Origin of the sequence: Janthinobacterium silvisoli (assembly GCF_014200725.1) — a bacterium.
Taxonomy (GTDB): Bacteria; Pseudomonadota; Gammaproteobacteria; order Burkholderiales; family Burkholderiaceae_D; genus Janthinobacterium.
In genome coordinates, this window is the sequence record NZ_JACHCL010000001.1 from 1,202,007 (window position 1) to 1,259,305 (window position 57,299).

55 protein-coding genes (2 of these 55 cut by a window edge) are annotated in these 57,299 nt (G+C 60.1%); 11 read left to right on the plus strand and 44 right to left on the minus strand.

What is annotated here, in order from left to right:
• The 4 genes from HDE75_RS05400 to HDE75_RS05415 form a co-directional block, all read right to left on the minus strand.
• On the minus strand, window positions 1–141 hold the start of the coding sequence (locus HDE75_RS05400; RefSeq protein ID WP_183675880.1) for a YDG domain-containing protein. It extends 9,453 nt beyond the left edge of the window; 141 of the gene's 9,594 nt are visible here — the first part of the coding sequence; its start codon is at window positions 139–141; its stop codon lies beyond the left edge, outside the window.
• Between the two features lie 15 nt (window positions 142–156).
• Entirely contained in the window at window positions 157–1,785 is a 1,629-nt protein-coding gene (locus HDE75_RS05405; RefSeq protein ID WP_183675879.1) for a ShlB/FhaC/HecB family hemolysin secretion/activation protein, read from the minus strand.
• A gap of 251 nt (window positions 1,786–2,036) precedes the next feature.
• Window positions 2,037–4,301, minus strand: a complete 2,265-nt coding sequence (locus HDE75_RS05410; RefSeq protein ID WP_183676623.1) for a CHASE2 domain-containing protein — start codon at window positions 4,299–4,301, stop codon at window positions 2,037–2,039.
• Entirely contained in the window at window positions 4,301–5,923 is a 1,623-nt protein-coding gene (locus tag HDE75_RS05415) for an HD domain-containing phosphohydrolase (RefSeq protein WP_183675878.1), read from the minus strand. Before HDE75_RS05415 ends, HDE75_RS05410 begins: the two co-directional genes overlap by 1 nt.
• 179 nt (window positions 5,924–6,102) lie before the next feature.
• Here HDE75_RS05415 and HDE75_RS05420 point away from each other — a divergent pair, with 179 nt between their 5' ends.
• On the plus strand, window positions 6,103–6,993 hold the full coding sequence (locus tag HDE75_RS05420; RefSeq protein WP_183675877.1) for an MBL fold metallo-hydrolase: 891 nt from the start codon (window positions 6,103–6,105) through the stop codon (window positions 6,991–6,993).
• Between the two features lie 88 nt (window positions 6,994–7,081).
• Window positions 7,082–7,252: a hypothetical protein gene (locus HDE75_RS05425; protein ID WP_183675876.1), complete on the plus strand. Its 171-nt coding sequence runs from the start codon at window positions 7,082–7,084 to the stop codon at window positions 7,250–7,252.
• A 63-nt stretch (window positions 7,253–7,315) separates the two neighbouring features.
• On the opposite strand, the gene HDE75_RS05430 is transcribed toward HDE75_RS05425, so the two are convergent.
• From HDE75_RS05430 to rpsF, 7 genes are all read right to left on the minus strand, one after another.
• On the minus strand, window positions 7,316–8,326 hold the full coding sequence (locus HDE75_RS05430; RefSeq protein WP_183675875.1) for an inorganic phosphate transporter: 1,011 nt from the start codon (window positions 8,324–8,326) through the stop codon (window positions 7,316–7,318).
• 44 nt (window positions 8,327–8,370) lie between these two features.
• Window positions 8,371–8,997, minus strand: coding sequence for a DUF47 domain-containing protein (locus HDE75_RS05435; protein ID WP_183675874.1), 627 nt, complete (start codon window positions 8,995–8,997; stop codon window positions 8,371–8,373).
• A 96-nt stretch (window positions 8,998–9,093) separates the two neighbouring features.
• Entirely contained in the window at window positions 9,094–10,479 is a 1,386-nt protein-coding gene (locus HDE75_RS05440) for a replicative DNA helicase (RefSeq protein WP_034750488.1), read from the minus strand.
• A gap of 146 nt (window positions 10,480–10,625) precedes the next feature.
• Window positions 10,626–11,081 carry a 50S ribosomal protein L9 gene (rplI, locus tag HDE75_RS05445; protein WP_183675873.1) on the minus strand — a complete coding sequence of 152 codons (456 nt, stop codon included), beginning with the start codon at window positions 11,079–11,081 and terminating at the stop codon, window positions 10,626–10,628.
• Between the two features lie 27 nt (window positions 11,082–11,108).
• A complete protein-coding gene (rpsR, locus tag HDE75_RS05450) occupies window positions 11,109–11,399 on the minus strand; it encodes a 30S ribosomal protein S18 (protein ID WP_010400024.1) in 291 nt (96 codons plus the stop codon).
• A 1-nt stretch (window position 11,400) separates the two neighbouring features.
• On the minus strand, window positions 11,401–11,724 hold the full coding sequence (gene priB / locus HDE75_RS05455; RefSeq protein ID WP_183676622.1) for a primosomal replication protein N: 324 nt from the start codon (window positions 11,722–11,724) through the stop codon (window positions 11,401–11,403).
• 18 nt (window positions 11,725–11,742) lie between these two features.
• On the minus strand, window positions 11,743–12,129 hold the full coding sequence (gene rpsF / locus HDE75_RS05460; RefSeq protein ID WP_183675872.1) for a 30S ribosomal protein S6: 387 nt from the start codon (window positions 12,127–12,129) through the stop codon (window positions 11,743–11,745).
• A 253-nt stretch (window positions 12,130–12,382) separates the two neighbouring features.
• On the opposite strand from rpsF, the gene lexA reads away from it, so the two are divergent.
• On the plus strand, window positions 12,383–13,021 hold the full coding sequence (gene lexA, locus HDE75_RS05465) for a transcriptional repressor LexA (RefSeq protein WP_183675871.1): 639 nt from the start codon (window positions 12,383–12,385) through the stop codon (window positions 13,019–13,021).
• Window positions 13,022–13,084: 63 nt separating this feature from the next.
• On the opposite strand, the gene HDE75_RS05470 is transcribed toward lexA, so the two are convergent.
• From HDE75_RS05470 to leuC, 16 genes are all read right to left on the minus strand, one after another.
• Window positions 13,085–14,326, minus strand: coding sequence for a cystathionine gamma-synthase family protein (locus HDE75_RS05470; RefSeq protein WP_183675870.1), 1,242 nt, complete (start codon window positions 14,324–14,326; stop codon window positions 13,085–13,087).
• Window positions 14,327–14,370: 44 nt separating this feature from the next.
• Entirely contained in the window at window positions 14,371–15,894 is a 1,524-nt protein-coding gene (purF, locus tag HDE75_RS05475; protein ID WP_183675869.1) for an amidophosphoribosyltransferase, read from the minus strand.
• 38 nt (window positions 15,895–15,932) lie between these two features.
• Window positions 15,933–16,421 carry a CvpA family protein gene (locus tag HDE75_RS05480; RefSeq protein WP_183675868.1) on the minus strand — a complete coding sequence of 163 codons (489 nt, stop codon included), beginning with the start codon at window positions 16,419–16,421 and terminating at the stop codon, window positions 15,933–15,935.
• A 41-nt stretch (window positions 16,422–16,462) separates the two neighbouring features.
• Complete coding sequence (locus tag HDE75_RS05485) at window positions 16,463–17,461, minus strand: SPOR domain-containing protein (RefSeq protein WP_183675867.1); 999 nt, start codon at window positions 17,459–17,461, stop codon at window positions 16,463–16,465.
• Window positions 17,462–17,485: 24 nt separating this feature from the next.
• Window positions 17,486–18,784: a bifunctional tetrahydrofolate synthase/dihydrofolate synthase gene (gene folC, locus HDE75_RS05490; protein WP_183675866.1), complete on the minus strand. Its 1,299-nt coding sequence runs from the start codon at window positions 18,782–18,784 to the stop codon at window positions 17,486–17,488.
• A 114-nt stretch (window positions 18,785–18,898) separates the two neighbouring features.
• The gene (gene accD / locus HDE75_RS05495; protein WP_183675865.1) at window positions 18,899–19,771 is read right to left on the minus strand and encodes an acetyl-CoA carboxylase, carboxyltransferase subunit beta; all 873 of its coding nucleotides are present in this window, start codon (window positions 19,769–19,771) and stop codon (window positions 18,899–18,901) included.
• 188 nt (window positions 19,772–19,959) lie between these two features.
• Window positions 19,960–20,757, minus strand: coding sequence for a tryptophan synthase subunit alpha (gene trpA, locus HDE75_RS05500; RefSeq protein WP_183675864.1), 798 nt, complete (start codon window positions 20,755–20,757; stop codon window positions 19,960–19,962).
• A gap of 71 nt (window positions 20,758–20,828) precedes the next feature.
• Window positions 20,829–22,079 (minus strand): tryptophan synthase subunit beta, encoded by a 1,251-nt coding sequence (gene trpB / locus HDE75_RS05505; protein WP_183675863.1) that lies wholly within the window; start codon window positions 22,077–22,079, stop codon window positions 20,829–20,831.
• Window positions 22,072–22,755 (minus strand): phosphoribosylanthranilate isomerase, encoded by a 684-nt coding sequence (locus HDE75_RS05510; protein ID WP_183675862.1) that lies wholly within the window; start codon window positions 22,753–22,755, stop codon window positions 22,072–22,074. Before HDE75_RS05510 ends, trpB begins: the two co-directional genes overlap by 8 nt.
• Window positions 22,756–22,769: 14 nt before the next feature.
• Complete coding sequence (gene truA / locus HDE75_RS05515; protein WP_183675861.1) at window positions 22,770–23,600, minus strand: tRNA pseudouridine(38-40) synthase TruA; 831 nt, start codon at window positions 23,598–23,600, stop codon at window positions 22,770–22,772.
• Window positions 23,601–23,744: 144 nt separating this feature from the next.
• Window positions 23,745–26,222, minus strand: a complete 2,478-nt coding sequence (locus HDE75_RS05520) for a motility hub landmark protein FimV (protein ID WP_311735071.1) — start codon at window positions 26,220–26,222, stop codon at window positions 23,745–23,747.
• A gap of 233 nt (window positions 26,223–26,455) precedes the next feature.
• Entirely contained in the window at window positions 26,456–27,583 is a 1,128-nt protein-coding gene (asd, locus tag HDE75_RS05525; RefSeq protein ID WP_183675859.1) for an aspartate-semialdehyde dehydrogenase, read from the minus strand.
• Between the two features lie 45 nt (window positions 27,584–27,628).
• Window positions 27,629–28,699, minus strand: a complete 1,071-nt coding sequence (gene leuB / locus HDE75_RS05530) for a 3-isopropylmalate dehydrogenase (protein ID WP_183675858.1) — start codon at window positions 28,697–28,699, stop codon at window positions 27,629–27,631.
• Between the two features lie 12 nt (window positions 28,700–28,711).
• Window positions 28,712–29,359, minus strand: coding sequence for a 3-isopropylmalate dehydratase small subunit (gene leuD / locus HDE75_RS05535; protein ID WP_183675857.1), 648 nt, complete (start codon window positions 29,357–29,359; stop codon window positions 28,712–28,714).
• 49 nt (window positions 29,360–29,408) lie between these two features.
• On the minus strand, window positions 29,409–29,531 hold the full coding sequence (locus HDE75_RS05540; protein ID WP_183675856.1) for an entericidin A/B family lipoprotein: 123 nt from the start codon (window positions 29,529–29,531) through the stop codon (window positions 29,409–29,411).
• A 72-nt stretch (window positions 29,532–29,603) separates the two neighbouring features.
• Window positions 29,604–31,007: a 3-isopropylmalate dehydratase large subunit gene (leuC, locus tag HDE75_RS05545; protein WP_183675855.1), complete on the minus strand. Its 1,404-nt coding sequence runs from the start codon at window positions 31,005–31,007 to the stop codon at window positions 29,604–29,606.
• 364 nt (window positions 31,008–31,371) lie between these two features.
• Between leuC and HDE75_RS05550 the strand changes: the two genes are divergently transcribed.
• Window positions 31,372–32,502 carry a S41 family peptidase gene (locus HDE75_RS05550; RefSeq protein WP_183675854.1) on the plus strand — a complete coding sequence of 377 codons (1,131 nt, stop codon included), beginning with the start codon at window positions 31,372–31,374 and terminating at the stop codon, window positions 32,500–32,502.
• 57 nt (window positions 32,503–32,559) lie between these two features.
• Here HDE75_RS05550 and HDE75_RS05555 read toward each other — a convergent pair whose 3' ends face one another.
• Together HDE75_RS05555 and HDE75_RS05560 are read right to left on the minus strand one after the other, a co-directional pair.
• Entirely contained in the window at window positions 32,560–34,440 is a 1,881-nt protein-coding gene (locus HDE75_RS05555; RefSeq protein WP_183675853.1) for a chemotaxis protein CheA, read from the minus strand.
• On the minus strand, window positions 34,440–35,297 hold the full coding sequence (locus HDE75_RS05560; RefSeq protein ID WP_183675852.1) for a protein phosphatase CheZ: 858 nt from the start codon (window positions 35,295–35,297) through the stop codon (window positions 34,440–34,442). The genes HDE75_RS05555 and HDE75_RS05560 overlap by 1 nt, the downstream gene beginning before the upstream one ends.
• A 435-nt stretch (window positions 35,298–35,732) precedes the next feature.
• On the opposite strand from HDE75_RS05560, the gene HDE75_RS05565 reads away from it, so the two are divergent.
• The 6 genes from HDE75_RS05565 to HDE75_RS05590 all read left to right on the plus strand — a co-directional run bounded on the left by HDE75_RS05565 (window position 35,733) and on the right by HDE75_RS05590 (window position 40,341).
• Window positions 35,733–36,200, plus strand: coding sequence for a universal stress protein (locus tag HDE75_RS05565; protein ID WP_183675851.1), 468 nt, complete (start codon window positions 35,733–35,735; stop codon window positions 36,198–36,200).
• 139 nt (window positions 36,201–36,339) lie between these two features.
• Entirely contained in the window at window positions 36,340–36,984 is a 645-nt protein-coding gene (locus HDE75_RS05570) for a response regulator (protein WP_183675850.1), read from the plus strand.
• Window positions 36,985–37,340: 356 nt separating this feature from the next.
• Entirely contained in the window at window positions 37,341–38,162 is an 822-nt protein-coding gene (locus HDE75_RS05575; RefSeq protein WP_183676621.1) for a Crp/Fnr family transcriptional regulator, read from the plus strand.
• A 295-nt stretch (window positions 38,163–38,457) separates the two neighbouring features.
• Complete coding sequence (gene hemP, locus HDE75_RS05580) at window positions 38,458–38,655, plus strand: hemin uptake protein HemP (RefSeq protein WP_183675849.1); 198 nt, start codon at window positions 38,458–38,460, stop codon at window positions 38,653–38,655.
• Between the two features lie 96 nt (window positions 38,656–38,751).
• Window positions 38,752–39,078 (plus strand): hypothetical protein, encoded by a 327-nt coding sequence (locus tag HDE75_RS05585; protein ID WP_183675848.1) that lies wholly within the window; start codon window positions 38,752–38,754, stop codon window positions 39,076–39,078.
• Between the two features lie 36 nt (window positions 39,079–39,114).
• The gene (locus HDE75_RS05590; protein WP_183675847.1) at window positions 39,115–40,341 is read left to right on the plus strand and encodes a DUF2325 domain-containing protein; all 1,227 of its coding nucleotides are present in this window, start codon (window positions 39,115–39,117) and stop codon (window positions 40,339–40,341) included.
• Between the two features lie 18 nt (window positions 40,342–40,359).
• On the opposite strand, the gene HDE75_RS05595 is transcribed toward HDE75_RS05590, so the two are convergent.
• From HDE75_RS05595 to HDE75_RS05620, 6 genes are all read right to left on the minus strand, one after another.
• The gene (locus HDE75_RS05595; protein ID WP_221291759.1) at window positions 40,360–40,911 is read right to left on the minus strand and encodes a thioredoxin domain-containing protein; all 552 of its coding nucleotides are present in this window, start codon (window positions 40,909–40,911) and stop codon (window positions 40,360–40,362) included.
• An 81-nt stretch (window positions 40,912–40,992) separates the two neighbouring features.
• Window positions 40,993–42,357: a sulfite reductase subunit alpha gene (locus tag HDE75_RS05600; protein WP_183675846.1), complete on the minus strand. Its 1,365-nt coding sequence runs from the start codon at window positions 42,355–42,357 to the stop codon at window positions 40,993–40,995.
• A gap of 11 nt (window positions 42,358–42,368) precedes the next feature.
• A complete protein-coding gene (locus tag HDE75_RS05605) occupies window positions 42,369–43,406 on the minus strand; it encodes an FAD:protein FMN transferase (protein ID WP_183676619.1) in 1,038 nt (345 codons plus the stop codon).
• A 17-nt stretch (window positions 43,407–43,423) separates the two neighbouring features.
• Entirely contained in the window at window positions 43,424–44,251 is an 828-nt protein-coding gene (locus HDE75_RS05610) for a DUF4198 domain-containing protein (RefSeq protein ID WP_183675845.1), read from the minus strand.
• A 12-nt stretch (window positions 44,252–44,263) separates the two neighbouring features.
• The gene (locus HDE75_RS05615; RefSeq protein ID WP_183675844.1) at window positions 44,264–44,779 is read right to left on the minus strand and encodes a DUF2271 domain-containing protein; all 516 of its coding nucleotides are present in this window, start codon (window positions 44,777–44,779) and stop codon (window positions 44,264–44,266) included.
• A gap of 33 nt (window positions 44,780–44,812) precedes the next feature.
• A complete protein-coding gene (locus HDE75_RS05620) occupies window positions 44,813–45,466 on the minus strand; it encodes a PepSY-associated TM helix domain-containing protein (protein ID WP_183675843.1) in 654 nt (217 codons plus the stop codon).
• 267 nt (window positions 45,467–45,733) lie between these two features.
• Here HDE75_RS05620 and HDE75_RS05625 point away from each other — a divergent pair, with 267 nt between their 5' ends.
• Window positions 45,734–46,228 (plus strand): pyridoxamine 5'-phosphate oxidase family protein, encoded by a 495-nt coding sequence (locus HDE75_RS05625; RefSeq protein WP_183675842.1) that lies wholly within the window; start codon window positions 45,734–45,736, stop codon window positions 46,226–46,228.
• 47 nt (window positions 46,229–46,275) lie between these two features.
• Here HDE75_RS05625 and HDE75_RS05630 read toward each other — a convergent pair whose 3' ends face one another.
• The 9 genes from HDE75_RS05630 to HDE75_RS26925 form a co-directional block, all read right to left on the minus strand.
• The gene (locus HDE75_RS05630) at window positions 46,276–46,578 is read right to left on the minus strand and encodes a hypothetical protein (protein ID WP_183675841.1); all 303 of its coding nucleotides are present in this window, start codon (window positions 46,576–46,578) and stop codon (window positions 46,276–46,278) included.
• A 124-nt stretch (window positions 46,579–46,702) separates the two neighbouring features.
• Window positions 46,703–47,095, minus strand: a complete 393-nt coding sequence (locus HDE75_RS05635) for a KGG domain-containing protein (RefSeq protein WP_183675840.1) — start codon at window positions 47,093–47,095, stop codon at window positions 46,703–46,705.
• 152 nt (window positions 47,096–47,247) lie between these two features.
• Window positions 47,248–47,904: a ligase-associated DNA damage response endonuclease PdeM gene (gene pdeM, locus HDE75_RS05640; RefSeq protein WP_183675839.1), complete on the minus strand. Its 657-nt coding sequence runs from the start codon at window positions 47,902–47,904 to the stop codon at window positions 47,248–47,250.
• Window positions 47,901–50,366, minus strand: coding sequence for a ligase-associated DNA damage response DEXH box helicase (locus HDE75_RS05645; protein ID WP_183675838.1), 2,466 nt, complete (start codon window positions 50,364–50,366; stop codon window positions 47,901–47,903). The genes pdeM and HDE75_RS05645 overlap by 4 nt, the downstream gene beginning before the upstream one ends.
• A complete protein-coding gene (locus tag HDE75_RS05650) occupies window positions 50,363–51,991 on the minus strand; it encodes an ATP-dependent DNA ligase (RefSeq protein WP_183675837.1) in 1,629 nt (542 codons plus the stop codon). Before HDE75_RS05650 ends, HDE75_RS05645 begins: the two co-directional genes overlap by 4 nt.
• Window positions 51,984–53,018 (minus strand): ligase-associated DNA damage response exonuclease, encoded by a 1,035-nt coding sequence (locus HDE75_RS05655; protein WP_183675836.1) that lies wholly within the window; start codon window positions 53,016–53,018, stop codon window positions 51,984–51,986. Before HDE75_RS05655 ends, HDE75_RS05650 begins: the two co-directional genes overlap by 8 nt.
• Window positions 53,019–53,106: 88 nt before the next feature.
• Window positions 53,107–53,502: an MAPEG family protein gene (locus HDE75_RS05660; protein WP_183675835.1), complete on the minus strand. Its 396-nt coding sequence runs from the start codon at window positions 53,500–53,502 to the stop codon at window positions 53,107–53,109.
• Window positions 53,503–53,566: 64 nt separating this feature from the next.
• Window positions 53,567–56,875 (minus strand): hybrid sensor histidine kinase/response regulator, encoded by a 3,309-nt coding sequence (locus tag HDE75_RS05665; RefSeq protein ID WP_260173703.1) that lies wholly within the window; start codon window positions 56,873–56,875, stop codon window positions 53,567–53,569.
• Window positions 56,872–57,299: the 3' portion of a hybrid sensor histidine kinase/response regulator gene (locus HDE75_RS26925; RefSeq protein WP_183675834.1), read on the minus strand. 712 nt of this gene lie beyond the right edge of the window; only the last 428 of its 1,140 coding nucleotides appear in the window; its start codon lies beyond the right edge, outside the window; it ends in the stop codon at window positions 56,872–56,874. Before HDE75_RS26925 ends, HDE75_RS05665 begins: the two co-directional genes overlap by 4 nt.

The following is a 57,299-nucleotide window of genomic DNA, read 5'->3' on the forward strand; positions in this document are numbered from 1 at the left end:
GCCACTGACGACTTGCGGCAAGGTCGGGTTCGCATAGGCCGCGCCGAAGCAGCTTGATATCAGCAGCGCCAGCGCGGTGCGGCGCAAGGGCGGCGTCAGGGCGGCTTGGCGGCTAGGCAGGATGGAATCGGTATTTTTCATGAATTATTCTGGCTACTAATAGGACAGGGCCAGCCTGAAATGCAGGCGGTTGCTGTCGTTCCGGCCGGTGTCACCGGCATTCAGTACGTGCGCGTAATCGATTTGCAGATTGGCATAACGGCTCAGCAGCAAGCGCGTCCCGATACCAAAACTGCCGATCGCATTGCCTTGCGCTTCGCCCGGCAAGCCATGATTGCGGTTCAGCCAGGCGCTGTCGTAAAACACCAGCCCGCGGCACTGAGACAGGGCCGTATTGCTACACCAGCTGGGCGTGTAAATTTCCAGATTCAGGCTGGCGCCGGAGTCGCTCGATACCTGGCGCTCGTCGAAACCGCGTACCGACGCAGCACCGCCGGCGCCGAACTGTTCTCCAGGCACCAGCGCATCGGGCGTATATTGCGCATTGAAAATACTGCGCAACTGCCATTCATTCGATAGCACCTTGCCCCAGTTCATGCTCAGGCGTGCCGTGCTGTAGCTCGCCTTGGCGCCAGCCCGCGCCAGGTTGAAATCTGCCTGGGTGCCGTGGCGGCCACCGGGCAGGTTGCGCGACAGGGTCAGCGCCAGGCTGGCTTCGCCATCCTCATGCGTCCAGGCGCCCACATAGGCCACGCTGAGTGGATGCACGGTCACGTCGCCGCCCAGTTCAAAGCCCAGCAATTGCACGCTATTCTGATACGCCTTGTAATCGATGCCATAGATCAGCTTGGGCTCATAATTGCCGGTTTTGGCGAAGTTCTGGTTGTAGCGCAGGCCGGCCATGGTGCCACGGCCACTGACCGCCAGGTCAAAAATACCGGCCGCCACGGTGCCCGAATCCACATTCGAATAACTGGCAAATGCATCGATCGAATCACCGAGCGCATACAGCGGCACATGGTAGCCAAGACCATAAATGGCTACCTTGTCCGGCTTTTCCAGCGAAGTGGTGTATTGCAGGCTGGCGACATGGTCGCGGCCCCACAGATTGGCGTTTTGCAACACCACGCCGGCATGCGTCTTGCCAGTTTGCCCACTGCCCGTATTGTCCAGGTTCAGCATGGCTTTCCACGGATTTTCATCGGCCACCGACACGGCCGCGTCGAGCTGGCCCTCAAGCTCGCTGGCAGCCAGCTTGACTTCCATCTTGCGGGCCGGATTCTCATTCGCCAATTTCAGGCTTTTTCCCAATGCCGGCAAGTTCGGCGAATTGCCCACGCGCAGCGAGGGCAAGGCGTTCAGCACATTGGCCTCATCGACATGGCGGTTACCGGTGATCGTAATCTGGCCAATCGCCGTTTCCACCACGGTCAGTTGCACCACGCCCCGTTCAAGCTCCTGCTCCGGCAAGGTGACTTGCACCACCGTGTAGCCGCGTTCACGGTAAGCGTTTTCCAGCGCTTCGACGGCATGCTGAATGTCGCCAAAATCGCGCTGCGTACCGGTAAATGGCGTCAGCAAGGCGGACAGCAATGCGGGCGACAGCAAGGTATTGCCCTGCACATCAAAACGGGCGATGTCGAAATGGGGAATGGCAATATCCGTCACGGGGGCAGGCAGCGCAGCCTCATTTTGCCCTGCAGCCGATGGGGCAATTGCGCAGGCAGCGCCCGCGACGAACAAAAGCGCCGAGCCCGCAAGCAGGTGCACCAAACGATAATTCATGAGTGAAGATTTCTTGTAGTTGCATGAGCACGACGCTGGCCAGGCGCAACACCGTTGTGCTCATCAATTGATTGAATGCAAAGTTTAGACGGGTTTTCGTTTCCAGTCAGAACTTTCTACTATTGGAACAGCGATTTCCGCCATCACCGTGCGAATCTGCGTCCAAGTCCCTGAAAAAGCAGCTTTTTTCACAACAACAGTAGCGGACAGGCCAGCATGCCGGGCCAGCATTTTACCTCTTTATGCGCCACCTACTTGCTGTCAAAAATAGTCACGCCATCCCAGTCATCCGGCGGCGATTGGGCCAGGTAGCCAGACAGCCGCGCCGCATACAGCCGATACAAGCCATCCTGTGGCTGCTGGCGCAGCAATTGATCGACCAGTTGTTGCGCGCCGGCCCACTCGCGTGCGCGCAGCAAGACCAGCACACGCGACCAGCATTCCAGGCGCGCCAAGGCAGCCGCGTCCATATCTTCCTGCAAGCCCAGCGGCTCGAAAATGGCCACCGCTTGCTGCTTGCCCTTGACCGCTACCCGGTCCAGTTCCCGGTACGCAAATTGCGGTGCGGCATGGCGGGTGGTGGCACTGACAACGATGCCAACGCCATACGTCTTGGTAATGCCTTCCAGGCGCGCGCCCAGATTGACGGCGTCGCCCATCACCGTGTAGGCGCGGCGGATGCGCGAGCCCATGTCGCCCACATGCATCAGTCCCGTATTGATGCCGATGCCGATCTGCAACGCAGGCCAGCCACGGGCGATAAAATCGTCATTCAGGCGCGCCGCGCTGCGCTGCATCAGCAAGGCGCTGGCGACGGCCCGGCTGGCATGGTCGGGGAAGGCCAGCGGTGCTCCCCAGAACGCCATCACGGCGTCGCCGATGTATTTGTCGAGCGTGCCGCCATGGCTGTCGCGGATATCTTCCGACATGGCCGTCAGGTACAGATTGATGTATTCGCGCAAGGCCGCCGGCGCCATGTTTTCCGAGATCGCCGTAAAACCGCGCACGTCGGCAAACAGCACCGTCAATTCGCGGTTCTCGCCTTCCATGGTGTAGCGCTGGGGATTGTCAGCCATCTCGGCCACCAGTTCGGGCGCCACATATTCGCCAAAACGGGCCACCAGCGCACGTCCCTTGCGCACCTCGAAAAAGTAGCCCCAGGCCACGTTCACGATAAACAGCGCGACGATCAGCAACAGCACGACCGCACTATCGACCAGCATATCCTGCACCCGGTACAGATACAGATTAAAGCCCAGCGTGGCGCCCAGCGCGCCCAGTGCCAGCAGCATGGACCAGGCTGGCGACAGTACCGCCAGCGCGCCGGCCAGCGCCAGGCCGGCCAGCAGCACCTGGCCCAGTTCGATCGCCAGCGCGTAATCGGGACGCGATTTGAAGCGGCCATCGAGGATGGACTTGATCAGGTTGGCGTGCACTTCCACCCCCGGATATTCGGCATTGACGGGCGTGGCCCGCACATCGTTCAAGCCGGGCGCGCTGGTGCCGACCAGGGCGATCACCTCTTTCAACAAGGCAGGCGGTACCTTACCCTGCAGCACGTCGGCCGCCGAGACATAGGCAAACGCGCCGCCCGATGGCCCGCCACTGCCGCGGTATTGCACGGTGGTGGTCAGCGCTTCGCCCACCGGAATGGCGCGCGGGCCTTGCGGCGTGAACATCAGTAATTGATCGAGGCCGCCATTGGCCAGTTCGGCGGCCGACATATTGTCAGCGCTTTGCGTGAAATGCGGTGTGATGGCGCGCGCCTTCAGGTACACGGCAGCCGTCGCCAGCGACAGCGATGGATAATAGGCGTTGCCTATGCGCTGCAGCAAGGTTGACGAGCGCACCACGCCATCGGTATCGGTCAGCGCCGTAAAAATGCCGGCGCCGCTGGCAGCATTCTGCAACTGCGCAATATTGGCTTCGTAGCCACGCGCTGAAAACGCCGTGACAGCACGTCCGTTCAAGCTTGCTACAGTGAACGCCGGCGCCGGCAGCACGCCCTTCTTTTGCTGGTCAGACACATTAAAACCCAGCACAACCGGCTGGCCGCGCATCGCTTGCGCCAGCAAGCCATCGTAATCCATGCCGGGCTTGAGTCTGGCCAGCTGGGCATCAAAACCAGGCACGCCGGCCAGCTCATGCTGAGCCAGCTTTTCCAGTACGGCATAACCGGAACTGGTGTCGGCTTCCGGAAACGAGATATCGTAACCGAGCGCCGCCACGCCATAATGCCGCGTCAACTGCGTCACTAGCTGCGCCTGGATATCGCGGCTCCAGGGGAAACGGCCGATACGGGTCAGGCTGTTTTCATCGATGTCGACAATCACGATGCGCCGGTCCAGCACGGCCGGCTCGGCGCGCATGCGCAAGTCGCTCAGCATGGCGTCCAGCCGGATAATCGTTGCGCTATCGACCAGGCCGATGCTCAGACTTGCCGCCAGCATGGTCAGCACCAGGCCTGCCAGCCAGCGCGCGCCGTATTTTTTCAGTTGGCCGGCCAAGGCCGCCATCACGGCCTGTATCCGGGAATGGCCGCCTCGTCGACAGCATCGATCTGGCTGGGATCCATATGTTTTTCAGCAAAGGCGCGGTACACCTTGCTGCGGATAAACACATCGAACAGATCGGGATCGATATGGCCATTCAGGCTGAAATTACCGAGGATGCGCAGCGATTCGGACAGCGACTTGCCTTTTTTGTAGGGCCGGTCGCGCGCCGTCAGCGCTTCAAAGATATCGGCAATCGCCATCAGCCGCGCCGGCACCGACATCTGCTCTTTCGTCAAGCCGCGCGGATAACCCTTGCCATCCATGCGCTCATGGTGGCCACCCGCGTATTCCGGCACTTTCTGCAAGTGTTTCGGCCACGGCAAGGCTTCCAGCATGCGGATCGACACGCTGATATGGTTGTTGACGATGGCCCGTTCGGCCGCCGTCAAGGTGCCGAAACGGATGGTCAGGTTTTCCGTCTCGTCGGCATCAAGAAAGTCGCGCAGCTCGCCGTCGGCTGCGCGCCAGCGGCGCCGCGCAATCTGGCGCACCCGCTGCTGGTCGGCCTCGGCCATGCCTTCGCCACCGATATTGGCACGGCGGATAAAGTCGCGCTCCTCGCGCAAGGCAACCTGCTCGCCAGCCAGCGCGACGGCTATCGCATCGACCTGGTCGGGATGCGTGATTTGCCGCTGCAAGGCCGCGATCTCGGCGTCACGCAGCAGCACTTCGTACCGCGTGTCGATCAGGGCGATGCGGTCAAAGATGGTTTCCAGCTTGGTGGCCTTGTCGACCACGTGCACGGGCGTGGTGATCTTGCCGCAATCGTGCAGCATGCCGGCCAGCCACAGTTGCTTGCGCTCATTGTCACTCAGGCGAAACTCGGCCAACGGCCCCGTTTGCGTGGCGTGCGCCGCGTCCGCCAGCAACATCGTCAGTTCCGGTACGAACTGGCAATGGCGGCCCGTGTAAGGCGATTTTTCATCGATGCCGATATTGATCAGCTTGACCAAGGATTCCAGCAATTCTTCCAGCTGCAGGATCAGTTGCTGGTTCGTCAATGCCACGCCCGCCTGCGCCGCCAAGGCCTCGATGAAACGCTGGTCGGTAGCGGAGAAAGCACGCACCTGGCCGGTGGCCTCATCCTTGGCATTGACCAGCTGCAGCACGCCGATCAAGTCCCCTTCATGGTCGCCCATGGGCACTGTCAATATCGATTGCGTGTGATAGCCATGGTGGCGGTCGAATGCCTGCATGCCAGAAAAATTGAAGGCTTCCTCACGGTACACATCGGCAATATTCACGCAGCGGCGCATATGGGCTGCATAAGCCGCCACCGAAGCCAGGTTAGGCTGTCCCTGCGCGTCGAACAGGGGCACGCCCGGTACGCCGATATCGCTACCCAGGCCGATACCCAGGCTATCGTTGACGCTGATATGGAAATCGAGCTGGCGCCCGTCGGCCGCTGGCCGGTACAGGGTCGCACCATCGGCGCCGCTCATGCTCTTGGCCAGCAGCACGATGCGCTGCAGCAGCGGCCCGATATCGCGCCCCTGACCGCCCAGGCCATGGCCGAGAGCGACGCTCAGTTCGGTCAACTGCTCCAGTCTGTGGGCGATTTTCTCGGGGTGCAACTGCGGCATGGTGGGCGCTGGGAAGATAAGGAAACAGGCGCCAGTGTAACTGCTGGTTTGCCGCACTGTACATTGATTAACCGCAACAAACTGAAATAACTTTCTGTGTCGCAGCATAAATAAATATTGGCTTTGACCATATTGATTAGAATAGAATCAACAGTCATTACACAGTAACAAGGTATTGCATGAAATTCACGTTCAGGGGCGTCCGCGGCTCTATCCCCTCCCCTGGCCCCCTTACGGCACGCTATGGCGGCAATACCACTTGCATCGAGGTACGCAGCGATGACGATGATCTGATCATCCTCGACGCTGGCAGCGGCATCTTTTCATTGGCACAACAGTTACCGGCTGGCCAGCGCGTCGATGCGCACATCTTCATCACGCACAGCCACTGGGACCACATCCACGGCCTGCCCATGTTTACGCCACTGTTCGTGGCCGGCAACCGGGTGCGCCTGCATGGCGCGCTCGACACCGTCAGCGGACGCGGCATCGAACATGTGATGGCGGTGCAATTGCAAAGCAGTTACTTTCCCGTCAGCGAAGCGGCCATGGCGGCCAGCATCGAATACCGCACCATCGCCGAACACGACACCGTCATGGTCGGCCAGGCGCGCGTGCGCGGCGTGCAGATGAACCACCCGGTCGTCAACCTGGGCTACCGCATCGACTGCGCAGGCGTTTCGCTATTCTTCAGCGGCGACCATGAACCGTTCTACAACCCCTACCCGCCCGGTCACGTTGACCACGCCGTCTGCGCTAGCCACAACGCTACCCGCCAGGCACGCATCGAGACCATGGTGGCCGGCGTTGACGCCCTGATCATGGATTGCTCGTATACGCGCGAGGAATACCCGGACAAACAGGGCTGGGGCCACGGCACGTTCGACGCCGCATTCGAGCTGGCCCTGCGCTGCGGCGCCCGCCGCCTGTACTGCACCCACCACGAACCGACCCGCAGCGATGACCAGCTGGAAGCCGTGTTCGCTGATGTGCAGGCCCGCTATCAGGATAGAGTGAACGGCTTGCAAGTGTTTTTGGCGTATGAGGGATTGACGGTGGCGCTGGCTTAGGCTGTTGCAGCCGCACTATGTTGCACAGCGAACGGTGCGCTTCATCGCGGCACGGCATGATGAAGACTCATTCTTCAAGGAGAGCGCCATGAGCAAGACCAACGACACGCCGCGCGAACAGCAACAGCAGGAACACCTGCAAGCCGAGCAGGAAGCCAACAAGATCCGCCAGCAAGCCGAGCAGGATAAAGGCGCGATCCGCCAGAACGATGGCCTGAAGAAACATCAGGGCGGCGACAAGGGACCGCGCGGGCAGTAAGCAGGCAGCACAGACAAAAAAAGGGAGCCCGTGGGCTCCCTTTTCATTGATGCTGAACGTTCATTACATGATGTGATGACCGATCCACCATGCAATCGCAGCAACAAACGCGGAGGCAGGAATCGTGAATATCCAGGCCCAGACGATATTGCCTGCCACGCCCCAGCGGACGGCGGACATTTTTTGCGAGGAGCCGACGCCGACGATGGCGCCCGTGATCGTGTGCGTGGTCGACACGGGGATGCCCAGCGCGGTCGACAGGAACAGCGTAATGGCGCCGCCCGTTTCAGCGCAGAAGCCGCCGACTGGTTTCAACTTGGTGATCTTCTGGCCCATGGTCTTGACGATGCGCCAGCCGCCGAACAGCGTGCCGAAGCTGATGGCCGTGTAGCACGAAATGATCACCCACAGTGGTGGCATGGAATCGGCGGCGCTCGAGTAGCCGGCGGCGATCAGCAGCATCCAGATGATGCCGATGGTTTTTTGCGCATCGTTGCCGCCGTGGCCCAGGCTATAGGCTGCAGCCGAAAACAATTGCAGGCGGCGGAACCATTTATCGACCTTGCGCGGCGTCGAGCGCACGAACACCCATGACACGATCAGCATCATGATGGAGCCGAAGATAAAGCCCAGCAAAGGCGAGATGACGATGAAGGCCACGGTTTTCCACAGGCCGGCCGAGACCAGCGCGCCCGTGCCCGACTTGGCGACAGCGGCGCCCACCAGGCCGCCAATCAGCGCGTGCGAGGACGACGAGGGAATCCCGTAGTACCAGGTAAACAGGTTCCAGAAGATGGCGCCCATCAGCGCGCCGAAAATCACGTACTGGTCGACCACGGTCGGGTCGATCGTGCCCTTGCCCACCGTGGCGGCCACGGTCAGCTGGTGAAAAATGAAAATGGCGACAAAGTTGAAGGTCGCGGCCATGGCAACGGCCGTCTGCGGTTTCAATACGCCCGTCGAGACCACCGTCGCAATCGCGTTGGCGGCATCGTGGAAACCGTTCATGAAGTCAAACAGCAGCGCCAAGGCGATCAACAGGCCTAGCACGTAGATGCTGATTTGTATGGTCATTGTTTATATTCTTTTCTGATTCTGGTTCAGGACATGCCCAACGCTTACGCGTTTTCGACGATGATGCCTTCGATGATATTGGACACATCTTCGCAACGGTCGGTCACGGTTTCCAGAATTTCGTAGATCGCTTTCAGCTTGATCAGGTTGCGCACGTCCGGTTCGTCGCGGAACAGCTTGGACATGGCGGCGCGCATCACGTGGTCGGCGTCCGATTCCAGGCGGTCGATTTCTTCGCAGATGGCGACGATCTTGCGTGAGTTATCCATATTGTGCAGCAGGGCAACGGCGTCGCGCACTTTCTCGGTACAGGCCAGCACCAGTTCAGCCAGGCGCTTGGCTTCCGGCGTGACGGCTTTCAAGTCATACAGGGAAACGGTCTGGGCGGCATCTTCCAGCAAGTCCAGGATGTCGTCCTGGCGCGTGATCAGCTGGTGAATGTCATCGCGGTCGATCGGCGTGATGAAGGTCTTGTGCAGCATTTCCACGGTGGCGTAGGTGACTTTGTCCGCCTGTTTCTCAATGCTTTCGATCGCATGTACGCGGTTTTCCAGGTCATCGAAATTGGTCATCAGGCCAAGCATCTCTTTTGCGCCTTTAACGCACAGTTCTGCGTGCTGGTTAAACAATTCAAAAAACTTGCCCTCAGTGGGCATCAAGCGTCCAAACATGTCATTCTCCGTTAAGCATTGAGTCGTGTTATTTACTACAGAAAGCCGCCCCCGTTTTGCGGGGGCGGCCAATGGAATTAGCAGTGCTGCTCTGTGTTAGTCGCCCTGGTACAGCGCCAGGCCACCACTGTAATTGCCAAATTTGGTGTACTGCCCCATGAAGGTGAGGCGGATGCTGCCGATCGGGCCGTTACGCTGTTTGCCGATAATGATTTCGGCAGTGCCCTTGTCGGGCGAGTCGGGGTTGTAGACTTCGTCGCGGTAAATGAACAGGATCACGTCGGCATCCTGCTCAATAGCGCCCGATTCACGCAAGTCCGACATCACGGGACGTTTATTCGGGCGTTGCTCCAGCGAGCGGTTCAGCTGGGACAGCGCGATCACGGGGCAACCGAGCTCTTTCGCCAGCCCTTTCAAGCCCCGCGAAATCTCGGAAATCTCGGTCGCGCGATTGTCGCCAGGGGTATTGGCCGACATCAGTTGCAAGTAGTCGACGATGATCAGGCCCAGCTTGCCGCATTGACGCGACAGCCGGCGTGAACGGGCGCGCAACTCGATCGAGTTCAGCGCCGGCGTTTCATCGATGTATAACTGGGCGTCATTCATCTTTTGAATCGCATTGGTCAGGCGCGGCCAGTCTTCATCGTTCAGGCGGCCAGTCCGCAGACGATGCTGGTCGAGCTGGCCGACGGAACCGAGCATACGCATGGCCAGCTGGGCGCCGCCCATCTCCATCGAGAATACGGCGACCGGCAAGCCGCTGTCGATGGCCACGTTTTCGCCGATATTGACGGAAAACGCCGTTTTACCCATCGAAGGACGGCCGGCCACGATCACCAGGTCACCCGGTTGCAAACCCGAAGTCATGCGGTCGAGGTCGATGAAACCAGTCGGCACGCCGGTGATTTCACTTTGATTGTCACGGCTGTAGAGTTCGTCGATGCGCTCGACCACCTGTGTCAGCAGCGGCTGGATCGCGGTCCAGCCCTGGGCGCCGCGGGCGCCCTCTTCGGCGATGGCGAAAATCTTCGATTCCGCCTCGTCCAGCATTTGCTTGACTTCCTTGCCTTGCGGGCTGAAAGCCGTGCCCGAGATATCGTCGGCCACCGTGATGAGTTTGCGCAGCACGCCGCGGTCGCGCACGATCTCGGCATAACGCCGGATATTCGCGGCCGATGGCGTGTTTTGCGCCATGGCGTTCAGGTAAGCGAGTCCGCCCACATCATCGGCCTTGCCGAGCTGGGTCAGGGTTTCAAAGACAGTAATGACATCGGCTGGCTTGGAAGCGTTCACCATCTTGACGATTTGCTCGAAGATGATGCGATGGTCATAGCGATAGAAATCCTCCGCATGCATGAAGTCGGCAATGCGGTCGTACGCAGCATTGTCGCGCAGTAGGCCGCCGATGACGGATTGTTCTGCTTCGATCGAATGCGGCGGAATACGGAGGGAATCCAGTTGTGGATCTGAGGGGGCGTTCATGGCGCGAATTATACCTGCTTCGGCGTCAAGGCAAAAAAAAAGGGCTAAAAATCAGCGAAAAATACATGAAAAAAAGGCGACAAAAAAGCCGGGCGAACCCGGCTTTTCATGATGCGGCCACGCTTGCGGGCCAGGCCCGCAGACGATTACGCGTTCGCGTCAGCGACGACAGCGATAACAACTTCAACCACGACGTCGGTGTGCAGAGCAACCGAAACGTTGTGCTCGCCAACAACTTTCAGCGGGCCGGTAGGCATACGGATTTGTGCTTTTTCAACAGCAAAACCTTGCTTGGTCAGCGCTTCAGCGATGTCGAAGTTGGTGACGGAACCGAACAGACGGCCATCAACACCAGCTTTTTGAGCAACTTGAACGGTCAGGCCGTTCAGTTTTTCGCCTTGAGCTTGCGATGCAGCCAGTTTGGCAGCAGCAGCTTTTTCCAGTTCAGCGCGCTTGACTTCGAATTCAGCCACAGCGGTAGCCGTAGCACGACGTGCCAGGCGTTGTGGGATCAGGAAGTTACGTGCATAACCGTCTTTAACTTTGACGACTTCGCCGAGATTACCGACGTTAACAACTTTTTCTAACAGAATGATTTGCATAGTTCTTCTCCAGGGATATCTGACCGATTAAGCGTGGTGCAGATCGGTGTATGGCAGCAGCGCGAGGAAGCGTGCGCGCTTGATTGCGGTGTCAACTTGGCGCTGGTAGTGCGCTTTGGTACCGGTCAGGCGTGCTGGCATGATCTTGCCATTTTCCTGGACGAAATCTTTCAGCGTATCGACGTCTTTGTAGTCGACTTGTTCAACGTGTGCTGCGGTGAAGCGGCAGAACTTCTTACGTTTGAACAATGGGTTTTGCTGTTTGCGTTTTTCTTTAAGCTTGAGCTTATTTTTGTCGAACTTTTTACCGAATGCCATGTCAGGCTCCTGTATCTAAAAATGCGCTAGTCAGTGTGACTGCACTAAAATCAATGATGTGAAACACCAAACTCTTGCTGTTGCGGCTTTTCCTGGCCAGGAAACCTGTGAACTGATACACACCACCCAAGCTTGCCTGGTTAAACCTGCCTGAGATTTCGCCAGCGGCTAGCGCGGCAATGTCAAACTCGGTCAAACGGGCAATACCAGCCTCCATTTGCTGCGAACTGTGTTGCAATACTGCATTCACAATCGGCAAGCCTGCCGGGGTATAGCGCAATGTTTCGCGCTCGGCAATGATGGCGGTAACTTGTAGCTGGTTCAGCGCAGGTCCTGTCAAAAATTAAGCGGCGACGGCTGGAGCAGCTGCTGGTGCTTCGGTGCGGTGGCTTTTGGCCGCGTCTTCGCGTTGTACCGATTTCATCATCGGCGAAGGAGCTGTTTCAGCTTTCTTCATTTTAACGGTCAGGTGACGCAACACGGCATCATTGAATTTGAATGCTGTTTCCAACTCGACCAGGGTCTCGTTGTCGCATTCGATGTTCAGGCAGATGTAGTGTGCTTTAGGCAGTTTTTGGATCGAGTAAGCCATTTGACGGCGGCCCCAATCTTCCACGCGGTGTACCGACCCGCCGCGGGTGGTTACGCTGGCTTTGTAGCGTTCGATCATCGCGGGCACTTGCTCGCTTTGGTCCGGATGGACGATAAAGACTATTTCATAATGACGCATGCAAACTCCTTCAGGTCGGATTGATAATCGCCCACCTCGGCGTCAAGACGAGTGTGGGAAGGTCAGCCGAAGATTATAACCGCTATTTGCGAACTATTCAATGATTCCCTGTTTTGCGCCTGCCAGCACTGCCGTGCAGGCAGTTTTACTGGAAAATCGGTCAAAAAGCCTGAAATACACTTGCATAGTCGGCGATACTGTACAAAAATACAGACTGTTCATATAGACAGCATTTCACGATGCCCCCACCCCCATGATCAAGCTGACAGCACGACAAGAACAAATCCTGAACCTGATCAAGGACGCGATTGAAAACACGGGCTTTCCACCGACCCGCGCCGAAATCGCCAACGAACTGGGTTTCAAATCGGCCAATGCGGCCGAAGAGCATTTACAAGCGCTGGCGCGCAAAGGCGCCATCGAGATTTCGCCCGGCACCTCGCGCGGCATCCGCCTGACAGGCGCCACCACCAGCGAGCCAGCGCCGATCAAAGTGCCAGCCGCCTTGCTGATGTCCTTGCCGCTAATCGGCCGGGTAGCCGCTGGCTCGCCCATCCTGGCAGAAGAAAACCTGGAAGCGAGCTACAACGTCGACCCGGCCCTGTTTTCGGCCAAACCCGACTTCCTGCTGAAAGTGCGCGGCTGGTCCATGCGCGACGCCGGCATCATGGATGGCGACTTGTTGGCGGTAAAAAAGATCGATAGCGCCAAGAACGGCCAGATCGTCGTGGCCCGCATCGGCGACGAAGTCACCGTCAAGCGCTACAAGAAGACGGGTTCCGTGATCGAACTGTTCCCGGAAAACCCGGACTTCAAGGTGATTACCGTCTCGCCCGAAGATGAGTTTGCGCTCGAAGGTTTAGCGGTGGGCCTCATGCGTAGCTGGCATTAAGCCTTGCAAAGACAAAGGGCCGCACAGCATTGCTGTGCGGCCCTTTTTTATAGTCTGGGCGTTTTATACGTCCAGCGCCTGGCTGAAGTCTTCCAATAAGTCGGCCTCATCTTCGATACCGACCGACACGCGGATCAAGGACTCGGCGATGCCCATGCTGGCGCGGCGTTCGGCGCCCATTTCATAGAAAATCGTGTGGGCGACGGGTATCACCAGGGTGCGCGTGTCACCCAGGTTGCTGGCGGGAATGGCCAGATTCAGGCGATTGAGGAAGTCGAAGCAATCGATGCCGTCTTTCAGCTCAAAACTGAACAGCGATCCATAGCTGCGAAACAGCTCGCTGGCGATGCCATGCTGGGGATGCGAAGGCAAACCGGGGTAATGCACGGCCGCCACGCGGGGGTCGGCGGCCAGCATGGTCGCCAATGCCAGCGCGTTCGAGCAGGTGCGGTCCATGCGCAAGGCCATGGTTTCGGCGCCCACGGCGATGTGGTGGGCCGCTTCCGGGCCCAGCGAAGCACCGAAGTCGCGCAAGGCCTTGGCGCGGATTTGCGCGATGCCCCACTGGGCGGGCGCCGCCTTTTTATAATTTTCAAAAATATTCGGGTACTGCGTCCAGTCAAATACGCCCGTGTCCGTCAAGCTGCCGCCCAGCGCATTGCCATGGCCGCCGATCGATTTGGTCAGCGCATTGACTACCAGGCCCGCACCCACCGATTTCGGACGGAACAGGTATGGCGTGGTCATGGTGTTGTCAACCACGTACAAGATGCCCTTTTCACGGCACAGGTCGCCGATTTTCTTCAGGTCGGCGATCTGCGTACGCGGGTTGGCGATGGTTTCCACAAACACGATGCGCGTGGCGGGCGTAATCGCGGCCGCCACGTTGGCCACATCGGTAGCGTCGACAAACGCCACTTCTATGCCCTGCCCCGTGACGGTTTGCCACAGGCTGTTGGTATTGCCAAATAAAAAGGCCGACGACACCACCTGGTCGCCGGCGCGCAGCAACGATTGCACGATGGCGCCGATGGCGCCCATGCCGGTGGCGAAACACAGGGTCGCCAGGCCATCTTCCATCTTGTTGACCTTGTCTTCCAGCGCGGAGACAGTCGGATTGCCCTGGCGGCCATAACGGAAGCCTGGCTCCTTGCCCTGGAACACGGACGCCAGCTGGCGCGCATCGCTATAACCAAAGGCAACAGAAGTGTGCACGGGCTTGTGCAGCGAACCGTGCTCGATGCCCTTGCGGCGGTCGTTATGCAAGATGGTGGTGGTGAAGCCGTAGTTTTTTTTATTGGTCATGATTGCAAAGAAAAAAAAGCCCGGCGCGCAGGCCGGGCAGAGTATTACGCTTCCGTCGTCGCCAGGTTCAGGTTCAGCTGGGAACGGGGGGTGTCTTCGGGCGCTGCCGCCTTCGGATGGTGGCGCGCGTATTCCAGGCGGTCCAGGTATTCCTGTGACACGTCGCCCGTCACGTAGACGCCATCGAAGCACGACGCTTCAAAGTTGGTCAGGGCTGGGTTGACGTCGGCAATCGCCTGCTTCAATGCATCGATATCCTGGTAGACCAGGTAATCGGCCGTGATTTCGCGGCATACTTCTTCCGTGGTGCGACCGTAGGCGATCAGCTCGTCGCGGGTCGGCATGTCGATGCCGTACACATTCGGGAAGATCACCGGTGGCGCTGCCGAGGCAAAGATCACTTTCTTGGCGCCCGCTTCGCGTGCCATCTGCACGATTTCACGGCTAGTGGTGCCGCGCACGATGGAGTCGTCGACCAGCAATACCACTTTATCCTTGAATTCGGAGGGAATCGCGTTCAGCTTCTGGCGCACGGATTTCTTGCGCGCCGCCTGCCCTGGCATGATGAAGGTACGGCCGATGTAGCGGTTCTTGATGAAACCTTCGCGGTATTCGATGTTCAGCGCCAGGGCCAGCTGGATGGCGGCCGGACGCGAAGAATCGGGAATCGGCATGACCACGTCGATGCCGCCTTCAGGCAGTTCGCGACGGATCTTTTCAGCCAGGTACTCACCCATTTTCAGGCGCGTGGCGTAGACGGAAGCGCCGTCGATCACGGAATCGGGGCGGGCCAGGTAGACGAATTCGAAGACGCAAGGGTTCAGGCTGGCGTTGTCGGCGCACTGGGCGCTGTGCAATTGCTTGTCTGCATCGATGAAAACGGCTTCGCCTGGGGCGATATCGCGCACGAAGCGGAAGCCCATGCCTTCCAGGGCCACGGATTCGGAAGCGATCAGGTATTCGATGCCTTGCTCCGTTTCATTGATGCCCAGGCACAATGGACGGATGCCATGCGGGTCGCGGAAGGCCAGCAAGCCCACGCCGGCGATTTGCGCGACGGCAGCGTAGCCGCCTTTGACGCGGCGGTTCAGCACGGTCACGGCCTTGAAGATCGCTTCCGGATCCAGCATCAGGCCGGTGGTAGCTTTCTGGATTTCATGGGCCAGCACGTTCAGCAGCACTTCCGAATCGGAATCGGTATTGATGTGGCGGCGGTCGTTCTTGAACATTTCCTGCTTCAACTGTTCCCAGTTGGTCAGGTTGCCATTGTGCGCCAGGGTGATGCCGAACGGCGCATTCACATAAAACGGCTGTGCTTCCTCTTCGCTCGACGAGCCGGCCGTCGGGTAGCGACAGTGGCCGATGCCGGAATTGCCTTGCAACGAACGCATGTTGCGCGTACGGAAGACGTCACGCACCAAGCCATTGGCTTTGTGCATGGAAAACATACTGCTGTGATTGGTCGCAATCCCTGCCGCGTCCTGACCGCGATGTTGCAGAAGCAACAATGCATCATAGAGCAATTGATTGACAGGTTGATGGGAAACGACGCCGACGATGCCACACATGGTGTGCTCCTAAACTGTGCTACTGATTTTAAAAAAATTCAAAATTTCACATGCTGCGCGTAAGCGACAGGCAGATAAGGCTTGACGGAGCGCGCGCCCTGTTCGGCGAGCGGACTGAGCAACGCGTTTTTCCAGAACGGCTGCTGGGGAATGGAGGTCATGCCACACAAGATGACGACGGTCAGCACAATCACAAGGCCGCGCGCCACACCGAACAGGCTGCCCAGGGTGCGGTCGGCCAGGCTCAGGCCCGTGACCTTGACCAAGGCATCGACCGTCATGCCCAGCAATCCCATCAGGATGCGCACGCCGATAAACAGCACCACAAAGGCCAGCAGCAAGCGGATGGCTTCGCCTGGAACGGCTTCAGGCAGGAATTTTGCCAGGGTCGCACCATAGGCGTTGGCAATCACAAACGCCACCACCCAGCTGACCAGCGACAGCATTTCCTTGACCAGGCCGCGCATCGTGCTGATCAGCACCGATGTCACCAGCACAAACAGCACCAGGTAATCGAAGATCGTCACGCGCGCTCAACCTTGTTGTAAAGTCACACAGGCCACAGAAATCACTGTGCTACCACGCTGCCGCCCAGGCCCAGCTTTTGCACCTTGGCAAGCGTCTTTTCCGCTTCTTCGCGGCTGCCCGACGGGCCTACGCGCACGCGGATGCGCTCGCCGGACGCGCTGGACACTTTTTGCGTATAGGAGCTGATGCCCGCATCGCGCAACTTGTCCTGCAATTCGTTGACCTTGTCTTGCGTCGCCAGCGCCGCGACCTGCACCACGAACTTGCCCGTGGCAGCGTCGTGCGGCTTGTCTTGCACCTTGGCAGCCTGGCTGACCGGTTTACCTTCCAGTATCGCCAGCGCACGCGCCGCATCGTCGCTGGACTGGGCTGGCTTGGCCGGTTTTTCCACCTTCGGCTCAGGCTTCGGTTCTGGCTTGGCTTCCGGTTTAGGTTCGGGCTTTTCGTGCTTGGGTTCCGGCTTGGGCTCTGGCTTCGGCTCAACCTTCACCGGCTTGGGTTCAGGCTTGGGTTCAATCTTCGGTTCCAGATACTCGGGCTTGGCCGGCGCAGGCGTAGCGGCCGCCAGCACAGGCGCCGGTGCCGAGACCGGCGCTGGAGTCGGCGCAGGCTTGGCCCTGGCCGGCGCTGGCGTATCGACGATTTCCTCGGACTGGTCCAGGCCCTGATCATTCGCGGCCGAGGCCTGGGTCGGCTGCGCTGGCAGTGGCGCAGGCGCAGCCGCCGGTTTGTCTTTCGACGGAATCTCGATGGCGATATCGTTGACGGGCGCCTTCGACTCGGAATCGAGCAGCATCGGCAAACCGATGGCCACGCCCAAGGCCAGGGCGACGGCCCCGATCAGGCGGCGGCGCGCGCGTTTTTTCTCTGGCAAGGCCGGGTCCGGCGCTTCCTTGCCGCCACGGCGCGAGCCGCCTCCACCTGAAGTGTTGGCGGCGCGCTTGCGGTTAGTCGCCTGGGCTTCGCCAGGGACATAAAAGCCGCTGTCTTCGCCAGAGGATTCTTGCTTGTTTTTAAATAGTTTCGAGAACAAGCCCATGCGTGATTTTCAGTCGAGTGCGTTTCAATGAAGTGAGGATTTTCGGGCCTTCATCACACCGGCAACGGTGAGGAAAGATCCAAAGACCACAATTCTATCATTCTCACCGGCCCGGCTCATTGCATTTGCAAAAGCTTGTGCAGGTTCATCGAAAATTGACACAGTATGCTCGCTGCTATCGGGTTTATCTTCCAGCAAGATCTGCACCTTGGCCGCCAGTTCCGAGGCCGTGGCTGCGCGTGGCGAAGGCAGGCCCGTCAGGCACCAATGATCGACATGTTCCGACATCGCAGCCAGTACGCCATCGATATCCTTGTCATGCATGGAGCCGAAAACCGCATAGGTATAAGGGTGGAAACCCATATTGCCCAGGTTCTGGTTCAGTGCCGAAGCGGCATGCGGGTTGTGCGCCACGTCCAGGATCACGCTGGGGCGGCCAGGCAATACCTGGAAGCGGCCCGGCAATTCCACCGTTACCAAGCCGGTGCGCACTTCTTGCGCGCCGACCGGCAATTGCAATTTCAACACTTCCAGCGCGGCCAGCACGGCGCAGGCATTCAGGATCTGGTTGGCGCCGCGCAAGCTCGGGTACGCCAGCGAATTGCGGCGCTGTTCGCGGCCGCCATAATTCCACTGCTGCTTGTCGCCCGCATAATTGAAGTCGCGTCCCATCAGCCACAGATCGGCGCCGATCGCCTCGGCATGGTCGATCAGCGACTGCGGCGGCACCGGGTCGCTGCAGATGGCAGCCTTGCCTGGACGGAAAATGCCAGCCTTTTCAAAGCCGATCGCTTCGCGCGTATCGCCCAGGAACTCCGTATGGTCGATATCGACGCTGGTGACGATGGACACGTCGGCATCGACAATGTTGACGGCGTCGAGGCGGCCGCCCAGGCCCACTTCCAGGATCACCACGTCTTGCCCTGCTTCGGCCAGCAAATGCATGATGGCCAGGGTAGTAAATTCGAAATACGTCAGCGGGATATCGCCGCGCACCGCTTCGACGGCATTGAAGCTGGCGATCAATTGCTCGTCGGTGGCCATTTCACCACCGATGCGGGCACGCTCGTTAAAATCAAGGAAGTGCGGCTTGATGTACAGGCCAACCTTGTAGCCGGCGCGCAGCAAGACCGATTCGAGCATGGCGCAGGTGGAACCCTTGCCATTGGTGCCAGCCACCATGATCACAGGGCAGGAAAACGCCAGCGCCAGGCGCTGCTTGATTTCCAGCACGCGCTCCAGGCCCATATTGATCACGGTTTCGGAATGGCGGGTTTCCAGCATGGTCAACCATGCCGGCAGAGTCGTAGGGAGGTTTTGCATAGGAGATAAGGGACGGTGAAATGATGCGCGGCGCGCAAACAGATAGTGTATCCGCTAGCGCGCCGCGATGTGGCGATCAACCAATTAAGAGTTGCTTAAAGGAACGAAATTACCTTAAGCGAGTACCTCGGCTGCCTGGTTTTGCAACAGGGCCAGCAGGCGGGCGATTTCTTCGCGCATCTTGCGGCGGTCGACGATCATGTCCACGGCACCCTTGGTGACGAGGAACTCGGAACGCTGGAAGCCTTCCGGCAATTTTTCACGCACGGTGTTTTCAATCACGCGCGGGCCCGCAAAGCCGATCAGCGCTTTTGGTTCAGCAATCACTACGTCGCCCATGAAGGCGAACGAGGCCGATACGCCGCCCATGGTCGGGTCGGTCAGCACGCTGATGAATGGCAGTTTCTTTTCGGACAACTTGGTCAGCATGGCAGTGGTCTTGGCCATCTGCATCAGGGACAGCAAGCCTTCCTGCATGCGCGCGCCACCGGTGGCGGTAATGCAAATGAACGGCACTTTCTGTTCCAGTGCGATCTGCGCGCCGCGCACGAAGCGCTCGCCGACCACGGAACCCATGGAGCCGCCCATGAATTCAAATTCGAAGCACGCCACCACGACTGGCAAGCTCATGATGGCGCCACCCATGACGACCATCGCATCCGTTTCGCCCGTGGCTTCCATGGCCGATTTCAAACGATCCGGGTATTTCTTGCTGTCTTTGAACTTCAAGGTATCGACTGGCAGGATTTCCTGACCGATTTCATAACGGCCGCCCGCGTCAAGCAGGCTGTCCAGGCGTTCACGCGCGCGGATGCGCATGTGATGGTCGCATTTCGGGCAGACATGCAGGTTCGATTCCAGATCGGTGCGGTACAGCACGGCTTCGCACGATGGGCATTTGACCCACAAGCCTTCCGGCATGGTTTTGCGCGCGGCAGCGTCAGAGCGCTGTATGCGCGGTGGCAGCAGTTTTTCCAACCAACTCATATTTTCTCCTTGGGCCATAAGCGGGACATCGGTCAATGTCCCCGGCAGACGGTAAAAGGGCGGCAAACACAGAGGGCGCCGCCCCGAATTTTATCTATTGCTTACAAATCAGTGGCCGAAGTGTAGCCGTTTATCGCCGGGCTGTCGAACTTTGCCGCCGCACAGGAGTGCCTAAAACACAAGATTACTCAGGCGTCCAGAGCTGCGCGTATGCCTGCCGTAAAGCTGCGCACGGCATCCACCGCGCCGCCTGCCGGGGCATTTTCGATTTCCTGGATGATGCGGCTGCCGATCACGACTGCATCGGCCACCTTGGCGACGGCCTGGGCAGTCGCCGCATCGCGGATGCCGAAACCGACGCCGATAGGTAATTTTACATGCTGGCGGATCGCCGCGAGACGTTCGGCTACCTGTTCTGTATCAATGTTACCGGCGCCTGTCACGCCTTTCAGCGACACGTAATAGCTGAAGCCGCCACCGACCTTGGCGACCTGCTGTATCCGTTCCTCGGTCGAGGTGGGCGCCAGCAGGAAGATCAGGTCCAGACCCGCCTCGCGCATGGCGCTGGCAAATTGCTCGCATTCTTCGGGCGGATAATCGACCACGATGGCGCCATCGGCGCCTGCTGCTTGCGCTGCGGAAATAAAAGCAGCGCTGCCGATGCGTTCGATCGGGTTGGCATAACCCATCAGCACGACGGGCGTAGTTTGATTGCTCAGGCGGAACTGGCGCACATACTCAAATACATCGTGGATCCCGATATTGAACTTCAGGGCGCGCTCGCAGGCGCGCTGGATCACCGGGCCTTCGGCCATCGGGTCGGAAAACGGCACACCCAGTTCCAGCACGTCGGCGCCGCCCTCGACCAAGGCGTGCATCAGCGGCACGGTGGCCTCGGGACCAGGGTCGCCGGCAGTAATAAACGTGACCAGGCCGGTCTTGTTATGGGATTTTAAATTGGCAAAGGTGGTGGCGATACGGGACATAGGATTCTTTCTATTCTGTGGAAAACTGGGGTCAGACCCGCCGGGTCTGACCCCGGCAGTTAACAGCTCGATTAGCTGAAATTGAGTCCCATCCGTTCCGCCACGGTGTGCATGTCCTTGTCGCCACGGCCCGACAGGTTGGCCAGTACGATCTGGTCTTTTGGCAAGGTGGCCGCCAGCTTGGCCGCGTACGCCAGCGCATGCGACGATTCGAGCGCCGGGATGATGCCTTCGATATGGCAACAGTCGTGGAAAGCCTGCAGCGCTTCTTCGTCCGTGATCGACACATATTGGGCGCGGCCCGAATCTTTCAGCCACGCATGTTCCGGACCCACGCCAGGATAGTCGAGGCCAGCCGAGACGGAATGCGTCTCGATGATCTGGCCATTGTCGTCCTGCAGCAGATAGGTGCGGTTGCCGTGCAGCACGCCCGGATAACCGGCCGTCAGCGAAGCCGAATGCTTGCCCGTGTCCAATCCCTCGCCGGCCGCTTCCACGCCGATCAGTTTCACGTCTTTCTGGTCGATATACGGGTAAAAAATACCCATGGCGTTGGAACCGCCACCGATGCAGGCCAGCACATAATCAGGCTGGCGGCCTGTCATTTCCGGCATTTGCACCAGGCATTCTTCGCCGATCACTGACTGGAAATCGCGCACCATCATCGGGTACGGATGCGGTCCTGCCACCGTGCCGATGATGTAAAAGGTGTTTTCAATATTCGTGACCCAGTCGCGCATGGCTTCATTGAGCGCATCCTTGAGGGTCTTGGAACCGGACTCGACCGGCACGACGGTGGCGCCCAGCAATTTCATGCGGTACACGTTTTGCGCCTGGCGCTTGACGTCTTCGCTGCCCATGTAGACCACGCATTCCAGGCCGAAGCGGGCGCAGATGGTGGCAGTGGCGACGCCATGCTGGCCGGCGCCCGTTTCGGCAATGATGCGCGGCTTGCCCATGCGCTTGGCCAGCAAGGCCTGGCCTATCACGTTATTGATCTTGTGCGCGCCCGTGTGGTTCAAGTCTTCGCGCTTGAAGTAGATTTGCGCGCCACCGGCTTGCTCGGACCAGCGCTTGGCGTGGTAGATCGGCGAGGGGCGGCCGACGAAGTGCTTCAGCTCGTAGCGAAATTCTTCCAGGAATTCCGGGTCGGCGCTGTAGCGGGCATACGCCTCTTTCAGTTCAGCCAACGCGTGCGTAAGCGTTTCGGCAACGAAAGAGCCGCCATACGGGCCGAAATGGCCGCGTACGTCGGGGAAAGGGTAATCGGCGGCGTGAAACAATGCAGCGGCGGCGCCACTGTCTTTGATTTGGTCAGTCATGGGGTAATCCTCTGGCAATGATGGCATCGGCATCCTGTACCGCGCGGATAAAATCGCGGACTTTGGATGCGTCCTTGATGCCCTTGGACGCTTCGACACCACTGCTGATGTCGACCGCGTAAGGGCGCACGCGCACCACTGCGTCAGTCGCGTTTTGTACGCTCAAGCCACCACTTAAAACGACCCGAGGCGCGAGCTCTTTTGGGATGAGGGACCAATCAAATACCTTTCCTGCACCGCCGTAGGCATCCACATAAGTATCCAGCAAAAGGCTGGCAAACAAGGGACTGGCGGCGCGATAGCGCTGCTCATATTCTAGCAAATCTTCACCACTGGTGTCAGGTTTGACGCGAAACACCTGCGTATAAGGCCGATTCACGGTCGCCGCCAGCGTGGCGCTGTGTTCCGGCGTTTCGTCGCCATGAAACTGTAGCAGCGACAAGGGGGCCACGGCCAAGGTCGCTTTCACTTCTTCCACGCTGGCGTTGACGAACAGGCCCACCGTGCTGACATACGGCGGAATGACGGCGATCAGGCTGGCTGCCTGTTCCGGCGTGACGTAGCGCGGACTCTTCGGATAAAACACGAAGCCGATAGCGTCGGCGCCGGCCGCGACGACGGCGGCGATATCGTCAAAGCGGGTCAGGCCGCAAATCTTGATGCGTGTGCGTGGCATGGGTATTTCTTTCCTTAGAACCAGGGCAAGGCGCTGCTGCTATCCTGCGGCAAACCCCATTTCGGGTCGTAATCGATCTTCGCCAGGTACAGGCCGTCCGGCATGAAGGTGGGCGCGGCGGCGTGGCGATCTTTGCTTTCCAGCAAATATCCCATCCATTCCGGCTCTTCGCGTCCGCTGCCGATATACACCAGCGAACCGACCAGGTTGCGCACCATATGGTGCAAGAAGGCGTTGGCAGTGATGGTAAAGATGATCAGTTCACCACGGCGCTCGATACGGATATCGTGCATCAGCTTGATTGGCGACTTGGCCTGGCACTGGGCAGCGCGAAAGGCCGTGAAGTCGTGCCAGCCCAGCAAGGGCTGCACGGCTTGCTGCATGCGCTCCACATCGAGCGGGCGGAAAAAGAAACCGGCGCGCCCCGCCACCAGCGGCGAGCGCGTGGGGTTGTTGTACAGCACATAGTGATAAGTGCGGGCACGGGCGCTGAAGCGGGCGTGGAAGAAGTCATTGACCGTCGGGTCGCCAACAAGTTCCTTGGCCCAGCGCACGGCGATGGACGGTGGCAGGAAGGCATTGACGCCGCGCACCCAGGAATGGATGTCGCGCGTCAATTCTGTATCGAAATGCACGACTTGCTCAAGCGCATGCACGCCCGTATCCGTGCGGCCAGCACAGGTGGTGGCCAGGCGCACGCGGGCAAATTGTTCCAGGGCGTTTTCCAGCTGGTCTTGCACCGTCTGGCCACCGTCCTGCTTTTGGTAGCCATGCCAGGCCAGGCCGTCATACTGCAGACCCAAGGCGATGCGCTTCAATGGCGTTGCGGAAGTAATGTTTTGCATCGGCGCATTATACCGGTGCTGCGTCGCCTTGCATCCTCGCGACTAAGCGCCTGAGACGGCGTTCAGGGCAAGGCGCACGGTCGAAGACATTACGAATAGTACGGCGAGACCGTGCAACGCAGCCATGGATGTCGTATCAGGCGCTTAGCTAAGCAATGCTTTCATGGTGTTGGCCTTGGCGACCTGTTCGGCGCTGCCACCCTTGATCACTTCATCGATCAATTCACGCGCGCCTTCCTTGTCGCCGATTTCCTGATAAGCAATCGCCAGGTCCAGCTTGGTATCCATTTCCATATGAATAGCCGACAGCGGATCTTCCACGCCGGGGCCGGCAGTCTTGCCATCGTTCAAGTCCAGGTCGATGCCGGACAAGTCAAACTCTTGCGCTGCTGGCAAGGTTTCAGCCGGTGACGGCGACGCTGGCTCAGGCGGCACGACCGGTGCGGCCGAAGCTGCTGCCGGCGCGGCATCGAAACCGGCCAGGTCTACATCTTTCAAAGGATCAGGCAGCGGCGTCAAGCCTGGGCCTGCGCCATTGACGGGGCCGGCAGGCGGCTCCAGGTCCAGACCAAAATCCATGCTGGCGTCAAATTCCGCATCCTTCGCCGCTTGCGTGGCGGAAACTTCAGGCGCATCGGGTACGGGAATGGCGGCAGGGCCAGGCATCACGATAGGATCGCTGGTCGAGACGGGCTCGAAATCGAGGCTGTCGAGATCAAAATCCAGATGATGCGGATCGGCAGGCGCAGATACTGGCGCTGGAGGCACTTCGGGCTGTTCATCGGGCAAATCCATGCTGCTGCCGACCAAGGCATCGCTAGCCCCTGGGCCCTTGCTCAAGCTCACCACTGCATCGACATCGGCGTTGCGGTACAAAGGATTGTGCGGGTCAAGCGCCAAACCCATGGCGGCCGCTTGCGGCCATTCTTCGCCTTGCCCTTGGGTCTGGCTGTACAGTTCGCTGGCCTGTGCTTCGAAAGCCGCCGCATCATTGCGGGCCGAATAGATTTCCAGCAGTTTCAAACGGGCTGCATGGCGATCCGGATGGGTCCGCAAGGCTTCCTTGAGGATTTCTTCCGCCTGGCCATCGCGGCCATACGCGATGTAGACATCGGCTTCGGCCACCGGGTCGACTTCGTTGCCATCGAGGGCAGTCGCGCCCGCCACGGCAGCCGCGCCTGCTACCGCTGCAGCGGCACCGGCGCCAAACAAATGATTGCTCGCTTCCGAATGCTGCTGTTCCGGCGCCAGGCTGTGTTCTGCCACCGGCGCCGATGCTGATTCTGCGGCTGGTGACGTTTCCGGCTCAAACGTGGGTGGTACGTCGTCGCGTGGCGGTTCGGCATCTTTCCGGCGGCGCGCGACCACCAGCGCGGTAGCAGCGGCCAGCAAGGCTGCCACGGCAATGCCGATGGCGCCCGCATGGTCACCGAACTTGTCGGCCAGCGTAGGCTCCAGCGGGGAAACCTGTTTCACCAGCGGCACCGGCTTGGCTTTCGGCACTGGCGGCTGGGCCGCTGCGCTGGCGTCCGCGCCGGCCACGGCAGGTACGGATGCAACTGGCTCGGCCGGCTTGGCCGGTGCTGGCGCGCTCTTGTCGGCCATGGCCTTGTTTTTGACGGCCATCAGCTTTTCCAGGTCGCTGACGTTCTTTTCCAATTCTTTCACACGCGAGGCCGCTTCTTCCACCTGTTTGGCCTTGGCGATCTTGTCTTCATCGCTGGCGACTGCGCTCTTGCCGGCAGCTTTCGCCGCCGATTCCGCCTTCGACAGCTTCAGCTTGTCTTGCGCTTCGCTGACAGCGGTTGGTTTTTCTTCGACCTTGGTGGTGCTGATCTTGCCGGCCGTGCTTTGTCCTGGCTGCGCAGACTTGGCAGGCTTGCTTTGCGCGACCTGCCCTGCCAGCTTGTTACGATACGCTTCGAAATCGATGGCGTGCGCCGTCACCACGCTCTTCGCTTCGGCAGCATTGGTGGCGCGAATAGCGTCCGCACCGGGCACAGCCAGGATGCGGCCAGCCTGCATGCGGTTCATGTTTTCGCCCTTGAAGGCGTCGGGATTGGCGCGGTACAGGGCGACCAGCATCATGTCGAGCGAGACGCCGGACGGCTTCAATTGACTGGCGATGCGGCTCAGCGTGTCGCCCGGCTTGACGCGGTAATCGGCGGCTTTTTTGGCAGCGTCCGCTGCGGGCGCAGCTGCAGCAGCAGGAGCAGCAGCCGGCTTGCCCTTGCCAGGCGCGGCCACTTGCGGGCCACGCGTCTGGCGCGCTTCCGGCGTATCGAGCACGAAGGCATATTCGCGTACCTGGCGGCCATTCTTGCCGCTCAGCTCCAGCAGCAGGTCGACCATCGGTTCAGTGACGGGTTGAGCCGAGCTGATGCGGACAAACGGTTTGCCGTTGCGGCTTTCCACGGCAAAACTCAAAGCGCTCAAGGCCGGATTGAATTCCACGTTGGCCTGCTTGTAAGCATCAGGCGGCGCCAGCTTGGCCAGCAAGCCCGACAATTCGTCACCCTTGACGGAGGTCAAGTCGATCTCGGCGCGCAGAGGCTGGCCGGCAGCCGACAGGACGGTGATTTTGCCCAGCTCGGCCGCGGACGCCGCCGTAGACAATAACACTGCGCATGCGACCGCGCTACTGAGTGTTTTGAGAGCAAGGGAGGCGACCCGGGGACGAGTGTGTGCAGGCATAGTTGGAATAATCTTAGTTGACGTGGGAAAACAGTTACTTTTCCAGAGCTATCAACATATCATCATGCCCAGAGCTATGCAAGCTCCGCATGGTTGAGTCTTGAGGGGCTAGGGACGAAAAAAAAACCGGGAAAACATTCCCGGCTTCACTTCGTCGCTACTTACGCATCTAAAAGAATTCGCAGCATGCGGCGCAATGGCTCAGCCGCGCCCCACAGCAACTGGTCGCCCACGGTGAACGCGGACAGGTATTCGCCGCCCATGCTCATCTTGCGCACACGGCCTACCGGGATCGTCAGGCTGCCCGTGACGGCCGCTGGCGACAGGTCGCGTACAGACGCTTCGCGCGTGTTCGGCACGAATTTTACCCATTGATTGTTGCTCGCGATGATGTCGTTGATTTCATCGAGCGGCACGTCTTTCTTCAGCTTGATGGTCAATGCCTGCGAGTGGCAGCGCATGGCGCCGATACGCACGCACAGGCCATCGACCGGGATTTCTTTCGTACCAAAATCGATGCCGCGGCCCAGGATCTTGTTGGTTTCCGCGCCGGCTTTCCATTCTTCCTTGGATTGGCCATTGCCCAGGTCCTTGTCGATCCACGGTATCAGATTGCCAGCCAGCGGCGCGCCGAACTGCTTGATTTCGTCTGGCGAGTAGCCGTGCTGGGTGGCCAGCACCTGGCGGTCGATTTCCAGGATGGCCGAGGCCGGGTTTTCCAGCAGCGCCTTGACGGAGCTGTTGATGGTGCCAAACTGCGTCAGCAACTCGCGCATATGCTGCGCGCCGCCGCCCGATGCCGCCTGGTAAGTCATCGAGGTCATCCAGTCGATCAGATCATGCTGGAACAGGCCGCCCAGGCCCATCATCATGCACGAGACGGTGCAGTTGCCGCCAATATAGTTTTTGACGCCCTTGCCCAGCGCATCCTTGATCACGTGCAGGTTGACCGGATCGAGCACGATGACGGCGTCTTTTTCCATGCGCAAGGTCGAGGCCGCATCGATCCAGTAGCCGTCCCAGCCCGCTGCGCGCAGCTGCGGGAAAACGGCACTGGTGTAGTCGCCGCCCTGGCATGAAATAATGATGTCGCACTTGGACAGTTCGGCGATGCTGTTCGCATCTTTCAGGATGGTTTCATTCTTCGCCATGGCCGGCGCTGCGCCGCCCGTGTTCGAAGTGGTGAAAAACACCGGTTCGATGTGGGCGAAATCGCCCTCTTCCTGCATGCGCTGCATCAGGACCGAACCGACCATACCGCGCCAACCTACCAAGCCAACTAATTTCATTACCATTCCTCAAGATGAGACGGCCACTGCCGTCATTGAATTATTTTATCCCAATGCTTTCACAACCGCATCGCCCATGGCCTCGGTACCGACCAAAGTCGTACCCGCTTCGTGGATATCGGCCGTGCGCAAGCCTTGCGCCAGCACTTTTTTCACCGCTGTCTCGATGCGGTCTGCCTGCTCTGCGCGATTGAGTGAATAGCGCAACATCATGGCCGCCGACAAGATCGTCGCCAGCGGATTGGCAATGCCCTTGCCCGCGATATCGGGCGCCGAACCATGCGATGGCTCATACAAGCCCTTGTTGTTGGCGTCCAGCGAAGCCGATGGCAGCATGCCGATCGAACCGGTCAGCATGGCCGCCGCGTCCGACAGGATGTCGCCGAACATATTGCCCGTCACCATGACGTCGAATTTCTTCGGCGCCCGTACCAGTTGCATCGCGGCATTGTCGACATACATATGATCGAGTGCGACATCCGGATATTCCTTGTGCACATCGATAACGATGTCTTTCCAGAACTGGAAGGTTTCCAGCACATTGGCCTTGTCCACGCTGGTCAGGCGCTTGTCGCGCTTTTGCGCCGCCTGGAAAGCCACGTGGGCGATGCGGCGGATTTCGCCTTCCGCATAGCGCATGGTGTCAAAACCTTCGCGCTGGCCCTTGAACGGACCGTCCGGGCACTCGCGCACGCCGCGTGGCTGGCCGAAATAAATGTCGCCCGTCAATTCGCGGATGATCAGGATATCCAGGCCAGACACCACTTCCGGTTTCAAAGTGGAAGCACCGGCCAGTTCCGGATACAGGATCGCCGGACGCAGGTTGGCGAACAGGCCCAGGTTCTTGCGCAAGCCCAAAATGGCTTGCTCCGGGCGGAACTGGCGCTCCAGGTTGTCGTACTGATAATCACCTACCGCGCCAAACAGCACGGCGTCGGCTGCCTTGGCCAGGGCCAAAGTCGCTTCCGGCAAAGGGTGGCCATGGGCCGCATAACCGGCGCCGCCGACCGGTGCGCTTTCCAGTTCGAACGATTCGCCGAGCACATTCAAGACCTTGACGGCTTGGGCGACGATTTCAGGACCAATCCCGTCGCCGGGCAAAATTGCAATTTTCATGGATTTAATCTTTTAGATAACGTTGGCCAGCCACGGTTGGCTATGCAAATGGCGCTCTTCAAAGGCGCGGATATCGTCGGCGTGACGCAGGGTCAGGCCGATATCGTCGAGTCCATTCATCAGGCAATATTTGCGGAAAGCATCGATCTGGAATGGATACGACACGGAACCATTGCTGGTCGCCACGCACTGCTGTTCCAGGTCCACCACCAGTTTGTAGCCAGGGAAAGCTTTCACCTCATTGAACAGATAGTCGACTTGTGCTTCCGACAGCACGATCGGCAGCAAGCCATTCTTGTAGCAATTATTGAAGAAAATATCGGCGAACGACGGCGCAATGATGGCGCGGAAACCATATTGATCGAGCGCCCACGGCGCATGTTCGCGCGAGGAACCGCAACCGAAGTTCTTGCGCGTCAGCAAGATCGAGGCGCCCTGGTAACGCTGTTCGTTCAACACGAAGTCCGGGTTCAGCGGACGGCGGCTATTGTCCTGGCCCGGTTCGCCGTGGTCCAGATAGCGCCATTCGTCGAACAGATTGGGGCCGAAACCGCTACGGTGGATCGATTTCAGGAATTGCTTTGGAATGATGGCGTCGGTATCGACGTTGGCGCGGTCCAGCGGGGCCACCAGGCCTTCGTAAATCGTAAATTTATCCATGCTATTTCTACTCGGTAAGACGGCGGCGCAGCGCGCCCGCCGTCACGGTTTATTTTCCGCCGGCGCCGGTGACGACCTGGCCGACTTTCTGCACATCGCGGCCGAAACCGGAAACGGTGTTGCAGCCGGTCAAGATGATGGCGGCGATGGTGAGGGCGAAGAGTTTTTTCATGATGTGTACGTTTTAGAAATAAAATGAGGGGCTGAAACCGCTAGTGTAATCGAGCAGCGTCCAGCCCTGCATTCATCGCAGTGCCCGCACATCCACAAAGTGGCCTGCAATACCTGCCGCGGCCGCCATGGCAGGCGACACAAGGTGAGTGCGGCCGCCCTGCCCTTGCCGGCCTTCGAAGTTGCGGTTCGAGGTCGACGCGCAGCGTTCGCCCGGCTCCAGCCGGTCGGCATTCATCGCCAGGCACATGGAACAGCCCGGTTCGCGCCATTCGAAACCGGCATCCTTGAAGATGCGGTCCAGGCCTTCGCGTTCAGCCTGGTCCTTGACCAGGCCGGAACCGGGCACCACCAGCGCCAGGGTCACGTTCGAGGCGCGGTATTTGCCACGCACCACGGCGGCGGCCGCGCGCAAGTCTTCGATACGCGAATTGGTGCAGGAACCGATAAACACCTTGTCGATGCGGATGTCGGAAATCGGCGTATTCGGTTTCAAGGCCATGTAGACCAGCGCCTTTTCAATCGCGTCGCGGCGCACGGCGTCTTTTTCCTGGTCGGGATCAGGCACGCGGCCATTGACGCCGGTCACCATTTCGGGCGAAGTGCCCCAGGTCACCTGCGGCACGATCTCGGCGGCATTCAAGGTCACCACCAGGTCGAAACGGGCGCCCGGGTCCGAATGCAGGGTGCGCCAGTAAGTCACGGCGCGCTCCCAGTGCGGACCGGCTGGCGAAAATGGACGGCCCTTGACGTAATTGATGGTGGTGTCGTCAACGCCGATGATGCCGGCGCGCGCGCCCGCTTCGATCGCCATGTTACAGACCGTCATGCGGCCTTCCATCGACAGCGAGCGGATGGTCGAACCGCCGAACTCGATACAGTAGCCGGTGCCGCCGGCCGTGCCGATCTTGCCGATGATGGCCAGCACGACGTCTTTCGCCGTCACGCCAGCAGGCAGCGCGCCATCGACCTGCACCAGCATGGATTTGGATTTCTTTTGCAACAGGGTTTGCGTGGCCAGCACATGTTCCACTTCGGACGTGCCGATACCATGCGCCAAGGCGCCGAATGCGCCATGGGTGGACGTATGCGAATCGCCGCACACCACGGTCATGCCGGGCAAGGTCGCGCCCTGCTCGGGGCCGATCACGTGCACGATGCCCTGGCGCTTGTCGTTCATGTTGAAGTACGTCAAACCATAATTCTTGGCATTCTTGTCCAGGGTTTCTACCTGCAATCGCGAAACCGGATCTGCGATGCCATCGGTACGGCTGGTGGTCGGCACGTTATGGTCGGCCACGGCCAGGTTGGCGGACAAACGCCACGGCTGGCGGTTCGCTGCGCGTAGGCCGTCGAAAGCTTGCGGGCTGGTGACTTCGTGCAGCAAGTGCCGGTCGATGTACAGGATTGTCGTGCCATCATCGTCGGCCCGCACAACGTGGGATTCCCAAAGTTTGTCGTAAAGCGTCTTCATCATGATTTATGCAGCGTTGCCACAGCCTGTGTAAGTAAGCACTAATGCGTAAGCGCTAATAAGTAATCAGTCATACAGATCCAAAGGATCGGCAATGATTATGCCATATTTTGCGCAATACAGAACCGAAACAGGCAAAACCGTAGGATTGGCGATACAAAGTTCGGAGGGTGCAATTGATATGAGCTAAAAATTGCTGAAATATCCCTTTTACTGGCATGGCCGATGCATCAGCTGCCCTGCGCCCGAAGGAATGTCTGCGGAGCAAGAAATTATGTGTTCTTCATTCCTCTTTCGTGTATCGTGTTTCGACAAAAACAATAGCGCGCGCATTCGCTCGCGCTACACATACAGTCGGGGATGATTGATGAAATCGAGCTTTTTCGCGCTGGCCGCCCTGATGGCAGCCGGCGGCCAGGCGGCAGCCGCCACGCCCGGAGAAATCTGCGTGCAAGACTTGCGCGCCATTCCGTCCTTCCTGCTGGAAAACGACACGGGTGCACGCCAGCACCTGGCGCAAAAAGGCCAGGCTTATTTTGACCTGGCGCTGGCCACGGCCACCACGGCGGCGGCTGGCGCAGCGGACAGCAAAGCCTGCGATGCCATCCTGGAAAACTATGTGGGCATGTGGCGCAAGGGCCATTTGCATGTCAAGCCGGGCAGCGCGCAAGACGTCGCCAAGCCCTCCCCGGCCCAGCCCGCCGTTGCGGGTCAAGCCGCGCCGTCCAAGGAACCGTCCTTGCAAGTATTGTCAGAGACAACTTTATTATTGACACTGCCCAGCTTCCACGGCCGCTACCGCACCGCCATGGCCACCCTGCTCGACACGCACCAGACCACGCTGGCCTCGCATTCGAACTGGATCCTGGATGTGCGCAGCAATGGCGGCGGCAGCGACGCCACGTATGCACCCCTGCTGCAATGGATCAGTTCGGGGGAAATGCTCAACATGGGCGCCGAATGGCTATCCACGCCAGCCAATATCGATGGACAGGAAAAGGTCTGCCCCTTGCTGGCCCCGGGCGACCAGAACTGCGCCGCCTTTTCCGTCCAGGCCGTGGCGCAGATGCGTACCGTCAAGCCGGGCGACTATGCGCCACAGAACGATGGTGGCGTGATCAGCTATACACGCTTGAGCCCGCCAGAGTTACACCAGCCTGCACGCGTGGCCGTATTGATCGATAAGGCGTGCGCCAGTTCCTGCGAAGAATTCCTGCTGGCGGCACGGCAAAGTTTCCATGTCAAACTGGTCGGCCGCAACAGTTATGGCGCGCTCGATTATTCCAACCTGCGCCTGCACGCCCTGCCTTCGGGAGTGCGCCAGTTGCAATACGCCACCTCGCGCTCGGCCCGCCTGCCCACCCTGCAAGTGGACCTGGGCGGCATCATGCCGGATATCTACTTGCCGCCGCCCAAGGATGACGCGGCCCGCGCGCAGGAAATCGTGCGCGTGCAACGCTGGCTGGAAGGTGGCAGCCTACGGCCAGCCGGTATTTGATTCGGCAATAAAAAAACCCGCTACGCGTAGCGGGTTTTGTCGGGAGTAAGGCGAGGCTTAGGCAGCGAGGCGCACAGTTCCCCTGCAACCATCCATCAGGAACGACAGGCCTACCACCAGCACCAGTTCTCCTTCAGCCGAGCGGGCCGTGCCGGTAATGCCTTCCACGGTAATGGCCGTCATCGGCTTGATCACCAGGTCGGCCGTACCATCGACGGCTTCCACAGCAAGAATATACGGTTGCGGTGCGGCCACCACGATGCCGACGCGCTCGCTGCACGATTCGTAGCCCAAAGCGCCCGCCAGCGAACGTACCGGCAATGGACGGCCCTGGTCTTTCAGGACCGGCGCGCCGCCCACTTCCATGAAGGTTTCCGGCAATTCAACCACACGCTGCACCACGGCCATCGGCAGCGCCAGCGCGGCGCCCGAGGTGGACACCAGCATGGTCGGCACGATCGACAGTTCGATCGGCAGGCGGATGGCAAACTTGGTGCCATGGCCCAGCGCCGATTCGATGTGGATGGCGCCACGGTTTTTTTCCACGGCGGTTTTGACCACGTCCATGCCTACGCCACGGCCGGAAACGCTGGAAGCGACTTCCTTGGTCGAGAAACCTGGCAGGAAGACCAGCTGGAAGCATTCGTCGTTGCTCAACTGCGCGTTTTCGCTGATCAAGCCTTTTTGCTGCGCCTTGCTGCGCAGGAAGACCGGGTCCATGCCTTTGCCATCATCTTGCAGCACGATCATGACGCTATTGGCTTCCTGCCATGCTTTCAGCGAAATATACGACTTGGCAGGCTTGCCCGCCGCCAGGCGGTCTTCCGGCGATTCCACGCCATGGTCCAGCGAGTTGCGCAGCATGTGCACCAGCGGATCGTACAGGCTGTCGACTACCACGCGGTCGACTTCCGTTTCAGCACCTTCGATCGTCAGCTCGACATCCTTGCCCAGGTCTTTGGCCAGCTCGCGCACCAGGCGCGGGAATTTCTGAAACAGGCGCCCCACCGGCTGCATGCGTGTGGCCAGCGTAGCGCGCTGCAACTCGGTCGAGTAGCGCGAGGCGCGTTCCAGCGTTTCGGCCAGGGTCGCCATCAAGCTGGCAGCCGGGCCTTCGAATTTGAATTGCAGCAAGCGCTCCAGCAGCACGGCAGCCTGGTTAGCGGCCTGCACCGATTCGCCGGCCACTTCCAGCAAGGCGTCGAGCTTGACTGCGTCGACGCGGATGCTGTCTTCCTTGACGGGCGCGGCATGGCGCACATCGGCGCCTTCGCGGCGGTCCACGCCATCCCAGTTTTTGGCAGCCGGCTTGGCAGCGGCGGTAGCAGTGGCAGGCGCGGCAGTAGCGACCGGTGCGGCCGCAGGCGTTGCCGCCACAGTAGCAACCGGTGAGGCGGCAAGCTTGCTGCCTTCCGGCACCACGGCGTTATACATGCCGGTCCAGTCCAGGCCGTCTTCACCGACGACTGGCGTGGCGGCAAGCGGTGCGGCTGCCACCGTTTCGGCCACCACCTCGATGACAACAGGGGCAGCAGTAGGTGCAGCAGGCGCATCCTTGCCTTCGATGGCGTTCGTCAGGATATGTTCCAGTTCCTGCGGCATGGCCGGCAAGGATTCCGGCGCGGCGCCATTGGCCAGTTCCGTCAGCTGGTCGGCCACGAAACCGGACGCCTGCAGCGCCGCCTCGATGGCCAGCGGCGTGACGGGCGCGGCACCCGTGCGCAAGGCATCAAACAGATTTTCCGTCAGGTGGCAGGCCGCCACCAGCGCGGGCAAGCCCATGAAGCCGGCGCCGCCCTTGATCGTGTGAAAAGAACGAAACACTGCATTGAGCGTTTCCTTGTTGTCAGGATCGCGCTCGAGACGCAATAGGTGCTCTTCAACATTAACTGCAAGATCCATCGCCTCGACGACGAAATCCTTGAGCATATCGTCCATTAGAATCCCAAATCGGCAAGAAGGTCGTCAACATTATTCTGGTCCAGCGCCACGGAGGGCACCGACGGGCCCTGCATCAGCGGTACGGCCGGTTTTTGCGCCAGCTTTTCGCGCACTTCGGCTGGCGCATTGTCGCGCAGCAGCTGGGCCAGTTCGTTTTCCACCGTCTTGGTAATGTTCACCACTTTTTTGATCAGCTGGCCCGTGATGTCCTGGAAGTCCTGGGCCATCATGATTTCCAGCAAGCGCGCTTTTTCCGCTTCCGTGGCAACCGACACGGCTTGCGTGAACTGGCGCGTATCGCCGGCCAGGGCCTTGAATTCCTCCAGGCTCAGCTTGCCATCGAACAGCGCCGTCCAGCGGCTGTCCATGTCCTTGGCCTTTTTCGACAGCACGTCCTGCGCCGGCATGCCTTCATCCAGGGTGTTCAACACCTTGTTGGCGGCCTGTTCAGTCAAGGTAGCCACGTATTCCAGGCGGTCTTGTGCATCGACGATCTGCGACGACGCTTCTGTCAATGCCTTGTCGTAACCCAGTTCGCGCAAGGAGTCGTGCAGCAGGCGCACGATGCCACCGAGGCGTTCAAACATGGGCTGGTCGGATTTGTCGACCGGATCGGCTGCCGGTGCTTCAGTGGCCGGCTCGGCTGAAACGTCGGCGGCTGCTTCCACCGCCGGGGCCGGCGCCGCTGCCGGTGCAGCGACGCTGGCCGATACCGAGTCAAACAAGGCTTCAAAATCGTCGTCCGCTATCTCGGCGGGCACTGGTGTGGCGGCCGTGGCAGGCGCGGGCGCGGCCGCGCGTTGCGCAGATACTTCATCGAATAAGGCATCGAAATCATCAGCGGCGTTGGTCATATCCCTGCTTCTCCATAATTTGTCAAAATTCCGCCTGAACTGTGCGTTTTACAGACTGATACCCACAATTTCTCGATTAAGATGATTTGAGGCAATACCGCTGCGATGGTGCGAGTGTAGCAGGGCGTTGCCCTATTGGTAAATCTCAAAACGCGCTTCCCACTATAAAGCGGACCTACAATTGCTTTTCCTCACGGAAATAAGTGTTCCCACTGTTGTATTTTGAAATACTACCATTGGCCTGCGGACAAGAACATGCCCAGGCAAGAAATCCCCTTCCCTTCCCACACACAAAAGCGATCCTCTTGCCAATGTTGTCTATACTGAAGGTGCAAGAGTGTTGACAATTATCAAGTCTTTACATGAAAACAATGCTGCAGCCACGTCTACAATAAGACCTGCTGCGCGCGCCGGTCCATACACCAAGGAGCTGCCATGTATAAGAAAATTCTGATCGCCACCGACGGTTCAGCCGTCTCCAACCTGACCGCCTGCGCCGGCGTAGCCTTTGCCGAGCAGATGCAGGCCGACATCCTCGCCCTGTATGTAGCGCCCGAGTATCAATACCCCGTGTATATCGAAATCATTCCACCGAGCTATCCCAGCGAAGAGGAATACCGCATCGCCATGCGCAAGGCCGGCGCCGGCCACTGGCAAGCCGTGCTAGATGCGGCAGCGAAGCGGGGCCTGCACGCAACGGGATTGACGACCTTCTCTGACAGCCCTGCCCTGAAGATCGTCGAGGTGGCCCAACTGCAAGATTGCGACCTGATTTTCATGGGCTCCCACGGCCGCAGCGGCTGGGGCCAGCTCTTGCTGGGTAGTGTCACCAACAAGGTCTTATCGCATTCGACGCTGCCAGTGCTGGTGCATAGGCTGATCAAGGAACCGCCGGCCTCATAGCAGGTCATAGGAAAGAGTGGCGCACGGTTGAAACACGGGTGGGCGCCATTTTTCAGCTAATATGACAAGCTTTCTGATTTTTTAACATCTCTTTTTAACAATTGGCCAGTTCCTGACGGCCAGCAAAGACTGCAGGCCTATGATACGTATTGTGATTGCCGACGACCACACCATCATGCGCGAGGGTTTGAAGCGCATACTCGACGGCGCGCCCGATATCGATATCGTGGGCGAAGCCATTGACGGCTTTGAAGTGCTGAACCACGTGCGCCAGGGCGGCTTCGACCTGTTGCTGCTCGACCTGTCGATGCCAGGGCGCAGCGGGGTCGACCTGATACGCCAGATCCGCAGCGAAGCACCCAAGCTGGCCATCCTGATCCTGACCATGCATGAAGAGGAACAATACGCCGTGCGCGCCATCCGCGCTGGCGCACAAGGCTACCTGACCAAGGAAAGCGCCGGCACCCAGCTGGTCGGCGCGATCCACAAGGTGGCCTCGGGCCGTCCCTACATCAGCGCCGAAGTGGCGGAACAACTGGTGCTCAACATCATGATGCCCAATGAAAGCCTGCTGCACAAACAGCTGTCGGACCGCGAATTCGAAGTCTTCTCGCTGCTGGTCTCAGGCAAGTCGATCACGGAAATCGCCAACAACCTGCATTTGAGCGTCAAGACGGTCAGCACGCACAAGACGCGCATCATGCAAAAGATGGGCATGAGTTCCCTGTCGGAAATGGTGCAATACGCCGTTGCCCACCGCTTGCTGTTACCGTTCAAGACTTGAACGTTCGCGCCGCCTCCTGTCGCCATCCTCCCCGCATCCCTGCGCAGTAGGAACAATCCTACAGACACTGCCGTAGCTCCTACTGCCATATTCAGCCACTGCTGATATTAATTTTATACGGTTGTTGGCATACTGAAACCAGTCATCAAGTTGCTGGAAAGTTATGACATCACACCGCAAGTCTTCAGCGAATTGAGCAATACACGCCAGAACCAACGCCACCGGTCCATGGGCCGGGCGCCATTTCTGTGCATTTCGTTATACACATCTGAATTACCTGCCACCAGGAGATGAACATGCTGTCCACGCAAACGTCTGAAAACCGTCCGGCCTCGTCACCAGCGCCGTCACCTTCGATGGAAGCCGGGCGCCAGCGCCAGGGGCGCTTATGGTCAAACCTGAAGGAAGTATGCGACCTGCTGCACATCTCCAACGCCTGCACCATTGCCGCGGACGAACTGCTATTCCAGCATGTACAGTTCAAAACCGGGCAGCGCATCCACACCATCGGCCAGCCATTCGATACCCTGTACATCGTCAATTCGGGCTTTTTGAAAACCGTGCTGATCGACGAATTCGGCAATGAGCAGGTACTGAGCTTTCCCATGAAAGGCGATATGCTGGGCGTAGACGGCATCCATTCGCGCCATTATTCATCGGAAGCGGTGGCCTTGTCCGACTGCGACCTGATCCTGCTGCCGTTCAAGAAACTGACAGCGCTGGGCCGCGTCCACCTGGAACTGGAAAATGTCATGTACGGCGTGATGAGCCGCGAACTGGTGCGCGAACAGGCGATGATCGGCATGCTGGGCGCCCTCAGCGCCGAAGCGCGCGTGGCCCGTTTCCTCGTCTCGCTGGCCGACCGCTTCGCGCAAATGGGCTACTCCAGCAAGCTGTTCAACCTGCGCATGACGCGTCACGAAATCGGCAGCTACCTGGGCCTGACTCTGGAAACAGTCAGCCGCACCCTGTCCGCCTTCAATGAAATCGGCTTGATCACGGTAGACCAGCGCACCATCGGCATCAAGGATCCCGATGCGCTGAAAACCCTGCGCCGTCTGCCGCCATCGCGCTCGCGCGCCAAGCAACTGGCTGCCGCCAAACTGAAGGCCGACACGCAGGCTGCCGCCAAGGCAGAAGCCGAAACGGATGCCGCACAACTGCTGGCGACGGTTTAACCCCTTAAAAATTAACAGCAAGCCAGACACAGGCTTGACCCGGCCGGAGCGCTTGCCGCCCCGCCGGGTCTTTTTTGCCTGCAGCCCATCGCTATACCCCCCCCATTCCCACCTCCCCTTGCACTTTCCCTGCCACCGCATGGCATTTCGCCATCTGAATTGACCAGGCAGCAATCCCCTCTCAAAAAAGCCCAACTAAATGCCTAATTTCGCGTAAATAGGGCTTGCTTTTCGGGCCACATTCAACAATAATGCAAATACGAATCATTCTCAACTGAGATAAAAGAAAGTCAAAATGCACACTTCAAAACCCGCCTTGGCCCAGGATGCACCTTCCGTTCACGCTCGTCCGCCTGTCAGCATGGCGCAACCGGCGCGCCGCATCACCAGCGAAGCGCTGCTGCAGCAGGGACGTGAAGTAGAAATCGAACACAGCGGCAAGATTTATCGCCTGCGCGTCACCCAATTGAATAAGCTGATCCTGACTGCCTGAGCTGCCTGAGCATTACGCAGCAGCAGGCATCACCGCGCCAGCCAGTCGCGCGCCGCGTGCGCGCCAGCCAGCCAAACCACCGCACAGGAGTGTTTGATGGCGATCGACCGTAACTCTTCGATGTCTGCCGGCGCAACCGGGCAACAGCCTGAATTGATGCTGTCAGCCGTATTACACCTGATGTCGCATTATCATGCCAACAGTGCCTGCCCGAAACTGGCGTCGGTGATCGAACGCCATTTGCAAGTCCTGTCCAGCCTGCCCGACCTGGCGCCCGTGCTGCAAGCGACTTGCCAGCAACTGTCGCAGCAATGGGCCACGCTGGTCGCCCTGAATCTGCCCACGCAGCCGAAAACCACCTTCATCGAACGCCTGGGCCGCATGGTCGGCAGCAAGCGTCCGGCCGCTTCCCTGCCGCAATAATTCTTCCGCTCCCCCTACGCCTAACAGGATACCGCCATGTGTGACAAAGACAAGTCCCTGCCCGTCATCAGCAATTGTTCCAGCGGCGAGGCCGAAAAGGCCGCGCTCGCTTCGCGCCGGCGACGGCTGTGGGAACTGTCGCATACCTGCCACTGCCCGCTGGTTGGCGTCGGCTTGCCACTCGGCTACCTGCGCAAGCTGGTCGGCAAGATGACGGGCGGCCGCGTGCTAGCCGACGATTACGAAGTGCATGTGGGCGCCGTGACGGAATGCGGCGTGCGCAACCGTTTGTCGGAAGCGTTGCAAAAAGAACTGGAACGCCGTTACGCGCCCGTGATCCTGCGTTTTCGCGGCGCCAAGACCACGGAACAGGTGGCGCAATTATGGCGCGCGGCCGTGGCCAATGGCGATGTGGCCGGCGCCTTCTGGGCAGGCTTGACGCATCCGCGCTGCGATGCGGAACTGGAAGAGCAGATGTGCCGGGACTTGCACATGATCCAGCACCAGGCCGGCGCCTGCGTGCGCGCCGACATGGGCAAATTCACAGCCTTGCAGGAAGAAAACGCGCGCCTGACGCACGAACTGGCCAAGCTGCAACAACGCAGCCACGCCCTGCTGCAAGAAAAGACGGGCGACCTGGAACGCCAGGAAGCGCTGCTGCTGCGCGCGCGTGCCGAAACCATCGGCAAAGATAGCGTGATCGATAGTTTGCGTGCCGAACTGGCACAATTGCAAGCCATCGTACCGGAACTGGAAGCACGCACCCGCCTGGTCGAACGGCTGGCGCAGATGGATGAACGTGAAAAGGAATTGCGCCAGCAAATCAGCGAATTGAAACAGGCGCAACCGCGTACCATGCCCGTCGCACCGCCACCGGCGCCGAAGCTGGAAGCGCAGAGCGGCGGCAAGCTCAAGATGCCGATCCGCCTGGTCGATCAAAGCGTGCTGTGCGTGGGTGGGCGCAGCGGCAACGTGGCCACCTACCGCGCGCTGATCGAGCGGGTCGGCGGCCAGTTCGCCCACCACGATGGCGGCCTGGAAGACAATGCCAATATGCTCGATTCCAGCCTGGCGGCGGCCGACCTGGTGATTTGCCAGACCGGCTGCATCAGCCACAGCGCCTACTGGAGGGTGAAGGACTATTGCAAGCGCACGGGCAAGCGCTGCGTATTTATCGACAACCCCAGCATTTCCAGCCTGGCACGCGGCTTGCAGGAAGTCAGTGGAGAGATGGAGCCGGCGGCGCTGAACACAGCAGAGTAAAGTGCCGCCCCTGCCTTTTTAAGCTTGCAGTTCGCGCTCGATGGCCTCGCGCAAAATCGCATCATCGGCCGTGGTATCGGGCGCAAAGCGTCCTACCACGCGGCCATCCTTGCTGATCAAAAACTTCTCGAAATTCCACAGCACGTCAGTCGGATTTTCCTGCACGATGCCGTAGCCGGCCAGTTTGGCGCGGAAATCGCTGCCCGGTTTTTCCTGCGCCTGCGGCTGCTGTTCAATCAGGCGCTGGTACAGCGGATGCTGGTCCGGGCCCTTGACGACGATCTTTTCAAACAAGGGGAATTGCACGCTGAACTTGCTGCTGCAAAAGTCCGCAATCTCGGCATTACTGCCCGGCTCTTGCGCGCCAAATTCATTGGCAGGGAAACCAGCGACCACCAGGCCTTCAGCCTGCTTGTCTTCATACAGTTTTTCCAGGCCTTCGTACTGCGGCGTCAAGCCACAGGCCGACGCCACGTTGACCACCAGTAACACCTTGCCCCGGTACGCGCCCAAGGTGGCGGCCTCGCCATTGATGCGGTGCAGGGGAATGTCGTAAATGCTCACACTCATGATGTCTCCTTGGAAGAAACAACCATCATAACCGCCTCTGCGCGGACGTGCTGGCGAGCGCGCAATATCGCAATAGATTGCCTAATAGACATCCCTCCGGTAGCGTCCTTGCGCCGCCAGCGCATCGAGCGCGGGCCTGCCCAGTATGTCTTGCAGGGCCAGGTCGACGCCGCCCGCCATGCCGGCCAGGCTGCCGCAAATATAGATGGCCGCGCCCTGCTCCAGCCACAATGTCACTTCATCGGCATGGCTGCGCAAGCGGTCCTGCACATACAGGCGCTCGGGCTGGTCGCGCGAAAACACCAGGTCCAGGCGCGGCAAGTCGCCGCTGGCATGCCAGTGCTGCAACTCTTCGCGGTAATGAAAATCGTGCTCGGCATTGCGTTCGCCAAAGATCAGCCAATTGCGGCGCTGGCCGGCCAGCACCCGGCTTTTCAAGTGGCCGCGCAAGCCGGCGATGCCACTGCCATTGCCGATCAAGATCAATGGCCGCGCCGCATTATCTTCCAGGCGGAAACGCCGATGCGGACGCAAGCGCAGTTGCACCGTATCACCTGGCTGCGCTTGCGCCGTCAGCCACCCAGACGCCAGCCCCAGGCTGCCATCGGAGTGAGCATGCTGGCGTACCAGCAAATGCACGCTGCCGTCATGCGGAATCGAGGCGATCGAATACTCGCGCGGCTGCGCCGGGTCGGCCGGGGCAGCCACCTGCACCAGATCGCCAGACTGCCACTCGGGCAAGCTGCCCTTGGCAGGCGCCAGTTCCACGTGATACACGGCGCCGCCGGCGCTGCCTGGATTTAACAAACGCCGCGCCAATAAAAACCAGTCCTCAAAGGCGGGCGCGCTCCAGTCCGGCGCATCGCTGGTGCCAGCCAGATGACTCAGATGCTGGAACCAGTGTTCGATGGCGGCGCCTGCGCTGAGGTCCACTTCGATGCGTTCGAACAAGGGCGAGGCGCCCTGCCCGGCCAGCCAGGCATCGAGCGCGCGGCCAAAGCCGCAATACTGGCTGTAACTGCTGTCGCCCAAGGCCAGCAGGCCATAGTGCAACTGAGGCAGCGCCAAGTCCCCCGTCATCAAGCTGCCGATGAAGGCGGCGGCATTATCGGGGGCGTCGCCCTCGCCATAAGTGCTGACCAGAAACAATGCCCGCTCGGCCTGCTGCAAATCATCGGCAGTGACATCGGCCAGGGCGCACAGTCGTACTGGAACACCGGCCAGCTGCAAACGATGGGCCGTCTGCGTGGCCAGCTCTTCGGCATTGCCGGTCTGGCTGGCGTAGACCACCAGCCAGGCCGGCGTATCGGCAAGCGTTTCCTTGGCCGCTTTGTCTGCGCGGCGACGCTTGCGCGCGCGCAACCAGGGTGCCAGGCAGACACCGGCATAACTGAGGGACAGGCCAGCCAGCAAGGCCAGCCGCGTCGTATCGTGCGTAAAAATCATGGGGTTCAGTTTTATTCGTCCAGCATGGCCAGCATCTGGCTGCTCAATGTTTCACGCAAGCCATCTCCGTCGCGCTGCAGGAAACGCGCAGCCAAGCCTTGCTCCTCGGCCAGTGCCAAACCGGCTTCCGGCCCCAGCACAGTCAAGGCCGTCGACCAGGCGTCGGCCGCCATGCATTCGGCGTGTACTACGGTGACGGAAGCGAGTTGGTTGCTGATCGGCATGCCGTTGCGGGGATCGATAGTGTGCGAAAAGCGCGCGCCATCATCCTCATCCTGAAAGAAACGCCGGTAATCGCCCGACGTGGCGACCGACAAGCCATGCAGCGCCAGCAGCATTTCCTGCGGATGGGATGCAATCTCAGTCATGCCATCGACTTGCTCCAGCATCACCCACCACGGCTGGCCATCGGGCTTGCTGCCAGCACCGCGCAACTCGCCGCCCACTTCCACCAGATAATGGCGGATGCCCTGGCTATCGAGGTAGCGCGCCAGGCGGTCCACGCCATACCCCTTGGCGATGGCCGACAAGTCCAGCAACAGACCGCCAGGCTGGCGTACGCGGCGGGCCGGCAAGTCCAGTTCCAGACGGCGGCGGCCTTGCTGCGACAACAAAAAGGCTACTGTCTCGGGTGTTGGCGATTGAAAGCCGGGCTGGTCATAACGCTGGCGGGGGCCGAAGCCCCACAGGTTGACCAGGGCGCCGGCGCAGGGATCGTAAGCGCCGCTGGAAGCGTGCGCCACGTGCATGGCAAAACCCAGCACCTCGCAAAACGCGGCAGGCAAGCTATGCCAGCTACCCGGTTCGGCCCGGTTAAAGCGGCCCAGGTCGGAGTCGTCGCTCCAGTGGCTCATCTGCGCCACCACCAGGTCCAGCTGCTGCTGCAAGCCTTGCTGTAAATCAACACCAACGGCACGCCCCGGCGTGGCGTTGTCGAGCAGGTGCACCGTCCAGCTGGTGCCCATGCTGAGGCCGCTAAAACGGCGAGCGACGGCGCCGGGCGGCGCGGCCTCGTCAGAAATATGCAGAGGCAGCAGCACCCGGCGCATGGCAGCTCTCGTCACAATTACTGCGGCAACACTTCCACGCTGGCAGCGTAGGTCATGCGGCGCTCAGGCATGGCCGGTGGCTGGCCGGGTACGGACGGTGCGGCAGCTGGCCAGCTGCTGCTCAGGTAATACATGCCGGCGGCCGGCACGGTGAAAGTGATCTCGCCCTTGGCATCGGTCGTCTGGCGGATTTCCCCCAGCACGCCACGGTAGCGTACGCCACCGGGCACCAGGCTGAACGCCAGGTTGGCGGCTGGCTTGCCATCGACCAGGAAACGCCAGGTGGCTTTTTCGCCCGCGCGCAAGTCGTTCGGATGCGTGACGGGCACAAATTCCAGACCGGCGCCGGTCGGCTTGAACACGACCGTGCTGGTCTCGCCATTGCTGAAGAAAGTTTCCAGACGGCCCGCCGTGCGCGTGACTTTCAATTCTTGCGCATCGGCCGGCACGTCTTTTTTAAAGGTTTCTTCGTTGCCGCGGAAACGCTTTTGCTCGCCATTCACCTTATAGCTGGCCATCACGGTTTGCGACACGATGGCCGCTTTATACGTGCCCGGCTTTTCCAGCTTGACGTCGAATACACTACGCAGCCGTCCCGTCAACACATTGGCGGGCGCTACCGTGGCGCCATCCGGCCCCGTGATTTGCAGCAAGTCCAGACGCAGCGGCTGGTGATCGATCTCAAACAAGCCATCGGATACGGCCGCATCCACCGTGACCCAGGCATCCTTGCTTTCCACCATGGTGCTCGATGGCACCATCCAGCCGCGATGGGCGTGGGCGCTCAGGGATAAGCCGGCCAGGGCCAGCACCATCAATGACTTGCGTACTTTCGTATTGAACATGATGGGCGCGCCTTATGGTTTGAGTTGGACGACGACGTTACCGAGTTCTTCCTTGCCTTTGGCAGGGACCGACTCGGCGCTCTTCGGCGGCCACTGGAACGGCACGCGCACCAGTTCGCGGCCGCCCGCTTCACGCGCCGCTTCCACCACCAGTTGATATTCGCCGGCCGGCAACTTGTCGAACACGGCTTTCGAACCCGGGAAAGTCAGATTGTGTTCGCCAGGCGCGCGCGTGGCGCCGCTGACGCCATCGACCGGCATGGCCAGGTCGCGGCCGCTCTTGCGCCACCATTGGCGCATATCCTTGAGCCACTTTTCACCGGCCTTGTCTTTCTTTTTCACGTCGTACAGTACGGCCAGGTTGCCCACCACTTTCTGGTCCGGCGTTTCCAGCCAGGCAGCCACGTAGGGACGATGATATTCCGCCACGTTCAGTTGCGGGATTTCAAGCTTGAGGGACAGGTCGGCCGCCATGGCCGAAGTACCGATCAGGGGAAGTCCAAGCGCAAGGGAGTAGCGTAATTTCATGGTATGCCTGTAAAAAAGTGGAAAATAAAAACATCAGTGGATGAACAGCAAGGCGATACCACACGGTATCAAAATGCCGAGTCCTACCATCGGCCAGGTCAGGGGACGTTTGACTGCATGGAACTTTAGAATCAACAAGCCTGTGAGGCAAAATACGATGCACAGGCCGGCAAAGATATCGATGAACCAGTTCCAGGCCACGCCTGTGTTACGGCCCTTGTGCACATCGTTGAGCCAGGAAATCCAGCCCCGGTCCGTCACTTCATATTCGGCCGCGCCATCCTCCAGGGCTATGCGCACCCAAGCGTCGCCGCCGGCCCTGGGCAGCGGCAAATACACGTCGTCCATCGACCATTCGGCCAGGCGCCCGCCCGCATTGATGGACCACTGCTGGGTAAGCCAGCGCTCGGCGATGCCGGGCAGCGGCGCATTGGCGCCATCGTGCTGGTGGGCAAAGGCAGCCAGCTGGGCCACCACGGGCGCGGGCACGGTGGCTTTCTGGCGTGTGACGGTTGGCTTCGCTTCAATCTGCGTAGCGTGATTCAGGGTAATGCCGGTAACAGCGAACAAAAACATCGCCAGCAAACATAGTGCTGAACTGATCCAGTGCCATTGATGCAGTTGCTTGAGCCAGACGGCGCGGCTGGCATTTTGCCTGGCCTTGTCGGCGGTGGCCGCATCATGCATGGCACGCTCCCGCGCAGCGGTCTGATTGCTTCATTGACATTCCTCACAATAGTATTCTTGGCCAGGCTTGCTACTTTCCCAAGAACAAACCAGCATAAAGATGATAATGATTATCATTTATGAAGTCAACCAAACCGGAGCCTGGCCGGGCGGCCGTTTTGTAACAAGATTGAAACATGGATCGTACGCCAAGGTACGCTGCCGAACGGTGCCAGGGCTCGCCGCCCCCTATGCTGGAGCTTCGCCATCCACCAACTGGAGCATGCCATGAGCTATAACAGCGAACAATTGAACATCATCGCGGGCAAGATCAAACAAGTCAAATTTGGCATGTTTACCACCAGCGACGATACGCGCACCCTGACCAGCCGCCCGCTCACCTTGCAGCAAACCGATAGCGAAGGCCGGATGTGGTTTTTCGTATCCGAGCAGACGCCGTTCGTGCGCGATTTGCTGAACAATCCGCAGGTTAATATCAGCTTTGCCGAACCGGGCGACAGCCTGTATGTCTCGGTCTGCGGTCATGCAGAGCTGGTAAAAGACCGGAGCAAGGCAGAAGAATTATGGAGTCCGCTGGTCAAGGCCTGGTTCCCCGGTGGCCTGGACGATCCGCAACTGGCTCTGATCAAGGTGAGCTTGCAATCAGCCGAATACTGGGACGTGAACAGCAGCAAGATGACGCAATTCTTTGAAATGGCCAAGGCTGCCATTACGGGCGACCGGCCCAAAGACTTGGGTGAGCATGGGAGAGTGGATCTTTAAAGAAAAAACACTGGCGCACTGCGCCAGTGTTTCACCTGTCAAGTCCGTCAGACACCGGTGCTGCCGGTGGTATCGGGCGCACAGGAAGTATCCGAGGCGCTTTGCTGGTTTTGTCCGCCAGCGCCACCCTGGCGGTGCGGCAAGCGGTCAGCGCGGCGTACTTCGCCGATGGCAAACTGGTCGTCGCCGATATCGAGTCCTTGCTCGCTATCGACCAGCACAAAGTTTTGCCCCGCCGCCGGGTCGCTTTGCTTGTTGCCTGTAGCACCCGTCATGGTACCGGACATATTGCCCGGACTGCCAATGTCTGGGCTGCTCTCTGGCTTGGCCCTGTTGTGTGATTTAGCCATGTCAATCTCCATGGTGGTTTGCTGCACTATCGCAGCCTTTTCAGCATAGTCCATATGCATCGCGAGAGGTAGGGCGATGCCTGGCCAGACCGCATCGCCGCCGCCCCTAACGCAAGCTCAGGCTTCAGCTGCCGCCGCGTGAACCGGAACCGCTGCCCGAGCCCGAACCTGAGCCAGAACCGCCGCTTTGCTTGCTGGCTCCGCCCGCCGTGTCGCTGGTGGTGTCGGGACGCGTGGACGCATTGTCGCGCGTGCCCGACGAGGTACCGGCACTTTGCCGGTTGCCATCGTTTTTATGGCTTTGGCTGCCAGCCCGGCGCGCTTCTTCCGACGTGAATTCATGGGCCGTGCCTTTTTCATGCGCGGCACGTCCACCTTCGCTGGCGATTTCACGCTGCTGGGCAGGGTCCATGGACGCAAAGCCCCGTTTGCTGGTATCGCTTTGCTTGCTGCCTCCGCTCTCGCCCGCCTTGCCGCCCGCTTTACTACCTTGTTTATTGTCGCTCGATGTAGCCATGATGGTCTCCTGGTAATGAACGCGCTGAAATAAAATAATGTGCCCATGCAAAGTTGACAGCCCCGCATGGCAAGGGAAACCTCATCTTAGTGCCGGCATGGTGCATTACAAATAGGACGGTGACATGAGAAAATGTAGGACATCTCCCGCGATCATGGCAAAGGGAAAATGGCCCCGTCCGCTACCACATACACGGCCTCGTCCAATGCGGGGCGCACCGCGTAGCCGCCCGTGAAGGCGCCAAATGCAGGCAGGATCAATCTCGATGGTCCCTGCAGAAAACACGGCAGGCGCAAGCCGTCGTGGCCGGAGCGCAAGTGATAGACAGGATGGACGTGGCCAGCAAATACATAAGCCTCGCTGGCCGTGTCCGGATGATGGCAAAACGCAAACGGCCCCAATCGATATGGTTCGTCGACCAGCGTCACTGCCAGCAGGCTCGACGGGTCACCCGCATGCAGGTCGTGATTGCCGCGCACCAAGGTCAGCAACAATTGCGGATGGCGGCGGCGCCAGGCAAGCATGGCCGCCACCGTGGCTGGCGCATGGGCCGCCCTGGCATGCAGAAAATCGCCAAGAAATACAATCTGCCGGCAAGCAACTTGCGCCAACAGCGCATCGAGCGCCTGCAGGTTTTGCGTGGTGGTGCCGCGCGGCACGGGCACGCCCAGCGCGCGAAACGATACGGCCTTGCCGAAGTGAATATCGGCCACTACCAGCATCTGCTGCGCCGGCCAATATAGCGCCCTGCCCGCCAGCAAGAGCATGCTTTCTCCGGCAAGAATGACGCGACAAGATGCACCCATCATGCAGCCGCCTTTTCCAGCTCGCGCACCAGGCGGGCCACCCTGTCCGACAATTTTTCCGTGGTCAGCTTTTCGCGGAAACGCTCTACCATCAAGCCAAAGGCAAATGGCGAAGCACGCGGCAAGCTATGCAAGGCCAGACTGCAAGCTTGCATCTGCTGCAAGGTGACACGCAAGCGCGTCAATTCCAGCTCCTGCTCCAGCACTTCCCGCTGCGCCTGCGTCAGCAGTAGATTGCTTGCATCATGCTTGCGGAACACTTCAAAAAAGAGCGAAGACGACGCCTGCAACTGGCGCGCGCTTTTCGGCTGGCCCGGATAACCCTGGAACACCAGGCCGGCGATACGGGCAATTTCACGAAAGCGCCGCTGCGACAATTCCGTGGCGTTCAGGCTGGCCAGCACGTCTTCCAGCAAATGTTCCGTGGCAAACAGGCCCACCTCCACCCCGCGCTCGCCGCGAAACAATGGAGCCAGGTCCAGCTCCTGCGAACCCAGCAGCTCAAAACCGTAATCGTTGACGGCAATCGAAAAGGTGGCCGGCTGCGTGCGAGCGATGCGATAGGCCAGCAGGGACGCCAGGCCCAGATGCACGGAGCGGCCCGCAAACGGATAGATGAAGACATGCCTGCCTTCGCGGCTGGACAAGGTTTCAATCAATAAAGTGGTACGTGTGGGCAAGGCCGACCAGCGCTGCTGTATTGCCAGCAAGGGCGCCAGCGCCAACATTTCCGGCCCCTGCGCCTTGCCATCGACGGCCAGCTGCAGCTGGTCCAGCACAGCGTGCGCCAGTTCGGACGATAGCGGCATCTTGCCGCCCTGCCAGCGCGGCACGGCGCCCCGGCTGCCAGTAGCGCGCCGCACATAGGCGGTCATTTCATGCACGCGCACGAATTCCAGGATGCGCCCGCCAAACAGGAAATGGTCGCCCTGGCGCAGCCGCGAAATAAATGATTCCTCAATGCTGCCTATCCTGCCGCCACTCATGAACTTTACCTGGATGGACGCTTCCGACACGATGGTGCCTATGCTCATACGGTGGCGCCGCGCCAGGGCCGCATCGGGCACGCGGTAAATGCCTTGCTCGTCAGGCAGCACGCGCCGGTATTCCGGATACACAGACAAGCTTTGCCCACCGCGCGCCACGAAGTCTAGCGCCCACTGCCACTCCTCTGGTGTCAGCTGGCGGTATGACCAGGCCGTACGCACTTCTGCGTACAGCTCGGGCGAGATAAAACCGCCCCCCAGAGCGATCGTCACCAGATGTTGCACCAGCACATCAAGCGGCTTGTCGGGCACGGGCCGCGCTTCAAGTTGACCGTGGGCCAGCGCCTGGCGCGCACCGGCCGCCTCCAGCAATTCCAGACTATTGGTGGGCACCAGCGTCACGCGTGAAATGCGCCCCGGCGCGTGGCCGCTGCGCCCGGCCCGCTGCACCAGCCGCGCAATCCCCTTCGCGCTACCGATCTGCAATACCCGTTCGACCGGCAGGAAATCGACACCCAGGTCCAGGCTGGAGGTGCACACCACCGCTTTCAGCCGCCCTTCCTTCAACCCCTGCTCGACCCACTCGCGCACTGCCCGGTCCAGCGAACCATGGTGCAGGGCGATCAAGCCGGCCCAGTCGGGGCGCGCATCGAGCAAGTGCTGGTACCACAATTCTGCCTGCGAGCGCGTGTTGGTAAATACCAGGGAAGTAGCGCTGGAATCGATCTCGGCAATGAGCGGCTGCAGCATCTGGATACCCAGGTGGCCGCCCCAGGGAAAGCGCGTGGGGTGCTCGGGAATCAGGCTATCGATGACGATGCGCTTCTTCACCTTGCCTTCGACCAGTACGCCATCCGTATCAGTACCCAGCAGCACATCTTGCGCCTGCCGCAAATTGCCCAAGGTGGCCGACAAGCCCCACACCATCAAACTCCCTTGCCACAAACGCAAACGGGCCAGCGCCAGCTGCACTTGCACGCCGCGCTTGTTGCCCATCAATTCATGCCATTCATCGACGATGACGGTTTCAAGCAAGCTGAACCTTTGCTGCGCATCAAGCTGGCTCAGCATCAGCGACAGGCTTTCCGGCGTGGTGACCAGCACTTCGGGCCAGGCTTTCGATTGCCGCGCCCGCTGCGCAGCGCTGGTGTCGCCCGTGCGCGCCTCGATGCGCCAGTCCGGCACCAGGTCAGCACCCGACGCTTGCAAGGCGCGTACGGTATCGGCGGCCAGGGCGCGCATGGGCGTGATCCACAATACGCGCAAGCCCTGCTTGCGGCTGCTGCGTTGCTGCCGCCCCGCATATAACAGTGCGCCAAACCAGACGGCGTACGTTTTACCAGATCCTGTGCTGGCATGCAGCAAACCCGATTGGCCTTGACGGGCTGCGCGCCAGACCGTGCGCTGGAAGGGGAATACCGTCCAGCCGCGGTCAATAAACCACTGATCGATACGCTGGAGCAGCGCGTTCGTGCTCATGCCAGCATGCCTTTCAGGGTGGCCAGGGTATCGGCGTCCGCGATGGTCTTGTCTTCGCGCCAACGCAGGATGCGGGGAAAACGCACGGCAATGCCCGCCTTGTGGCGGCTGGAAGCAGCAATACCCTCGAAGCCGATCTCGAATACCATGCTGGGCCGCACGCTGCGCACGGGGCCGAACTTTTCTATCGTGGTCTTGCGGATCACCGCATCGACCTGGGCGATCTCGGCATCGGTCAAACCCGAATACGCCTTGGCAAACGGCACCAGTTTACGCCCGCCCTCCACTTCCGGGTCGTCATCCCACACGCCAAACGTGTAATCGGTGTACAGCGAAGCGCGCCGGCCATGGCCTGCCTGCGCATAGATCAGCACGGCGTCGATGGTATGCGGGTCTATCTTCCATTTCCACCAGGTACCACCATCCTTGGTGCGGCCCACGCCATATGCGCTAGAGAGCTGCTTGAGCATCAAACCCTCCACGCCACGGACACGCGATTCTGTGCGGATGGCCGCCAGCGCTTGCCAGCTGTTCGCTTCGATACGCGGCGACAAACGCAGGGTGGGCGCAGCCACTGTGGCGATCAATTGTTCCAGCAAAGTGCGCCGTTCATGCTGCGGCAGGTGGCGGATATCGATACCATCGTATTCCAGCAGATCGTAGGCGACCAGCACCACCGGCAAGTCGGCCATCAACCTGGCAGAGACGGTCTTGCGGCCCATGCGTTTTTGCAGGTCGGCAAAGGGTGCAGGGACTTTCCCCGCCTGCCAGACGAGGATTTCGCCATCGATAACCGTGCCTTCCGGCAAGGGCAAGCGCGCCAGTTCAGGAAAGCGCTCCGTCATCAAGTCTTCGCCGCGCGACCATAGCCAGCTTTGCCCATCGCGACGCAGCAGCTGCGCCCGCATGCCGTCATATTTCCACTCGACCAACCAGTCGGCCGGTTCGCCCAAGGTGGCGGGATCGGCCTGTAGCGGATGGGCAAGGAAAAACGGATACGGCTGGCCGCCGCGCAAGGCATGCTCGCCCGCATGCGGTTCGCCGATCAATTGCAAAAAACCGGCCGCCGTGGGGCTGACCCTGCCATCGGTCCAGCCCATCAAGCGCTGGGCGATCAGCTTGCTGTCGACCGCGGCGATGGCGGCCAGCGCCCGCGTCACCAGCAATTTGGATACGCCCACGCGAAAGCCGCCGCCGATCAACTTGGTCAGCAAAAAACGTTCACGCGTTTCCAATTCATTCCAGTAAGCATGCAGCGCCGTGCGGATGGTCTCTGGCGCAGCACCACGCAAGGGGGCGATGCGCTGCTCTACCCACTCGGCCAGGCCCACATCGCTGCGCCCGGTAGGTGCAGGCAAGATCAGGGCGATAGTTTCCGCCAGGTCGCCCACCGCGTGATAGCACTCATCGAATAGCCAGTCGTCGAGGCCGGCAAACTCGGTCGCGTACTGGCGCAGCAGCTTGGTGGGCACGGCCTGGCGCGGCTTGCCGCCGGCCAGGAAATACACGGCCCAGGCTGCATTTTCGGGTGAGACTTGCCGAAAATACGCTTGCAAGGCAGCCAGCTTGCGGCTGGTGGACGTGGTTTCGTCGAGCTCGGCGTACAGACGGGCAAAGTCACGCATCGTTGCCCCCTTGCTCCGCGGCCTCTGCGTCTGCGGCGGGCTCGGTTTCTTCGTCGCCATATTCCGTCTCGAAACCGCCAGCCTGTAAGCCTTGTTGGCGCAGCCAGCGCACCATCACGGCGGTGGAACCATGCGTGACGATCACGCGCTGCGCGCCGGTGGCAGTAATCGCCTGCATCAAGGCGGGCCAGTCGGCGTGGTCGGACAACACAAAACCGCGGTCCACGCCACGCCGCCGGCGCGCGCCGCGCAGCAGCATCCAGCCGCTGGCAAATGCATCGCTGTAGTCGCCGAAACGCCGCATCCACGGCGAACCGGCCGCCGATGGCGGTGCGATGACGATGGCGTTCCGCAAAGCGGCTTTATCTACTTCACTCACCATCACGGTAGGCGGCAGGGCCACGCCGCAATCGCGGTACACCGTGTTCAAGGCTTGCACCGCGCCGTGGCAGACGATGGGACCGATACTGCTATCGAGGCCGCTCAAGATGCGCTGTGCCTTGCCGAAGGCGTAGCACAGCATCACGCTGCAGCGCCCGGCTTGCGCATTCGTCCGCCACCAGGCGTTGATATCGTCGACAATTTCCTGCTGCGCCTGCCAGCGGTAGATGGGCAAGCCAAACGTAGATTCGGTAATGAAGGTATCGCAACGCACGGCTTCAAACGGTGCGCAGGTAGGATCGGCTTCCAGCTTGTAGTCGCCCGACGCCACCCATACCTGCCCCTGGTATTCGATACGCACTTGCGCCGAGCCCAGCACATGGCCGGCCGGATGCAGGGAAATCGTCACGCCGTGGTGAGTAAGCCGCTCGCCATAGACCAGTCCCTGGATATTCACGGGCCCCAGGCGCGCCTGCAGCACAGGCAGACCAGCGGCCGCGCTCAGGTAATGGCGGTGGCCCACGCGGGCGTGGTCGGCATGCGCGTGCGTGATGACGGCGCGCTCGACGGGACGCCAGGGATCGATATAAAACTGCCCGGGCGGACAATACAAGCCTTCCTTGCGCACCACTACCAGGTCGTCCATCTGCCGCCCCTCCCGCACATGACTGTGATGGGACGAGTGTAGAGGGAGGCTGGCGGCTTCTCTGTCCGCCAGCGCACAGATCAGCGTACTAGCGCACGAGGATGGCCCACAGCAGCATCAATAGACCAGCCACCGAAACCAGCCAGACCAGGGTGCGCACCACCGGGATGCCGAACGCATACAGCGGCACGTAGATGACGCGCGCCGCCAGGTAGAGCGCGGCGCCATACAGGGTCAGCGTGCTTTCCTGCGCCGTGACGTGGATGATCAGGACCGCGGCGGCAAACAGGGGCAGGGTTTCAAACAGGTTGGCCTGGGCCCGTTGCAGCCGTCCCGTGATCTTGCCCACCGGTGGCCCGGCGCCATCGCGCGCGCTCACGTTGTAGGCCGTGCCCGTTTCCCGCGTACGGAATAAAGACGGCAGCATGATTTGCACCAGCGCCAGTACCAGGGTCCAGCCGAGTATCGTCAGTTCGGGTGTCATGTTTGCCTCTCAATGATATTTCAAATGAAAAATCTGACAGACAGCCATGAAATAAGCACGCCCGTCAGGATTGGTCGAGTGCGGCCTGTAATTCAGCCAGGTCATACGGTTTGCGCAATACGCTGGCAGAAAAGCCCAGTTCATCCATCGATTCCTTGCCATAACCGGTGGAAAAAATGATGCGCGTGTTGGGCTTGTCGCGCAGCACCATGCGTGCCAGCGCAATACCCGACATACCGGGCAGGCTGACATCGGTAAACAGGATATCGAAATCTTGCTCATTGAGCAATTGCCATGCGGACTCGCCATCGGAAACGCCGCTCACCGTGTGGCCCAGCATGCCCACCAGTTCGCACACCATCAGCTGCGAATCGAGATTGTCTTCCACCACCAGGATTTTCAGGGATTTAGGCATTTCGCCCGGGGTTGCCAGCGCATGGCCCGTCAAGTCCAGCCCCGGCGTGCCTGCCAGCGCAAATTGACGCGCGCGCAAATGCTGCTGGCGGTTGGCCAGTACATGGCGCAGCTTGCGGGCCAGCTCTTCACGCCGGTACGGTTTGCTGAGCAGCTCCACCCCCGTGTCGAGCCGCCCTTCATGCACGATGACATCCTGCGCGTAACCGGAAGTAAACAAGACGGCGATATCGGGCTGCAACTCGCGCGCCAGGCGCGCCATCTCCGTACTGCGCACAGGCCCCGGCATGATCACATCGGTGAACAGCAAGTCGATCGGTACGCCACTTTGCAGCACGGCCAGCGCGCTCTCGCCATCCTCGGCCTTAAGTACGGTATAACCGAGCGCACTGAGCATGTCGACCACAGTAGCGCGCACGCCCACGTCGTCTTCCACCACCAGCACCGTTTCCGTGCCCCCCGTCACCACGCCGCTCCATTCCTGCTCTTCTTCGGCTTCTGCCATCAGCGAGCGGGGCAAATAAATTTTCACGCCCGTACCCAGCCCCGGCTCACTGTAGATGCGGATATGGCCACGGCTCTGCGTCACAAAACCATAGGCCATCGACAGGCCCAGCCCCGTGCCCGCTCCTTCCGGCTTGGTCGTAAAGAATGGTTCAAACGCGCGCTGCAACACGGGGCCGCTCATGCCGCGCCCCGTATCGGTGACGGACAGCATCACATATTGTCCTGCCGGCACATCGACCAGCTTGTGTACATAACGCTCATCGAGCACTACATTGCCCAGCTCGATGGTCAGCTTGCCCGTGCCATCCATGGCGTCGCGTGCATTGATGGCCAGGTTGAGGATCACGTTTTCAATCTGGCTGCGGTCGACCAGGGTATTCCACAAGCCGCCACCACCCACCAGCACGATCTCTATTGCCTCACCCAGGGCGCGCCGCAGCAGCGCATCCATATTGCGCACCACGCGCGACAAGTCCAGCACCACGGGCTTGAGCGGTTGACGGCGGGCAAAGGCCAGCAAGTGCGACGACAGCTTCGCGCCCCGCTCGACGGCAGCAATCGCTGTGTCCAGACGCTGGCGCATCACGCCATCCTGGGGCGACAGGTGTTGCAGCAAATGCAGATTGCCCGAAATAATCTGCAGCACATTATTGAAGTCATGCGCGATACCGCCCGTCAACTGGCCCACGGCTTCCATCTTTTGCGCCTGGCGCAAGGCTTCTTCCGCCTTGGTCCGCTCTTGCACCTCCTGTTCGACCCGATGTTCCAGCGTTTCGTTCAATTCGTGCAGCGCTTTTTCGATGCGCCGCCGCTCCGTGATATCGGTCTTGACAGAGATCAAGGCGCGTGGCTGGCCCTCTTCATCGACCAGACGGCTGACATTGCTCGACACCCAGACATGCGAGCCATCGGGTTTTAAATAGCGTTTTTCCAGGGTGAACGATTCCCCCGTTTCCACCAGGCGCTGGAACAACAGATTATTACCTGCAAGATCGTCAGGATGCAGGATGTCGCGCATATTCAGGCTCAGCAGCTCTTCGCACGAGCGGCCCAGCATACGGCACAGGGCGCCGTTGACCTTCTGGAAGCGGCCATCGAGGCCCAGTTCCGACAAGCCCACCGAAGCCTGGCCGAATATCGCCGCCATGCGGTCCTGGCTGGCAGTCAGTTCTTCCTCGATCTGGCGCCGCTCGGTGACATCAAACGAGACGCCCACGTAGCGGTGCTGGCCAGGCTCCTTGCCGTCAAGCACTTCACCCTGGCGCGCAATCCAGCGCACGGCCCCATCGCTGCGGCGGTGGATGCGGTACTCCACGTAATCGAGCGGATTGGATGCCAGCTCAATGCGGCTGGGACCGATCTTTTCATGGTCACGCGCATCGACCATGCCGACCAGGAATTGCTGCGTGATCTCCTGTCCATCGGCGATGCCCCACAGATGGCGGAAGGTAGCGGATACTTCCATACGGCCCGTTTCAGGGAACCATTCAAAGGTGCCGATGCCGCCTGCCTGTTGCGCCAGGCGCAGCCGCTCATCGCCCTCCACGCGCTCGGTGACGTCGATGCCTTCGACCAGGATGCCGCCCACTACGCCCGATTCATCCTTGATGGGCTGGTAGACAAAGTCGATATGGCGCTGCACCGTACAACCCTGTTCCAGTTGCAAATCCACCTTGACCTGGCGCCCCTGGTAGGGTACGCCGCTGCGGTAAACCTGATCGAGCAAGTCGATAAAACCCTGCTGCTTGACTTCAGGCAAGGCCTGTTCGACGGATTTGCCGATCAGCTCGCGCCGTCCCACCAGGCGCAGATAATGCTCGTTGGCCAGTTCAAACACATGTTGCGGCCCGCGCAGCACGGCCATGAAGCTGGGCGCCTGCTCGAACAAGGCGCGCAGCAAGGCGCGCTCTTCGCCCAGCTGACGGTTGGCCAGCTTCAATTGCCGCCCCTCTTCCAGCCGCGCCGTCAATTCCAGCGCCGTGCACAGCACGCCATCGACCTGGCCAGCGTCGCCATGCACAGGTGTATAAAACAAGTCGAAACAGACATCGGTGGGCACGCCGTTGCGCAACAGCGGCAGCAGGCATTCGTGGTGCACCTGCGTCTCGCCGCGCAAGCCCGCTTCCAGAATGCGCGCATTCCAGTCCCAGATCTCGGGCCAGACAGCGGGCACCGTGCCACCCAGCGCAGCCGGATGGCGCGCGCCGGCGATCTTGACGTACTCGTCGTTATAAATCATCACATGCTCAGGGCCCCACATCAGTACCATCGCCATCGGCGAGTTGAGCACGATATCGACGCTGGTGCGCAAATTGAGGGGCCAGCCAGCCAGCGGTCCCAGGCTGGTGCGCGACCAGTCGAACTGGCGCAGCAACTCACCGGTGGCACCGCCCCCGCGCGGCAGATAATCAGCCGCGCCAGACTGCCCCAGCTTGCTCATATTGTGGCTCATGCTGATGTGCCCACCCCTGCAGACGAACCCGTCTGCACGCACACCTGGCAATGACGCGGTATGCGCACGGTAAATACCGTGCCCTGGGTTTGCGTTGAACTCACCTGCAAGGTACCGCCATGCGCCTTGACGAACATATTGACGGTGTACAAGCCCAGTCCCAGGCCTTGGCCTGCCTTGCGTTTTTCGCCTCCCTGCTGGAATGGTTCAAACAGGGTGGGCAGCAGTTCCTGCGCGATCGCACCACGGTTGCTGACGCGCAGTTCGACCATGTCGGCGCTGCGGCCATCGAGTAACAATTGCACTGGTGCATAAGCTTCGCCATGCGTGATGGCATTGCTGAGCAAATTGGAGATGATTTGCGACAGCAAGCCCGCATCGCACTGGCCGTGCAACTCGCCCACACTGCTAATTTCCACCGGTG

Coding starts and splice junctions, on each gene's coding strand:
- leuC (WP_183675855.1), bottom strand. CDS start 31,007: ATGATGAAGACGCTTTACGACAAACTTTGGGAATCCCACGTTGTGCGG.
- HDE75_RS05540 (WP_183675856.1), bottom strand. CDS start 29,531: ATGAAAAAACTCTTCGCCCTCACCATCGCCGCCATCATCTTGACCGGC.
- HDE75_RS05415 (WP_183675878.1), bottom strand. CDS start 5,923: ATGCCGCAGTTGCACCCCGAGAAAATCGCCCACAGACTGGAGCAGTTG.
- HDE75_RS05430 (WP_183675875.1), bottom strand. CDS start 8,326: ATGACCATACAAATCAGCATCTACGTGCTAGGCCTGTTGATCGCCTTG.
- HDE75_RS05575 (WP_183676621.1), top strand. CDS start 37,341: ATGGAAGCCGGGCGCCAGCGCCAGGGGCGCTTATGGTCAAACCTGAAG.
- HDE75_RS05645 (WP_183675838.1), bottom strand. CDS start 50,366: ATGAGCACGAACGCGCTGCTCCAGCGTATCGATCAGTGGTTTATTGAC.
- HDE75_RS05590 (WP_183675847.1), top strand. CDS start 39,115: ATGTGTGACAAAGACAAGTCCCTGCCCGTCATCAGCAATTGTTCCAGC.
- HDE75_RS05630 (WP_183675841.1), bottom strand. CDS start 46,578: ATGGCTAAATCACACAACAGGGCCAAGCCAGAGAGCAGCCCAGACATT.
- rpsR (WP_010400024.1), bottom strand. CDS start 11,399: ATGGCATTCGGTAAAAAGTTCGACAAAAATAAGCTCAAGCTTAAAGAA.
- HDE75_RS05440 (WP_034750488.1), bottom strand. CDS start 10,479: ATGAACGCCCCCTCAGATCCACAACTGGATTCCCTCCGTATTCCGCCG.
- rplI (WP_183675873.1), bottom strand. CDS start 11,081: ATGCAAATCATTCTGTTAGAAAAAGTTGTTAACGTCGGTAATCTCGGC.
- purF (WP_183675869.1), bottom strand. CDS start 15,894: ATGTGTGGCATCGTCGGCGTCGTTTCCCATCAACCTGTCAATCAATTG.
- HDE75_RS05650 (WP_183675837.1), bottom strand. CDS start 51,991: ATGCGTGACTTTGCCCGTCTGTACGCCGAGCTCGACGAAACCACGTCC.
- HDE75_RS05605 (WP_183676619.1), bottom strand. CDS start 43,406: ATGCGCCGGGTGCTGCTGCCTCTGCATATTTCTGACGAGGCCGCGCCG.
- hemP (WP_183675849.1), top strand. CDS start 38,458: ATGCACACTTCAAAACCCGCCTTGGCCCAGGATGCACCTTCCGTTCAC.
- HDE75_RS05470 (WP_183675870.1), bottom strand. CDS start 14,326: ATGACCAATAAAAAAAACTACGGCTTCACCACCACCATCTTGCATAAC.
- HDE75_RS05635 (WP_183675840.1), bottom strand. CDS start 47,095: ATGGCTACATCGAGCGACAATAAACAAGGTAGTAAAGCGGGCGGCAAG.
- HDE75_RS05485 (WP_183675867.1), bottom strand. CDS start 17,461: ATGGGCTTGTTCTCGAAACTATTTAAAAACAAGCAAGAATCCTCTGGC.
- pdeM (WP_183675839.1), bottom strand. CDS start 47,904: ATGATGGGTGCATCTTGTCGCGTCATTCTTGCCGGAGAAAGCATGCTC.
- rpsF (WP_183675872.1), bottom strand. CDS start 12,129: ATGCGTCATTATGAAATAGTCTTTATCGTCCATCCGGACCAAAGCGAG.
- HDE75_RS05615 (WP_183675844.1), bottom strand. CDS start 44,779: ATGAAATTACGCTACTCCCTTGCGCTTGGACTTCCCCTGATCGGTACT.
- HDE75_RS05665 (WP_260173703.1), bottom strand. CDS start 56,875: ATGAGCCACAATATGAGCAAGCTGGGGCAGTCTGGCGCGGCTGATTAT.
- HDE75_RS05610 (WP_183675845.1), bottom strand. CDS start 44,251: ATGTTCAATACGAAAGTACGCAAGTCATTGATGGTGCTGGCCCTGGCC.
- truA (WP_183675861.1), bottom strand. CDS start 23,600: ATGCAAAACATTACTTCCGCAACGCCATTGAAGCGCATCGCCTTGGGT.
- HDE75_RS05565 (WP_183675851.1), top strand. CDS start 35,733: ATGTATAAGAAAATTCTGATCGCCACCGACGGTTCAGCCGTCTCCAAC.
- HDE75_RS05405 (WP_183675879.1), bottom strand. CDS start 1,785: ATGAATTATCGTTTGGTGCACCTGCTTGCGGGCTCGGCGCTTTTGTTC.
- HDE75_RS05410 (WP_183676623.1), bottom strand. CDS start 4,301: ATGGCGGCCTTGGCCGGCCAACTGAAAAAATACGGCGCGCGCTGGCTG.
- HDE75_RS05420 (WP_183675877.1), top strand. CDS start 6,103: ATGAAATTCACGTTCAGGGGCGTCCGCGGCTCTATCCCCTCCCCTGGC.
- HDE75_RS05620 (WP_183675843.1), bottom strand. CDS start 45,466: ATGCATGATGCGGCCACCGCCGACAAGGCCAGGCAAAATGCCAGCCGC.
- HDE75_RS05570 (WP_183675850.1), top strand. CDS start 36,340: ATGATACGTATTGTGATTGCCGACGACCACACCATCATGCGCGAGGGT.
- HDE75_RS05425 (WP_183675876.1), top strand. CDS start 7,082: ATGAGCAAGACCAACGACACGCCGCGCGAACAGCAACAGCAGGAACAC.
- leuB (WP_183675858.1), bottom strand. CDS start 28,699: ATGAAAATTGCAATTTTGCCCGGCGACGGGATTGGTCCTGAAATCGTC.
- asd (WP_183675859.1), bottom strand. CDS start 27,583: ATGAAATTAGTTGGCTTGGTAGGTTGGCGCGGTATGGTCGGTTCGGTC.
- folC (WP_183675866.1), bottom strand. CDS start 18,784: ATGCAAAACCTCCCTACGACTCTGCCGGCATGGTTGACCATGCTGGAA.
- leuD (WP_183675857.1), bottom strand. CDS start 29,359: ATGGATAAATTTACGATTTACGAAGGCCTGGTGGCCCCGCTGGACCGC.
- HDE75_RS05510 (WP_183675862.1), bottom strand. CDS start 22,755: ATGCCACGCACACGCATCAAGATTTGCGGCCTGACCCGCTTTGACGAT.
- HDE75_RS05435 (WP_183675874.1), bottom strand. CDS start 8,997: ATGTTTGGACGCTTGATGCCCACTGAGGGCAAGTTTTTTGAATTGTTT.
- HDE75_RS05600 (WP_183675846.1), bottom strand. CDS start 42,357: ATGATTTTTACGCACGATACGACGCGGCTGGCCTTGCTGGCTGGCCTG.
- lexA (WP_183675871.1), top strand. CDS start 12,383: ATGATCAAGCTGACAGCACGACAAGAACAAATCCTGAACCTGATCAAG.
- trpB (WP_183675863.1), bottom strand. CDS start 22,079: ATGACTGACCAAATCAAAGACAGTGGCGCCGCCGCTGCATTGTTTCAC.
- HDE75_RS05660 (WP_183675835.1), bottom strand. CDS start 53,502: ATGACACCCGAACTGACGATACTCGGCTGGACCCTGGTACTGGCGCTG.
- HDE75_RS05585 (WP_183675848.1), top strand. CDS start 38,752: ATGGCGATCGACCGTAACTCTTCGATGTCTGCCGGCGCAACCGGGCAA.
- HDE75_RS05655 (WP_183675836.1), bottom strand. CDS start 53,018: ATGGACGACCTGGTAGTGGTGCGCAAGGAAGGCTTGTATTGTCCGCCC.
- trpA (WP_183675864.1), bottom strand. CDS start 20,757: ATGTCCCGTATCGCCACCACCTTTGCCAATTTAAAATCCCATAACAAG.
- HDE75_RS05560 (WP_183675852.1), bottom strand. CDS start 35,297: ATGACCAACGCCGCTGATGATTTCGATGCCTTATTCGATGAAGTATCT.
- HDE75_RS05550 (WP_183675854.1), top strand. CDS start 31,372: ATGAAATCGAGCTTTTTCGCGCTGGCCGCCCTGATGGCAGCCGGCGGC.
- HDE75_RS05555 (WP_183675853.1), bottom strand. CDS start 34,440: ATGGACGATATGCTCAAGGATTTCGTCGTCGAGGCGATGGATCTTGCA.
- HDE75_RS05595 (WP_221291759.1), bottom strand. CDS start 40,911: ATGAGTGTGAGCATTTACGACATTCCCCTGCACCGCATCAATGGCGAG.
- accD (WP_183675865.1), bottom strand. CDS start 19,771: ATGAGTTGGTTGGAAAAACTGCTGCCACCGCGCATACAGCGCTCTGAC.
- HDE75_RS05625 (WP_183675842.1), top strand. CDS start 45,734: ATGAGCTATAACAGCGAACAATTGAACATCATCGCGGGCAAGATCAAA.